The following is a 41888-nucleotide window of genomic DNA, read 5'->3' on the forward strand; positions in this document are numbered from 1 at the left end:
GAAGTACATTTAACGGATATAAACGGGCAAACTGGCACATATAAGTAAGATTACGTTCCGAATATCCCTTCTTTTCAGGATAATTGAATCTGATTGCCTGTGCCAATTTTTTGATAATTTTACCACCCCACCCATGTAGGTGTTGGTGGTACAGTATATAATTCCCCATTTTCCAGTAATGGAACAACATCTGGGCATTGGCTGCGGTAATGAGTCGGACTTGTGCCTGTTCTATTTCCGAACCGACAGCATGGACAAAGGCATCAAAATGACCTTTCTTTATATTATGTTCGTTGTTATTTTCCATATCACTAACTATTACTTAACAAAGATAACTCTAATAATGGATAATCTGTGAAACTGACTGATACTTTTAGAGTTGGTTAAACTTGTTCATTGCATTGGCCTTAATATCGTCTGCTATGTCAATGTAAGGCTTCATGGCTTTATAATCACTGTGCCCTGTCCATTTCATTACAACCTGTGCAGGAATACCGAGAGCCAGTGCATTACAGATGAATGTCCTTCTTCCTGCATGTGTGCTGAGTAATGCGTATTTCGGTGTAACTTCATCTATACGTTCATTTCCTTTGTAGTAGGTTTCACGTATAGGTTCGTTAATTTCTGCCAGTTCTCCCAGTTCTTTCAGATAATCATTCATTTTCTGATTGCTGATAACAGGCAATGCCATGTGGTTTTCAAAATGGATGTCCTTGTATTTTTCAAGTATGGCTTTACTGTACTTGTTCAGTTCAATACTCAGACTATCTGCCGTTTTAACGGTGGTGACTTCTATATGGTCGGACTTGACATCACTTCTCTTTAGGTTACGAACATCTGAATAACGCAGACTGGTAAAGCAACAGAACAGGAAAACATCCCGGACACGTTCCAGATACTGTTTGTCTTTGGGTATCTGATAGTCTTTTAGTCTGTTCAACTCTTCCCATGTCAGGAAGATTACCTTCTTGGGGGTGGTTTTCAATTTCGGTTTGAACGTATCGTATGCTATATTCTGGTGATAGTCTTTCTTGAAGCTCCATCGCAGGAACCATTTGAGGAATCCCATTTGTTTACCGATGGTACTGTTTCTCATGTCTTTTTTGTCACGCAGGAAATTGATATACTCGTTCAATCCGAACTCATCGAAATATTCAAAGGTCACATCTTCCTTGAACTCCTTGAGGTGATTTTTAACGGCTGCAAACTTTTCGTATGTGGATTCAGTCCAGTTATTCTGATTGCCGCATTCTTTTACAAATTCATCGAACACCTCCCAAAAACTTATCTGTGCTTCTTCCTGCTGTTCTTCGTTGGCATTCTTCATCCGCAGGTTGAATGCATCCTTTAGTTGTTGGGTAGTTGGCATGGTTTCCTGTACCTCAAACTCCTTGAACACATTTTGAATTTCGGCATAGTATTTCAGCAGATCGGCATTGATTTCAGATGCACTTTGCTTTAATTTGTTGGTACACCCGTTCTTCACTCGTTGCTTGTCAGCATCCCACTTGGCTACATCGATGCGGTAACCCGTTGTAAACTCAATGCGCTGACTTGCGTATATGACACGCATACGGATAGGCACGTTCTCCACAATTGGCACACCGTTCTTCTTCCGGCTTTCCAATGCAAAAATGATGTTTCGTTTGATATTCATAATTGGGTGCGTTTGAAATTCTACACCCAAATATACACCCAATATTTGGAATAGCAAAAGATATTCAGAAAGATTTAGATTTACTATGTATTCCAAATTGTGTGTGATTATCAGTAATTTGCAATTTTATGATATTTCTTGAATGTATAGGTTCGAGAGCCTCTCTCTCCGCCATAAAGGGTGTAAATCAAGCGTTTGCAAGGTTTGCACCCTTTTTTATATCCAAAAATGAATGTCTGGGGATGGAATTAAGAAGGGTTGTTTTGTCGGACTAATTCTTTAAAGACAAAACATATATCTGTTTTTCTGAATCGTTACAGAAATCATCTTCTTCAAAACTTCCGAACTTATGGATGATATTAAATCCGGAACTCTCTAAATAAAAATCCAGTTCTTGAGGGAAGAACATCCGCATATCTAAGTTTTGGATTGAATGAAATACACCATCTATATAGTAATACCATTTTATACGATTGATTTGAGTTGCGTTTTCATAACACATCGTTTGTATTATCATGACTTTCCGTCCGTCGCTGGTGGTATATTCAGCCGTTGTATCTTTCGTTTTTTCTTTATGAACAATGTACCGGATATTAGGATTGAAACAATCTAATAGAAAAACACCGTTTCTTTGGAGATGTTTTTTTACCATTTTTAAAACCTTAAACAAATCTTCGTTTTTGTACAAATGATGAATGGAATTGAAAGGTATGAAAATGAAATCGAACTTCTTTTCCAAATTTAATGTTCTTATATCTTTTTGTACAAAATCTATTGACAGTTGTTCTTTATTTGCTTTTGTAATTGCTTGATTAAGCATAGAAGCGGTATAATCAACACCTGTTATATTATAGCCTTCTTTTGCAATAGGTATTGTTAGGCGACCTGTACCACAACAAAGTTCAAGAATGCTTGCTTCTTTATCTTTGGGTAACCACTTTTTGTAAAAATTCAGATCATTAAGGGACGTGTTTAATCCATCATAAAGAGCCGCGTCATATATCAAGTCTCCAACGGTATAATTTTTATCCATCATCTTATGTTTTTGTAAATACCTAATGCTAAAAGTATATTATATAAATCTAACCGTAATAGCGATGGTGTAAAAATACGCAAAAGGAGTAAACAAAATGCTATTTCACTTCTTTTTTACTGATATTATATAACATCATAATTTGAATCTCCTGCTTTTTAAGAGTTCTTCTGCTGATTTTCGTTGACTTTGTTGATTAGGCTAAAGTTGGCGAAATAGCGAATCGTTATCAAAAAGCGATGAGTGCCATCCGCTCCTGCATCGGGGAATAGGGGTTTCCCCGTCCCGTCATCATTCTCTACCGTATGATAACAGAGAGAAGGGATAAACGAGCCTGGTTATCTCGTTTATCCCTTCGGGTATATATGCTTATGGCATAATGTCAGTAGATATATTCGACGTCCGACTTCTTGAAGCGGAGGATGCGGGTGTCGTAGCTGCTGGCTCCGTTTTTGATCATGTAGAGGTTGCCCATACCCCCGTTCATATACCATCCTTCGCCGGTGGGAGAGTAGACTCCGAAGAGTATATTGTTGTAGTGGCCGGAGTGCAGGATACCGGTGTCGTTCCATTGTGCCGCCGGTCCATACCAGACGAGCGGTTCATGCTCCGGGAAGTCGGGGCTCGACAGGGCAATGTAGATGAGATTCGAAATGGTCATGGAGCCTACCTGTATTCCGTTTTTACGCAGTTGTTGACGCTTTACTTTTGAATGTCCGTTCCACGGATTTCTGAGGGTGTGGGTCCCGTTGTACATCATCCAGACATAGTCGGTGGCATCGAACAACCGGTTGAACTCCTCCATGGAGGGGAGCTCGTATCCGTCGGGCGAGAGAGTCGTGGGCGGCAGTTTGTTGATGTGTACCTTTTCGTCTCTTGTGAATCTCTCGAGAACGATGACACTGTCTTTTTCGATTACCTGCATGCCTTGTCCGCTATTGCCCTGATAGGCCCACCCCCAAAGTTTGTAGTATTCGTCCGGCGTACAGTCGGTGAGATACTGGAAGAGGGTTTTGTTGGCTTGCACCGCCGGGTCGGCCGAGGAGAGTATCTGGTCGTCAAAGGCCTTTGAGTTTTTGATGGCGTTGTACTTGCACCACCATACGCCATGCAGAAAGGTGACGGGCAGGCCATAATTGCGTCGGATGACGGTATACTCTTCTCTGTCCGATTGGTCGGCTCTATTCCGTATGACGAGCGTGGCCGACTGCTTCCGCCCGTTGGCCGTGGGGTCGTTGGGCCTCCAGCCGCCCAATACCCGCCAGGTGTTGCTGCCGCTCTCGCTGTCGATTCTTATCCAACGGTCTTCTTCCTCGGCAAATTCTACGAGCATCTCTTTCTCGGCGGGGAGTGTAAAGGTGGCAAATTCGTTATCGATATAGCGGTTGAAGTCGTGGGTATAGGTGTCTGTCCCGAACTCCAGTGCCCCTTGGCTGGTGGTAGGGTTCCCCGTCATTCGTATGTGGATATTGTCCTCGGGATAGGAGTGGGTCAATCCTTTTCGGTGGAAATAGACTTGGGTATCGACGGTTTTCATGTTGGGGGAGTAGAGTTTCTTGCGGATTCTGAACAGGTTGATTCCGGCCAGAGAGCGGGTCGTCTTGTTCTTCAGTTCTTCGGGCGAGACCGGTTCCACGGTCAGCGAGGGGTCGGTTACGGGGAAGACTTCCAATTCGCTGTCGCTCTGGATGGCCACGATAAAATCGGTAGCCAGATGCGGCAAGATGAGCATGCTTCCCTCGTTGGCGACGGTTACATTCCCGGGCAATTCGGTCAGGGCCGAGTCTATGACCAGCCGGTCGTCTATGCCCGGTTTCAGAGTCGTGTCGCCGCCCTCTTTCCACTCCTCTACGGTTAGTTGCACCTCGGCATCGATTACATCTTTGCGGAGGGTTATGGAGTAGACGGTATTGCGCGATATTTTCTCAGGCAAATTCGTCTCCAGCGAATACTCTTTACCATCTATCGAGGCATTCAACGCTACTTTCAAATCGGCATTGTCCTGCTCGTACAGGTAGAGGATTCCGTTTTTGCTGGCGGTGTAGGGCTCTTCCGGAACAAGCGGGATGTCGACCGCCGAGCTGCCCTCGGGAGTGGCAACCGTTGACTGTTGGAAGAGATAGGCCGCTTTCTGTACCCGCTTGAAGGTGATGCTCTTTACCTCGGCAGTCCCGGCCACGGCCATGCGTAAATCGAACCGGGCAGCTACCCGTTTCAGCGATACCGGGATTAGCCGGTCGGCAGCCGTGTAGTCGGCCAGAGAGACCACCCCGGTATAGACCATTTCGGCCTGGCCGTTGGTCGAGTGTATGACGGTCGCTTTCCACTCCTCTTCCGAGTAGCCCGGTTCGGGCGAACCGAAGTCGGGCAGACGGGAGTCATTCGCTACGATATAGAGGTTGCCCCTCAGGGCTTCGAGCGGGAATTCATACCTGTTTCCCGAGTGTTTGATGTCGGTATACTTCTTGACCAGTACTCCTTCGTCGAACAGGTATGCGCGGATGCTTTCTATCGTCTCTTCGCCATTGTCGTCGACGGAATTGTCGGAAGAAAGACGGAATACCTCTGCACAAACTATTCGGTCGGTACCATCGAAAAGGTTCTCTTTATCGAGCTGGTCGTTGCACGATAAACAGAAGAGAAGGGCTGGTATAAAAAACAAAACTGAATATATTCTTTTCATGACTTCTATTTCTTTTTCCATGTGTAATCCCGATAATTGTCAGATGTATCCCGTCGCTCATCTCCCTTTTTTATTGGACTGAGAGCCGAGCTTGGGGAACCAGCTCGGTATCTTCGCCCTCTTCCCATTCGTCGAAAGATACTTCGACCGTTACGTCGATTACATCCTTGCGTACGGTTACCGTATAAATCGTGTTGCGTTTGAGGTCGCAGCCGAGCGCCTTGGTCAGTGTCTGCGGCTTGCCGTCAATCGTTACATCTACACTGATTTCGAGACTTCCCTGAGGTTGCTCATAGGCATACAGTACGGCCGGTGTATCTGTCGTGAGCGGCGAGTCGAACGATACGGTCATATCCTTGATCTGCACCTCCTTCGAAGAGAGTTCGGGGGTAGCCGGGAAAAGAGAGCTCGATTGAGCCGCATTCTTCAGCGTAATGCTGTTTACCGAGGCCACACCTGCCGTTCTCAAGTTGAGGTCGAAACGGGCAAAACCTCTTTTCAGATTCACGGGGAGCACCGTTTGAGAGTTACTCATGTCGTTCAGACTGAGACTGCCCGAGTAGAACTGTACCGGTGCATTATCTTTCATCGTCATACACTTTTTCAACCACTCCTCTTCGGTGATGTTTTGGCTCTTCAACTCTTCCAGGTTGATTTGCTCCTGAGTATTGGCTAATACATATAACGTACCGGCATGTTTCTCGATGCGAATGTCGAAACTGCTTTTCGAGGGGGTGAGATCGGTATAGATCTGGGTCATCTTTCCGCCTTCGAATATACAAGCCTGCATGTCGGTGATGTTGATATCGTTTTCCAGAGCCTGTCCGAAGCCTTCGTAACGGGTGATAGAGGTTTTTACAGTTCTGGTCTCTTCTCCGCCGGGGAGAGAGGGGGTGGTTGCGTCATCGTTGCTACACGATGCCAATACGCCCAAAGAGGCGAATGCTGCAAAAAAAAGATTTGTTTTCTTCATTGTGTTTTGGTTAAAATTCAACATTTGTTTTTATTATGATTATTGTCATTATCAATCGTAGGTATACTCTACGGGAGTCTTGATACACCGTATCAGCCGTGTCTTGGTCGAATTGTTGGCGGTGTACTTGATCCAGTTCTCATTGGGCTTTACCTGGCTTTCATAGCCCTCCATGACCCAGGTCTGGCTGCTGTTGCCATAGGTTGCCAGGAGCAGGTTCATCCTGGCTATATTGCCATGAACCGTGTTCCATTGGTGGCCCAAGCCGTTGAGCACATAGTGGGCGCCGTCTATTTCAAAATCGTAGAACGATATGACGCCATAGTTATGGCCCAGAAAATTGACGTCTCGCTCTACAATCGTAATCTGTATGATCTGTCCCTTGCTGTTTTGGTAGCTTCTGGAACCTACGCCACCGAGGTTGAAATTCCCGTTTTTCGAAAAGGCGAGATAATCGTCGTAGCCGGGAATCTGGTACCCCGGAGGAGCCATTTCGGCAGGCGGTAGTGTCCCGAAGTTTTGAGCGCTTGCGGCAACCCCCTCGTGGTAGAATGCCGTTCCGTCGTGTCGCAGAGGCAGACCCTGTTTGTTGCCGCCCTGATACTGGTCGCCCAACAGGTTCAGGAGTTCGTCTTCCGATACGGTGGTCAGATACGAGAGCAGGTCGTGGTGCGGTGCCGGGTCGTTGGGGATGGTTATCTGGTCCTCAAACGATTTTACATTTCCCCGCAAATTGTATTTGCACCACCAGGTCTCACCAATTTTCACCACCGGCAATCCCCAGTTTATGCGGCGGACGGTATAGGTCTCCTTGTGGGTCCCATCTTCGTTCGAGATGACAATCCGTCCCTCTTGAGGTCGTCCGTCGGCTCGGGGGTCGTTGGGTTTCCAGCCACCGACAATCCGATAGCTCTTGCCCGACAGCCCCGTGCGGGTAATCGATTCCGTTTCCGTGGCTTGCATCCAGGCCGATTCGTCGGTATCAAACTCTACCCGGAGCACCTTATTGGCCGGCAGACGGATGATTCCCAATTCGCCTTCGACATACTCCTTGAAGTCGCAGGTGGCCTCTTCGTCGAAGAGGATAGCCCCCTCTATCTGTATAGGATTGGCTTCGATAACGAGAACCACGCGTCCTAAGTTGGTGGAGGAGGGGTCTTGAATATCCAGGTGAATCCTCTCGGTGTCTCTGCCGGGCATGCGCAGACTGCTGCGAACGGAGAGCTCGGCTATTTTTTGCAAGGTGGATCGCCCTTTACCGAGGTTCCGGTTTACTTCTACACCTTCTACCGAGCCGTCTACCGTTACCGTGGCGTTGGCTTCGGCCAGAAGTGCCAGCATAAAGTCGCTCCCGTGGTACGGTACAAAGACGGTATCTCTCGTTTCGTTTACCCGAACGCCGTCGGAGAAGAGAGAGTTTTCCACGTCGACCAATCCTTGAATCGAAGGGTTCGACTCGGTAGAGGTACCAGTACCCCAGCCGTCTGCCTCGATAACCAGTTGCGCTTCGGCCCCCTTGCCCTGGATGGCGAGGGTGTATATCTCGTTCCTCCGGATAACCGAAGGCAAGTTGGCTTTCAGCAGATGTTGCCCTTCGCCGAATCGGATGGTGACCTCGACCCGGATAGCCAGGTTGGCCTGCTCGGGAATATAGAGCAGTGTTTCGCTCCCGTTTGCGAGCGGAGCGTCGGCATACTCTTTGGTAAAGTCGAAGGTGGAAGCCGATGCCGATGTCTCCACCGTTCCCCGAGGCATGGTATAGCCTTTGTCGGCCAGATTGTGAACGACCACTTTTTGCACCTCTACCCCTTTCTCGAACGATTCAATATCGACCCGGGCCACGCTGCGGGACATCGGTACTACTACGGAGGTGGCTGTACTCTGGAGGTCGCTCTTGCCGGTCATCAGCAATCCCTCGCCGGTCATCTCGCCGATGCTCCCTTCGATAGAGAGAAAATCGTCCAATGTCGAACTCTCGGGGGTAAGTGCATCGAGCCCCGTCAGTAACCGGGCATTGCCTACTATGTATAGAGTCCCCGAGAACGAAGCCGGGACGAACGTATACAGATTTTCCGCACTGGCTTGCGAGGGGGTGATTACCTCAGCGAGTGTGCCGTCGACAAACCGGTAGCCGGTTACCCGGTGGATGGCCGATTCGTCGCCGGTGCCTGTCGAGTTGTCGGCAGCCAACCGTACGGTTATTGCTTTCGAATTTCCCGATGCCACCAGGTTGTGGTCTTCATTGCATCCCGTTATTCCCCAAAGCAGGGCAATAGACAGGGAGACGTATTTAAATATTCTTGTATTCATTTCAAGTCAAAAACGGATACTAATACAGATTCGGATTTTTACTGCTGTTGAGGTAGCTGGACGAGTTTATGGGCATGTCGTCCAGATGGTTGACATAAAAGTGGTTCATCAGCTCCTGAGCCCAGGGACCATACGTGAAGGCGCTGCTGTGGTTGTATCCCATCACATGGCCCAGCTCGTGAAACATGATTTCGCAGGCATAGGTATTGGTGTAGTGGCTCAGCCAGCCCGTCTGCCATACGCCGTAGGAAGAACCTCCCCCCAGTCCGATAACACCGTTTCCCGGGTATACCAGACCCACGTTCAGGGTGCGCTCCTGTCTCATCTGTCGCAATACGACATCGGGGGTCACCTTGTCGTTTACACCGCCGTTGCCATACAGCCGGTCTTCGTTGGCTCTCAGTATCTCTTCATGCTCGGGCATATCGATCATGTAGGTAAAGTTCAGGAAGAAGGCCACGGCTTCGCGACAATGCACGGGGCGGATACCCATCCAGTTTCCTACGGGGCCTCCGTCGGGTTTGGTAGGGTCGCCGTCGTACAGGTGGAACCGTATGTTCCAGCCGTGTATGATGCCTTTCAGTTTCTCCAGATAGGGGTCGTCGGACTCAATCTTGAATTCAATTCCGGAGAAATCGTCGGCCTGCATTCGGGGAATGCGGACAATCTTGCCCGATTCGGAGCGGAAATAGAGCTCTTTCTGCAACAGCGGTATGGCTTCATAGAAATCGGCAAAAGGAGGGATGCTGTCGAAATAGGCAAAGTCTACATATTCGTTCCCTGCTGCCGGGATGCGTGCTTTTACCAGAACATGACTCAGGCTCCGCGGCGAGTAAAAACGGGCATGGAGTTGCCCCTCGCTGGTGACCGATAGCTGCAAGGGCCTGGTCGTATTGAAGTTACGAAGCTCTTTGTCGGTGTATATGGTATGCGGTTCATCGTCTTGTAGAATGAGACCGTGTTGCCCCTGAGTGTATGCCCGATTGGTGATAAACATGGTCCCGATTTCATCGTCGGGGTGTACGACATTTATCTCAACCCGGCCGATGTGATTCTCTACGACCGAGTCTAAATCGAAGGTATAGTAGCGTTTGGTCATATTTCCCCGATAATCGCGTGTAAACAGGGTCACCTCTCCTTGAACCGAACTTCCCTCAATCGTTGGCATGAACAGATATTCGGTGTATTCGGCCATATCCAAGACCTTCATTTCGCCGTTGCTCTCGCCCGAGAATGTTCCCTCGCCCGAGAGTCGGGTATAAAACCGGCTACTGGCATTAAAGGCAACCGTGTTCGAGGTGACTGCCGTTTCGACGTATGGATTGTTGTACGAGAAAATCAGATCCATCCGCCCCACAATTCTGCGCTGTACAGTCTTTTCGGCAATCTCGGCTACGACCTCGTTCCCGAGAGCGGTGGAGACTTTCCGGACGGTAAAGGGAGTTATCGAATAGAAGTACTCGCAAGCCAAAGGTCGGGCCAGCTCTTCGGGAAATGAGAGCCACACTTCCGATATGTGATTGATCGGGTTTATTGTGGCGTTGTCGTCCGTCAGGTCGCCTCGTATGCCCAGGATAAGAATGCGGTAAGAGCCTTCGTGCAACCCTTCCAACTGCATGTCCGAGGTATTTTTGTCGTACAGGCCCTTGACACCGTTCACCTTATATCCGTCGTCATCGACTACCACAAACTCTACCCGATCGTAGTTCGACAGGGTTTGTCGCTCGGTGGTGGCAAATGCCTGTTGAGGACGATGGCCTTTTTGCAAACTTTCGGCGGGGAGCCCCTCGTACTCTTCGGGTACCAGTCGGAACGAAAAATCGCCGAACCCGTTCCCGGAAGAGACGGAATCCAGATGATCTTCTTCGACACAGGCCGGAAGCAGAATGATGCCGATTAAAAGAGTATAAATTATATTTCTCATTTTATGAACACTTCTTTGTTTCGGGTTCGTTTAGTTGTATTTTGTTGGGAAAAAAGAGATTAAACAGAACAAAATGGGTAATTTTGATCGTTGATAAGTGTGTATGATGTTACCTATTGTTACAAATTGTCTAAATCTTTTTGACCGGTGCAAAAGTACCAGATTGTATGGTCATAATCGGTAACAATTGTTACGCAAGGAAAAATCGGTAAGATATGGATTGGGCTACAATGAATAATGATATTTATGAAATGCCTTTATTCAAAGGCGGAAATAAAGAAGTTATCGAAAAAATCATGCACGATTACCCCAGCCGCTATGTGCATTACAAAAAGGGAGAAACCATAGCCATGCAAGGGAATGTGTGCCGTTCGCTGTATATTCTGTGCGAAGGCAGTGTTTATGCCAAAATGATTAGCGAGGAGGGTAAGGAGCTGACATTGGATACCCTTTCGGCTCCCGATGTGTTGGCCTCTTCCTTTCTATTCAGTACCGAGGGGATATTCCCCGTTACCATATTGGCCAATAGTGACTGTAGCCTTTGGATTGTCAACAAGGAGAGCCTGTTGAAAATTATCGAAGAAGACTCTTTGGTCTTGCGAAATTATCTGACGGTCATATCGGACCACAGCGTGTTCTTGAGTAAACGTCTGAACGAGTTTGCCTTGCAGACGCTTTCGTCGAGGATTATAAGCTACATCGAAAAAAACGGAACCATACAGAACCTGCAGGAGGTTGCTTTCATTCTCGGGGTGGCCCGTCCCTCTCTTTCAAGAGCTATCCTGCAACTGGTCAATCAGGGCGTACTCAAAAAGGAGAACAAGGGGTATATGCTCTCCTGATACCCTGCTTCTAAAAAAGGGGAAGCCCATTTAAAATCTCTTTCTTACTCCTCATACGTATCGGTGAGGGTACGTATCCGGATACGGGCTATATCGTCGGGGGTGATGTCGGCACTCTTGATGGTCACCACCTTGCGCTCGCCCGGCATCAGGTCGAAGAAGTTGTCGGAGAGGTCGGCTCCCTGGGTGGGTATCTCGATGAATACATCCTTGGCCAGACAGTCGGTGGTGAGGGTGAGGGTGATGCCTTGGGGCGTTGTCTCGATGGCTTTTGTCAGGTGAGGCCGGGGTAGCTTCAGCTCCTTGGGCAGCACCAGGAACTTGTGGCCATGGGCGAGGGTTTTGCCGTCGTGGTGTATTTGCCAGGTCAGCAATACCTCGCTGGCGGGGTGCCCCTTCAGCAGGTCGGCCAGGGCGAGGGTGGCCATCTTCTGGCTGGCGTTGGGCCGTATGGTGCGCTCGAGGGTGACGGTGTTCAGCCGGTTGCCGTGGAAGTCGTCGATGCCCACGACAATCTGTGCCCGGTCGAGCCGGTCGAGCCGGTCGGAGAGGGCATGAATCTCAAGGCTGTCGCCGTGGACGAAGGTCGAGAGCATCAGAGGGGCAAAGGCATCGCGGGCGTGGTAATAGAGTGCCTTCTTGTTTTTGTAATAGTCGATGGCCGACCACGAGATGGCGGGCCAACTGTCGTTGAGCTGCCAGTAGAGCGAACCCATGCACACGGGGCGCTGCCGGCGGTTGGTCTCGATGCCGTAGGCGATACCGTGCCCCTGGAGCAGCAGCCCCAGGTAGACAAAGTCGTCGAAGTTGCGGGGCATGCGGTAGTAGTGCTGCATGTAGGTTTTTATCAGGTCGTTGCCGATGCTGCTCTTCTGGCGGTGGGTCATCACCTCGGAGTCGATGCTCAGGTCGTCGGGCCCGGCAAAGGTGCGCAGGGTTTTCATCTCGGGGAAGGATTCGAAGCCGAATTCGCTGACGAACCGCAGCTGGAGCGTGTCCATGGCGTCAAACATCTCCTGCCCGTACCAGATGCCCCAGTAGTGTATGTCGCCCTGGGTCTGGGTAGCGGGGCGCCCCCAGTTGGCCGAGTCGGGCGAGGTGTGTATGTAGCTGCGTTGCGGGTCGTACCGGCGCACATACGCGGCGAGCGTGTCGCGGAAGAGGGTGTGGTAGTCGCGCCGCATCTTCTCGAAAGTCTCGGGCGTGTAGCGGCGGTTCCACCCCCAGTATTTGAGTCCCTCGTAGATTTCGTTGTTGCCGCACCACAGGGCCAGCGAGGGGTGGTTGCGCAGGCGGCGGATGTTGTAGCGGGCCTCGCGGGCTACGTTGCCGAGAAAGTCCGGGTCACCGGGATAGGCCGAGCAGGCAAACATGAAGTCCTGCCACACGAGTATGCCGTAGCGGTCGGCCAGCTGGTAGAAGAGCTCATCCTCATACACGCCGCCGCCCCAAACCCGCACCATATTCATGTGCGACTGCTTCATGGCCCGGAACAGCCGGGTGTAGTCGTCGGGGGTGACACGGGTGAGAATGATGTCCTGGGGGATGTAGTTGGTGCCTTTGGCGAAGAGCGGTTGGCCGTTGATGCGGAAGTAGAAGTTGCGGCCCAGCGAGTCCCGTTCGTTGCCGAACTCGATGGTGCGTATCCCGGTCTGGTAATGTTTGCTCCCCAGGGTTCGGCCGTTTTGTACGAGCGTTATATCCACATCGTAGAGATGCGCTTCGCCCCAGCCGTTGGGCTGCCACAGTTGGGGCTGCTCGATTTCGGAGGTGAAGCCGATGCGGTTTTCGCCCGGTTGCAGGGGGCAGCGACGGGTCGAGTGGGCCACCTTCTTGCCCGCTTTGGCGATGGTGAGCAGCACTTCGACCCCTTCGGCAGCCTGGCGGTTCTCGTTGACGATGGTCAGGTCGGTAGCCAGTCGGGCCCGGTCGTTGTCGATGTGCAGGGTGCGGGTAAAGGCGTCGTCGATGCGGCAGCCGTCGTAGAGCACCAGTCGGGCCGGTCGCCAGATGCCGCAACCCACCAGTCGGATACCCCAGTCCCACCCGTAGTGATAGGGAGCCTTGCGGGCGTATGCACTCAGGTGGGGCGTGCTGCGGTCGTTGTCGGCGGGGTAGTCGATGCCGGTCAGGCTGTATATCGGCTCTACGGCCTTGAGGGGCGAGGCGAAGTGCACGGTGAGGGTATTCTCGCCGGCGACGATTTTATCCCGTACCTCCTTCTCCCAGGCCACGAACATGTTGTCGGTCTGCATCACCGGCTCGCCGTTGAGAACGATGCGGGCAAAGGTGTCGAGTCCCTCGAAGATGAGGCGGGCACAGGAGTACCGGGCCAAGTCGTCGGCATCGACGGTGAAGGTGGTGGTGTAGCTCCACCCTTTCGTTTCGATCCAGGCCACCTTTTCCTCGTTCGTCCCGTAGAAAGGGTCGTCGAGCAGCCCGTTGCGCAGCAGGTCGGCATGCACGGTGCCGGGCACCACGGCCGGGTAGGAGAGGCTATCCCCCTCGGCGGAGAAGCTCCACCCTCGGTCGAGTTCGATTACGCGGGTGTTGTCGGGTGTCGTTTGTGAACGGGTCGGTTGCATGGCAATCAATAAGAGTATCAGTAAAATAACTATACGGTGTTTCATGGTGTATGCGTTGTTCTCTCCTGTTCAAAGGTACGCAAAAAGTTGGTCGGGAGCGACAGCCCCGGAATTTTTTCATTTGATTTTTCAAAAATAAGCCTGTATCTTTGATAATATTATAGGAAAGAGTGTATGAAAACCAATAGAGAGGAAATCTTGCAAAGCGCGCTGCAGTTGTTCATGTCGATGAATTACGAGCGGGTGAGCCTGCAGATGATTACCCGCATGGTGGGGCTGACCAAGACGGGTATCTTTAATTACTATCCTACCAAACTCGATTTGTTTGTGGCTGTGGCCGACAAATATCTGTTCAACGCCCAGGACCCGAAGCACAAGTATGAGGAGTCGGACGGTACGCTGTCCGATTTTATCGATAAGTACGTGGCCGGAGTAGAGCGTACGATGGCCGAGATTGTACGATTGGGCAATGTGCGGCAGGAGGCCATGCCCGGTCAGTCGGCCAATGCGGGTTATTTTCATCTCTTCCAGCAGGTACTCTTTTATTATCCTGGCGGTAAGGCCAAGCTGCATGCCTGGATTGAATCGGAGTACGACCATTGGCGTAGCGTTATCCGTCGGGCTATCGAAAGCGGCGAAATCAATCGGGAGACCAATGTGGAGGAGGCGGTAGCTCAGTTCCGCCTCACGTTTGTGGGCATGTCGTTCGAAATGTCGTTTTACGAGGGGCTCGATGTGAATCGATTGGCCGCACACTTCCGGTATATTTATAATCAGTTGAAACGCTAATCGCCGAGAATAATCATAAAAAAATAAAAATATGACCCATTGGTCATATTTTTATTTTTTTTGTTCTATCTTTGCTCCTGTTAAAAATGACCGAACGGTAATATTTATGAAACAGGAGCGATTTACAAGCATTCACAAGACATTCAACTATACCCCCGGGAGCATTTTCACCAACCAGTGGTCCAACCTGGCATTCGGTATCGGCATGATTGTCGTCCCGGCCATCTGGCCTTTCGGGTTGCGCATTCGTCGTTTGCACATTCTGTCGCCGGCGGTACTCTCGACCATCTTCATTATCGGTGGCATTGTGTTGCTGATATTCACCTGGCTGGCCATGCGCAAGGCTCGTGCTCTCATTCGCGAGGGGGCCATGATTACGGTCGATGGCAACAGGGTTACCTACCCGACGGTAAAGTCGGGGCGGGTCGAGTACGACACCTTTTCCATCAGCGACATCGAGTATATCAAGTACGACGAGAAGGAGAGCCAGTGCAAGGTGAGTCTGCCTGACCGATACCTGGTTTTCGAAATTCCCTATTTCGATTCGTGGGAGCAGTACGAAGAGTTTCGTGCTCTGCTCGGTTAGTATATGACAACCAACTAAAACATCTATATCATGATTACAAAAGTTATGAGAATCGCAACGTCTGTGGCTATTGCCGTGGCCGTGTTGTCGTCCTGCTCGTCGGGCAATGATTTGGGAATGGCTTCGGAAGAGGCTGTGGCCAAAGTGAAGGAACTCGTGAAAACTCATGTACCCGCCGATGCAAAAGTCTATCGGGTCGAGATGAACGAAGATCGTGGCGACCGCAAGCTCGAGAATGTGTTGAGCCAGGTGATCGTGTTTTATGTTACTCCCGACAATCGCGATTACGTATTGACGATTAACAAGGATGGCGGCGACTTCAAAGCCGATGAACCTTCGGAAAGTAAGCGCCAAACATACGCTTATGAACCGACGGCCGCACTCGACCTGAATGCTATCGACGCAGCGAAGTTGCAAAAGTGGGGCGAGGAGGGGAACAACCTGTTGCAAGCCGAGGAAGAAGGTGACCAATATGAACTGAAATCGGTCGAAAACTACACTTTTTATACCTTGCCCGTCGGGCTGAATGACGTGGAGCGTTGGAACAGAGACGAATCCTACAAGGCCGACAGCCAGAAGCAATATGCCTATTTCTCGCTGAACTACACGAAGAAAGGCGAGAAGACCGAGATGAACGGCCGATTACTCACTACCAACTACTACACTGTGCCATTCCGGGTGAACGAGGCCGGGCAGGTAGAGTTCGAGTAAAACGGATGACGGGTGAATTTGCTCGGAGATAAAGCGGTCGTTACAGGTGCCGGGGCCGACCGGCTGTTCGAGGCCGGGGTGAGCTATCTCGCTTGCGGGGCCTATTCCCTGGGCTATGCCTGTTTCGACCGGCTTGCCGATGACGACCTGCGGGTCGTTTACAACAAGGCTGTGTGCTGTTTCGGGGCGGGTGATTATGAGCGGTGCTATTCTTTGCTCTGCGAGGCCGACCGTTTGTTACCGGTACGCCCTTGTTCCGCGCCTTCGGCTTTGCCCCAATCCCTGCTCGACTGGGAGCATGAGAGCGCCTTGCCCTTGTGCCCCATGCTTGTTACACCCTTTTCTCCCGAGACCGATACCCTTTTCCTTCGCCTCAAGGCCGAGGCTGCTTTCCGGCTGAGGCGATACGACGAAGTACGGGCCATTGCCGCCCGACTGGGCGGTAGATACCGGCACATCTGTAACCTCATTGAACAAATCGACCATGACAGTCAAAGCCATTTATAAACTGTATGATTGCGAGGTCCCCAGAGGGGAATTGCTGGAGGCTTTTGCCGAAGTTCCACTCGACGACCGGGACGACAACTTTTACGACCGTACGGCTCTGCATCTGGCTGCCGAGCAAGTCGATGTCGAGGCCATCGAGCTGTTGCTGATGCGAGGGGCCGAGGTCGATGTGCGCGACGCGCAAGGTCATACTCCGTTGCATGCCTTGGCTGTCGTGCGAGGCGAGCGAACTTTTTCGGGCGAACGGATATGTCAGGCTGCGCGGTTATTGTTGGAGCAAGGGGCCAGTGTGACTCGATCGGCCTGCAATACGACCGCTCTCATCGAGGCGGTGCGGAATCGGCATCATCGTCTGGTTGAACTGTTGGTCCGTTCGGCACGGTGTATCGACTCGGTCGACTCCAACGGCGAGAATGCTTTGCACGTTGTATGCCGTGTGGCTGTCGATACGGCCGCTTGTTTGCGTCGGTTGGAGTCGGGGATAGCACGCTTTGCAGATACTTGGGTCCCTGAAAGACGCAAGGAGGAGACTCTGCGCGAGCGGGACGAGCAGCTCGAGGAGGCCGAACGCTGCTATCGTACGGCTTCTCTTCTGCTGGTCGACGGGAGAATAGACCCCGACGAGAAGAACAGTTATGGACGGACACCTTTCGACCTGGCCATGGAAGGGGGCGCCAAGCGGGTGAGTGCCTTGCTTTCGGGTAAGGACTCTGCATCGGGCGAACCGCTCGAAGAGACTGGAGGCATGGATATTTTCCAAGCATTGTATTACAAGGATTTGGCGGCGGTCACGGCCCTGTTGCGATGGGGTGTCGAGCTGCAGACCGAGTGCGGGTATGAGAAGATGAACGACTTTTACGGGAAATCGCCGCTGGCTTGTGCGCTCACTTGGCAGAATGTCGAAGCGGCTGTGATGCTGCTTCGAGCCGGAGCTGACCCCAACTACCGCAATTCGCGGGGCGAGACTGCTTTTGTCGAGTGGCTCGACAAAGGGTGCCGGCATGCTTCTGGGATGGAGACCTTCGGACCTCTGTTGAATCTTTTTCTGGAAAAAGGGTGGAACCCCGATGCCCCGGTGAATGGTAAAGGGGAGACTGCCTTGATGCTTGTATGCTGTTACGAGAGTGACGACTTGGCCCTCTATGCCCTGCGCCGTCTGCTCGAGCGGGGTGTCGCTGTCAACGCTCGCGATTGTCGGGGCCGGGTGTCGTTGATGCACCTCTTCAACCGTCAGACCTGCGGCCTCCACAGTGGTTCCATGGAGGAGTTTTTGCTCGAAGCCGGAGCCGATGTGCAGGCGGTCGACAGCGAAGGGAATACCATCTTGCACTATATCGCCGACTGTTATTCGCTTCCAGAGGCGAAACAGGCGGCCCGACTATTGTTTGATTTTGGGGTTCCGTCGGTTGCCGCTGTCAACAATGCGGGGGAGACTCCGCTCGACAGGGCCACCCGCCGAAACAACGAAGGACTGGTGAAACTTTTATTGAAATATGCTTAATCTCAAACGATGGACAATAACCTGACTTTTCTCAATGCCTGTCGCAACGGACAGAAGAGCATCGTGCGCATTTTTCTCGACAAGGGAGGTGTCAATCTCGATAAGCGTGATGGCGAGGGGAATACTCCTCTTTATTACGCCTGTCGGCAGGGGCACCGCGATGTGGTGGCTCTGTTGCTCGATCGGGGAGCCGATGTCTCTTTGATCAACAATCGTAGTGAAAGCCCCCTGCATGCTGCGGCACAGAGTGGGAACAAGGAGATTGTGGCCTTGCTGGCCCGGCATGGAGCCGACTTGAATGCGACCGACCGCGAGGGACGCACGCCGCTCATGGTGCTGCTCGATTACAAACGCACCGATGCCGCTCTTTATCTCATCGGGTTGGGGGCCGATACCGGACGGGCCGACCAGTCGGGGCATACGGCACTCGACTATGCTACCGCGCATGGATTGCGCGAGGTGGTGTCGTTGTTGGGTCATACCTCCGCTTGCGACAGCCGGGGCAATACGGTTCTGCATCAGGCGGTCCATAACGACCAGGGAGAGGTGGTGTGCACCCTGTTGGCCGATTCGAAGGTTCAGCTCAATGCCATGAACGACGAGGGGGAGACTCCTCTGCTGTTGGCTTGTGGTCGGAGCAACCTCTTTCTGGCCGAGTTGCTGATTGCGGCTGGAGCCGATGTCAACCGGGCTTCGCTGGTTGGGACTGCTCCGCTGCATGCTGCCGTTTTGTCGGGCAACCGTTTTATAGGCAAGGCTTTGCTGGGTGCAGGGGCAAATGTCGATGCCCGCAACAGTCGGGGCGAGACTCCGCTCATCCAGGCCGCCCGGTTGGGTGACAACGAGATGGTGTCGTTGTTGATAGCTGCCGGAGCTGCCGTAAATGTGGCCGACAACCTACAACACACGGCCCTCTATTATGCCGGCGAGCGGGGTTTCAACGAGATTGTCGAAACTCTGCTATATGCCGGAGCCGAAGGATAACAGAACCTTAAAATACTTATTTATATGGCACAAGATGAATTGAACACTCCTCACACGCCGGAGGAGATAGCCCGGGCTGCACAAGAGGCTTCGGTGCGGGCGGCGATGGAACAGATACAGTCGATGTATGGGAATATTCCGGGATTTGAAATGCCCGACATGAGCGATATGCAGGCGCAGATTATGGCCCAGATGCAGGCAGCCGTACCCAACCTGGCAGAGATTCAGAGGCAACAGGCCGCGATGGGAACATTGGGTGGTGTAGATGCCGATACTGTGGCACAAACAGCCCGTGCGAATATGGCGCAGGCCGGGGACTTTTACCGGCAGATGCAGGATGGGTCGCTGGAGCAGGAGCTCCGTGAGATGAACGATCTCGCTCTCGACTCCTTGGGAGAGGACTGGACGATACGCCGCAGCGGCGACAGTCGGTTGACACCCGAGCAACTCCGTGTGCTGGCCTTGGCCGCACCATTGTTGGTCTATAACGACGAGTGTGTCGATACCCTCGATTGCCAAATCGAGATCGATACCATCAAGGCTCAACTCGAAAACTGGTGGGAGATTGCCGACCGCGACTCGGTCGTCAAGACGGTCAACTGGCTGTTGAACGAAGGGCACCACGCCGATGCCGATGAAGCTCTGGCCGTACTCTTGAGTGACGAGGAGGTCGATGCCGACCCTGAACTGGACGAAAAACTTGACGAGGTGCGTCAGATGGTTGCCTACATGATTCAGAACGAATATTGCGACAGGACTACAATCCCCCACACGGCGATAGCCTGGGATTTGGTTCGTGTCGTCAATCTGGGGCGTTGGGCCTACCTGTGCGGTTATGTCACCGAGGAGGAGATGTGGCACATCATGCAGGTGGGAGCCGAGGTGGCCCGGCAGGAGTTCTCGTCGTGGCAGGAGTTTGGGCTCAGCTACACGTTGGGGCGCGGCGTTTGGCACGACGATACCGACGACTGCGACACCGCCTATGAGATAGCATCGCTGCTGCTCGATCGGGACGATTCGCCCTGGCGGCAGATAGCCTGGTAATGGAGAATGCGAAATCGAAAAACTGTATGGACGATGAGTAACGAATTTTACATCATGCTCACGATAGCTGTCGTGAGTGGTGGAATATGGATTTATAAAAAGAGCAAAAGTGCTATCGGTACCGTGCGCAAGTTGCGCCGGGCTTTCACGACCGTCTGTCTCAATCCTCGTTCGACCTTGAGCGACGAGCAGTGTCGGAAGCTGGCCGTGGGGGCTCTCTATGCTTCGCAACAGGGGGCCTATCAAAATTCGCTTGAGACGGGTATCCGCAGCGAACTGCCCAAGATTCTGGGTGAGTGGTGGGGCATCACCTGTCGTACCGAGGCCGTGGAAGAGCTGCAATACCTGTGCGAGAAAGGTTACCGCTACTACTTTCCTTTTGTGTGGCAGGCCTTCTTGTTGACCGATCCGAAACAGCAGGATGAGGTCTTCCAGCAAAACATGACCTCGCAGGAGGACTATGATAAGATAACCGTTCAACTCCAGAACCTGCAGGATACCTGCGACGAACTGCTCGCGTGCAAAGTCATTGCCGTGAAAGACGACCTGCGTCGCTATGGCGTGACCGGGTGGGATGCCGGACGCATCTGTTTTCTGGCACGGGCCTGCTGCGAGATGGGCTATATTACCGAGACCGAGGCCTGGCAATATGTAGATGTGGCAAACGAACTGGCCCACGGAGCGTTCTCGTCGTGGCGGGAACTGGCCCTGAGCTACGTGATAGGTCGCTCGTTGTGGGGCGGTAAGCGGGCCTATAATTCGGTGATGAAAGATACCGCCGACAAGCTGCTGGCCGATGCGAACAGCCCGTGGGTGAAATATCCCTGGTAAATTGGATGATAAGAGAAGTGACACCCTCAAAAAATAGAAAGCGATGAAACAGAGTGTTTGGCTTGTAGTCGTTCTGTTGTGCCTCTGTGCGGGGTGCAGAACAACCGCCCCGCTCGAGCCGGTAACGGCGGTGGAGGGGATGGACTACGATGTAAGCCCCGAGGTATTGAAACTGCATAAGCAGCTCAAACCGCTTGAGCGTCCGCAGGTGCGGTATACTGTCGAGCGGGCGGTCAAGACGGCCGACTCGTGTTGGGTATTGGTGCGCGTAGCCATTCCCTACAAGGCGATATGGAAAAAGGAATTCTACTCGGTTGATATGATTTTTCATGTACCCGAAGGGATGATGGAGTTGGGTAACCTTTCGCTCGATTCGAGAACCCACAAGAAAAAGGAAGGTTCTGACTCCGGCGAGAATCCTTCGGTCGACGTGGAGACCCGGGCAAATCATATCGAGTATGTTTATTACTCCACCAAGTTCGCTTATGACGAGCGTATGGAAGAGAATGCCGAAATATTGTTGATACCCCGTCTTTCCAATGAGCGTTATATCTTTGGTTACGAAGCTACGGTGTTGCCTCTCTATTGGATTGACGATGAGGAAGAAGGCCTGTTTTGGAGCGAGTGTGCCGATTTGCCTCAGGAAGTTCTGCTCGATTCGTCACCGATAAAAAGATGAGAAGCGTGAAACGGTGTATAGTCGTTGTTTGTCTGGCTGTTTGGACGGTGTTCGTTCGGGCCGAAGAGTCCGACTCGGCCATCATTGCCAACTTTTTGAGTGGTTTTTCCGATCTTTATCAGAAAGCCTATTCGTCCCGGATACTGCCTGCCGATTCGGTCGACTCCTCGGTAATGTGTGAACTCTCAGTCAGGGGCGACAGCCTGCGGGTAGGCAGTGCCATCATGCTTGTGTTGGAGTGCAACCGTCGGCCCGATGCCGAGCCCCCGATTATCGTGGCCAACGGCCGGTCGATACGCCCTCGCAGCAACAGTAGCTCAACAGTTTACAGCAATGGAGAGACGACCTCGTGCTACCGCTATTTTTATCCGTTGCGACTCGAGACAGACGGACACTACGAGTTTCGTTGCAAAGACCTTTCGTTCGACAACATTGCTTACGACCAGGGAATGGTGATTCTCGATATTCCCCCGTCGGGCTATCGCGTAAATCACGATTTCGACACTCCTGCTTCCGGCACAGAGTGGGGATGGATATTAGTGGGCATTGTCGTCTTCTGTATTGTGGCAGAGTGGTTTTTGTTTTGGCTGTTCTTTCATAAGGAGGGCGATGAACCGCTGGCCGACTTTGTGTTGCGCACACGGCATTTGCCGCTTACGACCGATTGGGCCACGACTCACTATGCCCTGCCCTCTTTGATGGTGTTTATTTTGTGTTGTATGCTGTTGTTCAACCTTTTCTCCCTGATTTATTCCTGGGGTGTATTGTTGCCCTTATGGGTTTTGTGCATACCGTTACTGCTGGCGTTGTTGCTGTTTCATGTGCAGCGCAACCGGCTTGACTTCGAAGAGGTGCCAACCCGCCTTTCGATCGAGGAGATAGGTAACCTCTTTATCGAATTGGCCGAGGTACACGAGTGGAGTATCGACCACCTGGGGTACGACTGTATCGTAGCCCATACCAATCCCTCGATGTGGAGTTTCACTTGGGGCGAACATATATTTGTTGTCTATGACAGCGGTCGGGTGTGGCTCAACAGCGTGAATAATCTCGACCGACGTAGTTCGATTGTCTCTTTTGGGTATACGCGTCGCAATCTCCGTTGGATAGTCGAGGCCATCCGGGCGCGGGAGTATGGAGGTGCGAAATGAGCAGTCGGATAATATTTGGCGGGTCGCACCGTTCTTATATATATTACATGTATATAATGCGGTTTGAGGCTATGCAAAATATTTATGATCTCCGGCAAAAAGGGAAGTTGATTTTTCTGTTGATATCGGTGCTGCTGGTCGGCGGGGTGCTCTATGTGTCGAACGACCTGGTCGAGGACCTCTCGGTCGAGGAGCGCAAGAAGATGGAGATTTGGGCCGAGGCGACTCGCGAGTTGGCCAGCGACAAGACCGAGATGAGCATGGAGCTTATCCTGAAGGTCATCCAGAGCAATACCTCGATACCGGCTATTCTGGTCGATGGGAATGGCGAGATAAATCAGTATGTCAACTTGAATCTTCCTGAGACTGATCCCGAGAAATATTTGCGGCGGAAGCTGGCTCATTTGCAGAGTGGCTCGAATGTGATCGAAATCAATCTGGGTGGCGACGAGAAACAGTATCTCTACTACGACGACTCTATCCTGCTGAAACGGCTTTCGTTCTATCCCTATGTGCAGTTGGGAGTGATGGTGCTGTTTGTGCTGATTGTCTATTTTGCACTTATCAGCACGAAGAAGGCCGAGCAGAACAAGGTGTGGGTGGGGCTGTCGAAGGAGACGGCTCACCAGTTGGGCACCCCCATATCGTCGCTGATGGCGTGGATGGATTTGCTGGAGGCTTCGGGGGTAGACCCGGCGCTGCTCTCCGATATGAACAAGGATGTGAAGCGGCTTTCGGTCATAGCCGAGCGCTTCTCCAAGATAGGTTCGAAGCCCGAGATGGAGCTGGTTTACGTGAACGAGGTGCTCGAGAATGCCACCGAGTACATGCGTCGGCGGGTCTCGAGCAAGGTACAGATAACAACCCATCTGCCATCGGATGCCGAGGGGGCCATGGTGTGCCTGCCGCTGTTTGAGTGGGTTATCGAAAATCTGTGCAAGAATGCGGTCGACGCCATGAACGGCGAGGGGCGCATCGATGTATATCTGACCTCGGAGAGGCAGCAGATCTATATCGACATCAAGGATACCGGCAAGGGTATTGCCCGCAAAAACTTCAAGACGGTGTTCAATCCCGGTTATACGACCAAGAAACGCGGTTGGGGGTTGGGCCTCACGCTGGCCAAGCGCATCATCGAGGAGTATCATGCCGGTCGGATTTTTGTGAAGGAGTCGGAGGTGGGCAAGGGTACTACCTTCCGAATCGAGCTGAAGCGCGTAGCCTGACTTTGTGACTCCCCAATCGGTCGACAGTGACGAGCGTTGTGCTTCGCTTCCCCGATGGAAACGGGCCCTTTCGGGATTGAAAAATTTTAAATATGAAATAAAAACTCCCGAAAAGATTGATTTATAACGATTATTTTTTATACCTTTGCGCAGTTTTAACGACAAATAGCATTGGGACGATTTAGTGCTTATAAATTACCGCTCAAGAGTATGCCGATAGGTACTCAGAATTTTGAGTATGTATTGGATAATGAGTTCTTTAAGAATATCGAAGGAGAAGATGTTCAAAAAGGGAAGGTAAATGTGAAGCTGACCGTGAAGCGGACTGCGGCTTCTTTTGAATTGAATTTCGATTTGGAAGGAGTGATTCAGATTCCGTGTGATCGCTGTCTCGACGACATGGATCACGAGGTAAAAACCCACGAGACGCTTTTCGTGAAATTCGGTAGCGAATACAGCGAGGAGAGCGACAATGTGGTAGTGATTCCCGAGAGCGACGGGGAGTTGAACATCGCCTGGTTCTTGTACGAATTTGTGGCGCTGACAATTCCCTTGAAGCACGTTCACCCGGCAGGGAAGTGCAACAAGTCGATGAGTGCTAAGTTGCGCAAACATACGGCCCGCTCGCTGGACGATGGCGACGACGAGGCCCTCGATGCGTTTGACGATGAGGACATCGCAGACGTGGTACCCGACGAAGGCGAGACAATGACCGACCCCCGTTGGGACGAATTGAAGAAAATAATAGATAATAATTAAATAATAGAAAAATGGCACATCCTAAAAGAAAACAATCTAAAACGAGAACAGCCAAAAGAAGAACTCACGACAAAGCAGTAGCTCCTACTTTGGCAGTTTGCCCCAACTGTGGTGCTTGGCATGTATATCACACCGTATGTGGCGAGTGTGGCTATTACAGAGGAAAATTGGCTATCGAAAAAGAGGCTGCAGTCTAAGTTTCGATATGTAGAGCCCTAAAGCGATTTAGGGCATTTTTTCACACACTAAGCCGATTTTATAGTTATGAATGCTAAAATAACGGGAATAGCCTCGTATGTCCCTGATTATGTGCTGACCAACGACGAACTGTCGCACATGGTCGATACCAACGACGAGTGGATTACGACTCGCGTCGGTATCAAGGAACGCAGAATTTTGAAAGGTGAAGGTACGGGCTCGTCCGATTTGGGTGAAAAAGCCGTGGCCGAGCTTTTGCGGAAGACCGGCGTAAAACCCGAAGAGGTCGATCTGCTCATTTGTGCAACCTCCAACCCCGACTATCGTTTCCCCTCTACGGCTTCAATCGTATTGGAGAAGTTGGGTATCAAGACCGCCTATGGTTATGACATCCAGGCTGCATGTGCCGGCTTTATCGTAGCCTTGCAGTCGGGTGCCGCTTACATCAAGAGCGGTTTGTACAAGCACGTAGTGGTGCTGGCTGCCGAGAAGATGTCGTCGATGGTTAACTACAAAGACCGTTCGACCTGTCCGCTGTTCGGCGATGCTGCCGCTTGTGTGATGCTCGAGCCCACCGACGAACCGGTAGGTATCGTCGATGCCGTGCTGCATACCGACGGTATGGGCTTGCCCCACCTGCTGATGAAGGCTGGCGGTGCTGTTCATCCTGCTTCGCACGAGACGGTCGACAACGACGAGCACTACGTCTATCAGGAGGGTCGCGCCGTGTACAAACACGCCGTAACCGACATGCTCACCTCATCGGAGAAGGTGATGGAACGTAACGGCCTCACGGTCGATACGATCGATTACTTCATCCCTCACCAGGCCAACCTGCGTATTATCGAGGCTATCGCCGACCGTATGAAACTTCCCGAAGAGAAGTTGCTGGTCAACATCCAGAAGTATGGCAATACGAGTGCAGCGTCCATCCCCTTGTGCATGGCCGAATTTGAAGATAAATTCAAAGTCGGCGACAAGCTGGTACTCACGGCTTTCGGTGCCGGATTTACCTGGGGCTCTCTCTACCTCGTGTGGGGATACAACGCGAAATAAACATTGCGAGAATAAGACAAAGACGCATCTTTTGTAGCAAGAGATGCGTCTTTTCTTGTCTTTGAACAAAAGCCGACGGCGGTTGTTTCGTCAAGTAGAATATTTTCACTACCTTTGGGGACAATAGAATAAGAGAAACGTCTATATATTGTCTGGCAAACTAACCCGATAAAACTATGCACAAAGCCGGTTTTGTAAACATTGTAGGAAATCCCAACGTAGGCAAGTCTACGCTGATGAATTCGCTGGTGGGCGAGCGCATCTCGATCATTACGTCGAAGGCGCAGACTACGCGCCACCGCATCATGGGCATCGTGAATACCGACGACATGCAGATTGTCTATTCCGATACGCCGGGTGTACTCGTGCCCAACTACAAGCTGCAGGAGTCGATGCTCAACTTCTCGCAGTCGGCCCTGGTCGATGCCGACATTCTGCTCTATGTGACCGACGTAATAGAGACCCCCACCAAAAACCAGTCGTTCCTCGACAAGGTGGCCGAGGAGACGGTGCCCGTGCTGGTGGTCATCAACAAGATAGACTTGTTGCAAGGAGGGCAGGAGTCGCTCGAAAAGCTGGTAGAGGAGTGGAAACGCCTGTTGCCGAAGGCCGAGGTGATACCCGTTTCGGCACAATATAAGTTCAACCTCGACTATCTGCTCAAGCGCATTCAAGAGCTGTTGCCTCCCTCGCCGCCCTTCTTCGACAAGGACGCGCTCACCGACAAGCCGGCCCGATTCTTCGTGACCGAGATTATCCGCGAGAAGATATTGCTCACCTACGACAAGGAGATACCCTATGCCTGCGAGGTGGCTGTCGAGCAGTTCAAGGAGGAAGAGGGGCGCATACACATCATGGCGGTGATCTATGTCGAGCGCGATTCGCAGAAAGGCATCATCATCGGCAAGGGCGGCTCGGCCCTGAAAAAGGTGGGCATGCTGGCCCGCAAGGATATAGAGGCATTCTTCGACAAGAAGGTCTACCTCGAGCTCTACGTCAAGGTCGAGAAAGACTGGCGGAGCCGCGAGAATAAACTGAAAGGATTTGGATACATACCCGAGTAAAACCCGATGGCTGTGACAGCCGTAAAAAAGAAAGAGAAATTATGGGAAATATAGTAGCAATCGTAGGACGCCCGAACGTAGGGAAGTCGACCCTGTTTAACCGCTTGACGCAAACCCGCAAGGCCATCGTCAACGAAGAGGCCGGCACGACCCGCGATCGCCAGTATGGCAAGGTCGAGTGGTGCGGGCAGGAGTTTTCCATTATCGACACCGGTGGATGGGTCGTTAATTCGGAAGATATTTTTGAAGAAGAGATCAACAAGCAGGTGGCGCTGGCTATCGAAGAGGCCGATGTCATCCTGTTCATGGTCGACGTGAGAACTGGAGCCGTAGACCTCGACGACCACGTGGCCGCCATCTTGCGACGTTCGTCCAAGCCGGTGATTCTGGTAGCCAACAAAGCCGACTCGAACGATTGGCAATACAACGCTGCCGAGTTCTATTCGTTCGGTTTGGGCGACCCCTTCTGTGTGTCGGCCGCCAGCGGTTCGGGCACGGGCGACCTGCTCGACGAGATTCTGAAACGCTTCACCAAGAAGTCGGAGCCCGAAATCGAAGAGAATATTCCCCGCTTTGCCGTCGTGGGACGTCCTAATGCCGGCAAGTCGTCCATTATCAATGCCTTCATCGGCGAGGAGCGCTACATCGTGACCGACATCGCCGGTACCACGCGCGACTCCATCTATACCCGTTACGACAAGTTCGGGTTCGACTTCTACCTGGTCGATACGGCCGGTATCCGCAAGAAGGGTAAGGTGACCGAAGACCTCGAATACTATTCGGTAATCCGCTCGATACGGGCCATCGAGGCCTCCGACGTCTGCATCCTCATGATCGATGCCACCCGCGGCATCGAGGGGCAAGACCTCAATATCTTCTCCCTCATACAGAAGAACAAGAAGGGGCTGGTGGTCTGCGTCAACAAGTGGGATTTGGTAGAAGACAAGTCGAACAAGGCGATACAGACCTTCGAGAATGCCATACGGGCGCGCCTTGCTCCGTTTGTCGACTTCCCCATCGTCTACGCTTCGGCCCTGACCAAGCAGCGCATCTTCAAGGTGCTCGAGAGTGCCGTGCAGGTCTACAAGAACCGCCAGCGCAAGATACCCACTTCGAAACTCAACGAGGTGATGCTCAGTGCCATTGAGAACTATCCGCCCCCTGCACACAAAGGCAAGTACGTGAAGATAAAATATGTGACCATGTTGCGCGAGACCTATGTGCCCACATTCGTCTTCTTCTGCAACCTGCCCCAGTGGGTGAAGGATCCCTACAAGCGCTACCTCGAGAACAAGATTCGCGAGACGTGGAACTTCAGCGGAACCCCCATCAACATCTTCATGCGCGAGAAATAACGAAACAAGCGATACCTTATCGTTCACTGGCCCCGGAGTTTTTTACAAGATTCCGGGGCTATTTGTTTCAAGGCTGGCGAAAGTTCGTTACATTTGTAGGACGCTCGCCCGATGAGGGGCCGGGTACAACCTTTTAAGCCTTACGATAGAGATGATGACACAACCTCCCTTTCTGATTTCCGGCGACGGGCTCGCCATCGTTTCGCCGGCCAGTATTATCAACCCCGATTATGTGAAAGGTGCCGTCGAGCGGCTCGAGTCCTGGCCGCTGGGTGTGTCGGTATCGCTGCACTGTCTGGGAGAGTCGGGGGTCTACTCGGGTACCGTCGACGAGCGTACCGACGATTTTCGCAACGCCCTGTATACCCCCGAGGTGAAAGCCATCTTGTGCAGCCGCGGCGGTTACGGCACCGTGCATCTGCTCGACCGTCTGGCCGACGATGTGGCTTGTAATCCCAAGTGGATAATCGGGTTCAGCGATATTTCGGCGCTGCATGCCTTGTGTGTGAGCCGGGGTATCATGTCGCTGCATGCGCCCATGTGCAAGCACCTCACGGCCGAGCCGGCCGACGACCGTTGCACGCAGTATCTGCGGCAGATTCTCTTCGGTCAGATACCCGAGTATCACGAGAAAACTCACCCGCTGAACCGGCAGGGCGAAGGCCGCGGTATGCTGGTGGGCGGCAATCTGGCGGTACTGTGTGGACTGATAGGGACCCCCTACGATATATTCCAGCCCGGCTCGGTGCTCTTTATCGAGGATATTGCCGAGGCTCCCTACAAGATCGAGCGCATGCTCTACCAGTTGAAACTGGCCGGGCGGCTGGCTTCGCTCTCGGGGCTGATTGTAGGCCGCTTCACCGAGTATACCGAGAACGAGGGGCTGGGCGGTACGCTCTACGAACTCATCTATCGCTTGGTCGAGGAGTATGACTACCCCGTTTGTTTCGACTTCCCCGTGGGGCATGTCTCCGACAATCTGCCTCTCATCGAGGGGGCCGAGGTGCTCTTCTCGGTCGGTAAAGAGTCGGTCGACCTCTCTTTTTGTATAAAATAGGCGGGATATTTGCGAGTTTTTGTCAGAATGCGTACTTTTGAGCAAGATGAAAACGCTAAACCGCCAACTGATATATTTATTTCTGATTATAGGACTGATGGCCTGTTCGGCAAAATCGGGGAGCAGCAGTGAGACTCAGGCGACCGATACCGTGTCGGTCGAGGTTCCCGTGTTCGATGCCGACAGCGCTTATGCCTATGTAGAACGTCAGGTCGAGTTCGGATACCGGGTGCCCAATACGCCGGCACATCGTGCTACGGCCGACTATCTGGCTGCCGAGCTGGCCCGTCACGGAGCCACGGTCGAGGTGCAGGAGGGCACCGTCACCGCCTACGACGGCAGCGAGCTGGCCATCCGCAACATCATCGGGTCGTTCTCGCCCGAGAAGAAAAACCGCATACTCCTTTTTGCACACTGGGATACCCGCCCCTATGCCGACAACGATGCCGACAAGAGCAAGCATCGCCAGCCCATTGCCGGTGCCGACGACGGTGCGAGCGGGGTGGGCGTGTTGCTCGAGATAGCCCGACAGGTGGGGCAGAAGCTCCCCGATGCGGGGGTCGACATTGCCTTCTTCGATGCCGAGGACTACGGAGCCCCCTATTGGAGCACGTCGAACGACGAGGATACCTGGGCCCTGGGTACACAATACTGGACCCGCCGTCCGCACAAGCCCGGCTACCGGGCCCGGTTCGGCATTCTGCTCGACATGGTGGGTGGCTCGGGTGCCCGCTTCTGCCGCGAGATGTTTTCGGAGTATTACGCCTCGGGTATCGTGAAGCAGGTGTGGGAGACGGCCCGTCGTCTGGGATACGGCGACTATTTCGTAGATGAGAAGGGAGGCTATGTGACCGACGACCATGTGTATGTGAACCGTTACGGCATACCCAGTGTCGACATCATCGCCTGCTCGCGCGAGACGGTTACGGGGTTCCCGCCCTACTGGCACACCGTAGACGACACGATGAAGAATATCGACCCCGCCACGCTCAAGGCGGTGGGGCAAACCGTGCTGACGGTCATTTATGAAGAGTGATTGATAAAACTAAACTACTTATATGAAAAGTATCGACGAAATACAAGACGAGATTATAGACGAGTTTTCGGTCTTCGACGACTGGATGGATAAATACGCCTTACTCATCGACCTGGGCAACAGCCTGCCCCCGATCGAGGAGAAATACAAAACCAACGAGAATCTGATTGAAGGCTGTCAAAGCCGGGTGTGGCTGCAAGCCGACTACCGCGACGGCCGCATCTGGTTCGAGGCCGAGAGCGATGCCATCATCGTGAAGGGCATCGTGTCGCTGCTGGTGCGGGTGCTTTCGGGCCGTACCCCCGACGAGATTCTCAACGCCGACCTCTACTTTATCGATCGGATAGGGCTCACCGAGCACCTGTCGCCCACCCGCTCCAACGGGTTGGTGGCCATGGTCAAGCAGATGCGCATGTATGCCTTGGCCTTCAAAGTGAAAAACAACTAAATCATTTAATACTTAAAATCTAACATTATGTTTAAAGGACATCCTAAGGGTTTGATAGCTGCGGCACTCTCCAACATGGGCGAACGCTTCGGCTATTACATTATGAATGCCGTGCTGGTACTGTTTCTATGCTCCAAATTCGGTTTGAGCGAAGAGACTTCGGGTACCATATATTCATTCTTCTATGCCGGTATCTATCTGTTGGCGTTGGTAGGCGGTATCATTGCCGACCGTACGCAAAACTACAAAGGTACCATCAAGACCGGTTTGATTATCATGGCTGCAGGCTATGTGTTGCTGTCGATTCCTATCCTGGCTACCAGCGGAAACGTGGCATGGTTGCTCCCGCTCACCTGTTTCTCGCTCTTCCTCATTGCCTTCGGTAACGGTCTGTTCAAGGGTAACCTGCAGGCCATCGTGGGCCAGCTCTACGACGATTTCGAGGCCGAAGCTGCCAAGCAGGGCCCCGAAGCCTTGAAGGAGGCCAAGAGCAAACGCGACAGCGGATTCCAGATATTCTATGTATTTATCAACGTGGGCGGACTCATTGCCCCGTTTGTGGCTCCGTTGCTGCGCGAGTGGTGGCTGGGTGCGAACGGTATGGCCTACAATGCCCAGTTGCCGGCCCTGTGCCACCAGTTTATCAACAGCGGTGCCCAGATGAGTCAGGCCGCTCTCGATAACCTCAATGCCTTGATGGCAGCTGCCGGCGGCAACGTGACCGACCTGGCCAGCGCCTGCCAGAACTACCTCCAGATTTTCAACGAGGGTATCCACTACTCGTTCATCGCTTCGGTGGTAGCCATGCTCATCTCGTTGGTTATCTTTGTGGCTTACCAACGTCGGTTCCCCACTCCGGGCAAGAAGACCAAAGTCGAGTCACAATCCTATACCGCCGAAGAGAAGCGGGCCATGGCCAAGGAGATTCGCCAACGTATGGCCGCTCTGTTTGCCGTGTTGGGTGTGGTTATCTTCTTCTGGTTCTCGTTCCACCAGAACGGTATGTCGCTCTCGTTCTTTGCTCGCGACTTCGTAGACTCGAGTGCCGTGGCTCCCGAAATCTGGCAAGCCATCAACCCCTTCTTTGTAATTACGCTCACCCCTATTGTCATGGCGCTGTTTGCCTGGTTGACTCGCCGGGGTAAAGCCATCTCCACGCCCCGCAAGATTGCCATCGGTATGTTCATTGCCGGGTTGGCCTTCCTCTTCCTGGCCATCTTCTCGGCCATGAAAGGTTATCCTTCGGCCGACGACTTCAAGCTCCTCCCCGTGGCCGAGCAAATGGCTCGCAAGGCCCACTGGTGGGTACTGATTGTGACCTACTTCTTCCTGACGGTGGCCGAGTTGTTTATTTCTCCGTTGGGGCTGTCGTTCGTTTCGAAGGTGGCCCCCAAGCACCTGTTGGGTCTCTGCCAGGGCCTCTGGCTGGGAGCCACTGCCGCAGGTAACCTGCTGTTGTGGGTAGGTCCGCTCATGTACAACGCCTGGCCCATCTGGCAATGCTGGACGGTATTCCTGGTGGTATGTCTCATTTCGATGGGCGTAATGCTGGGTATGCTCCGGTGGTTGGAGCGGGTGGCCGAATAGTGCGCCTGTTTACGTCTAACACCTTATAAGGCAAGGCTCTCGGGAAAGTGCTCCCGGGGGCCTTGTTGTTTTTATAATTCTTTTCGCAACCGGAATTTCAGAGGCGATAGGCCCGTCTTCTTGACGAAGAATTTGCCGAATACCGACTGGTCCGAGAAGCCCAATTGCGAGGCAATCTCCTTGATGTCGAGGTCGGTACATACCAGCATGCGGCGTGCGTCGGCACAGAGCAACTCCGAGATGAGGAATCGCACGGTGTTGCCGGTCGTCTGCTTGACTATTCGCGAGAGGTAGGTGGTCGAGATGTGCAGCTCGTCGGCATAGAAGCCGATGTCGTGGTGCTGCCTGTAATGGGCTGTCAACAGTTTGCGGAACTTGCGGAATATCTCGCCCGAGCGTTTTACGTAGACCGGCATGTGGCGGTTGCTCTGGCAGAAAGTATCGGCCGTTTGCAACAGCAGCAGGCAGCACAGGTGGCTGATGATGCCGTGGGTGTAGATTTTGAAACCCCGCAGGTCGCTCGAGAAGAGGTCGAAGGTCTGCCGCAGATAGCGACTTTTCTCGGGTTTCAACGACACGATGGGGAGGTGGTCGACCTGGATGAACTCGGCCAGTTGGCTGTATAGCAGCTGGCTGCCGGGCAGGCTGTCGAAGTATTCGGGCACGAGGCAGATGCAGGTAAAGGTGAAGTCGGGGCTTGCATGGTGCAGGGTGGCTGCCAGGCTGGGCGAGAGTACAATCAGATCTTCGCCCTTAATCGTGTAGTCCTGGCGCATGTCGGTGAGCAAAGCTGTTCCTCTTTCGACGAAAACGAAAAAGAAGCCTTTGCCGATGGTTGCCCGGTCGTGGGGTGAGAGCCCTTGCCTGTGGGCGAAAGCTCCGATTTGCGGTATCTTGCGAAGCAGGTCGAGTAGCAAAATGTCCATGAGCCGAATTTTTTACCAAAGGTAAGAACTGTTTCGTTTTTAACCAAAGTTGTTTATTCTTTTATGAGCACACATTGCGGAAATAGGGCGAACTTTGCACCGTTTTTTTAAGGTATTACACATGATGATGAATGTATATTCGTTGAGGCGTTCTCTTTTGTTTGTTGTTTCGCTGTTTATCAACGCCTTGGGTATCGACTTTATTACAAAAGCCTTGTTGGGGACTTCGCCTATTACCGGTGTCAATTATGTATTGAGTCTGTTCACGCCGCTCACGATGGGGCAATGGACGATTATTGTCAATATTCTGTTCATGCTGTTTGAGCTGCCGTTCATGACGCACGAGTCGTTCAAGGAAGATTTGCGTCCCTACCTGCTGCAGATACCCATTTCGCTCAGTTTCGGTATCTTTATCGACTGGGGTATGAACATGTTGTTTTGGGTAGCCCCCGTCAATTTTGTGCAACAGATTGTTTATCTGCTTATTGGCTGTTGTGTGTTGGCCATGGGTATTGCCCTCGAGATGAAGGTGAATGTGGCCATGACGGCCGGCGAGTTTTTTGTGAAGGTGATAGCCCAGCGGTTGAAGCATCCCTTTGGTTTCGTGAAACTGGGATTCGACGTGACGCTGGTGCTGATAGCTTGCATCATGTCGTATCTCTTCTCGTCGACGGTTACCGGCGTAGGGCTGGGTACGGTGGTTTCGGCTTTGCTTGTGGGCCCTATTGTACATATGGTGAGCCCCTTCTACCGTGTGCTCGACCGGTGGTTGCTTTCGCCCGCAGCATAAACGAGTTCCGTAATCAGAAAATGGAGAGTTGCCGCTCGAGCAACTGAAACGATAGCCTGTGGTAAGGCGAAGGCCCGTATTGAGCAATGGCTGCTCGATGAGCTTTGGTGGGATACCCCTTGTTCGATTTCCAGTCGTACATGGGGTATTTTTCGTGCAGTTCGTTCATGTAGTCGTCGCGGTAGGTCTTGGCCAGAATCGAGGCGGCGGCGATGGCCTCGTATTTGCCGTCGCCCTTCACCACGCAGGTGTGGGCAATGCCGGGATAGGGTTTGAAGCGGTTGCCGTCGATGAGCAGATGCTGGGGGCTGACCCGCAGCTGCTCGATGGCCCGGTGCATGGCCAGGAACGAGGCGTTGAGAATGTTGATGCGGTCAATCTCCTGCGGGGTGACAATCCCCACAGCCCAAGCCAGGGCCGCCTCTTCGATGAGGGGGCGCAGGGCATAGCGCTGTTTCTCGGTCAGTTTTTTCGAGTCGTTGAGCAGTTCGTTGCGGAAGTCGGGTGGCAGCACCACGGCTGCGGCATAGACCGCCCCGGCCAGACAGCCGCGACCCGCCTCGTCGCAGCCGGCTTCGACCACTCCGCTGTTCATGTAGGGCAGCAACATATTCTCTCGGTTATTTCCCTAATTGACGGATAGCCCCGGTCTGGGGATAGAAGGTGGCGCAGGTGGGGTTCTTCTTGTCGGTGAAGAGCGACGGGTCGAGCCCGAAGATAACGCCGAACTGGGCCACCGGCACTTCGCCTTTGAACAGGGCTTTTTTGCCGTCGGTGAGAGTCACCTCGGCCTTGCCGGGAATGGCGTAGGGCACGGCATTCTTGGGCATCTTTTTCACCTCGCCCTTGTTGTCGACGGGGAGTTGTCCCTCCTCGGTAATTTGCAGGTTGAGGTATATGGGGGCGCCGCTCAGGTTATTGGAGTCGACTATGCCATAGAGGTCGGAGATGCGGAACACCACCTCGTTGGTTGCCTCAGCCACGGGGATATAGTCGATGTGCTTGACCACCGTTTCGGTTTGGGTCGTACCCATGAAGAGAGCGGTGAGGGCAGCCTCCTGCTCGTCGAGCTGTTGGATGACGAGTTTGAACGATTCGCCGTCGGCCGGCAGCTCGTCCACCTCGCCGGTAACCAGGTTCAGGCGGCTTTCGCGTATGCGGTAGAGCTGCTTGGCAGCCACCTCGGCCATCTTGGCGGTCGAGGCCGACATGAGCAGCTCTTCGGAGTATACCTTGGCATAGTCGTGGTTATCGAGGGGCGACTTCTTTTTGGCTTTAGGTTCGATGGGGACAATCGTGTCGACCACGGGTTCGGTGTTGATCGAGAGCAACAGGCCGTTTTCGTCGAGTACGATGTAGCCGTCGCTACCCGACTTGAACTGCATGAGGTATTGCTCCTCGGGGTCGGGCACTCCGTAGGGGTTGACCTTGACCGAAGTGAGACTCCACGATTCGGAGTCCTGGGTGATGGCACCCGGTATGCCCAGATATTTCTCGGCATACTGATAGTAGGGGCCTGCCTTGCGGATGGTCTTTGTGGCTACGACCTCGAGGTCGAGGTGAGTTTGCGGCAAAGAGAATATGAGTCCGTACTCGTTATGTTTGTCGGCGGTGAGTCTTTTCGTCTCCTGAGCCAATCCTATGCTGGTCGTGAAGAGCAGGCAGAGGGATAAGAGGGCGTATTTCATAGAGCTTTGTATTGTTTTGCTGTTGGTTTACATTCGGGAGAACTCGGAGTCGGGAGCCGTACATAGGCTTTTTCCCCTCGCCGGGTTATTCTATCTTTTACAAAGATAGCGAATGTTTTGAAATTTATTGCATTCGCTCCGTTTTTATCTGTTTGAAGGCTTGTCCCAGACGGGCCACGATGTCGCCGGCTGTGACGAACTCTTCGCCCTCCTGTCGGGCGGCAATGTCGCCGGCCGTACCATGAACGAATACTCCGATGATAGCCGCCTCTTCGGGGGAATAGCCTTGGGCCAGCAGAGAGCCGATGATGCCGGTAAGCACGTCGCCGCTGCCGGCGGTAGCCATGCCGGGGTTGCCCGTGGAGTTGAAGTAGATTGAGCCGTCGGGCATGGCTATGGCCGTATGGGCCCCTTTCAGCACCACGATAATATCGTATTTGACAGCTACATGAGTGGCACATTTCAGCCGGTCGGCATCGCTGGTTTGCGGGCCGAACATGCGCTCCAGTTCAATGACATGCGGGGTGAGTATGGTGCGGGAGGGCAGCGATTGCAGAATGCTCGGGTCCTGAGCAATGCAGTTCAGCGCGTCGGCATCGAGCACGAGGGGTTGCTTCACCTCCTGAAGCAGATGCTTGAGAGCCGCTATCGAGGTGGCGTTGCACCCCATGCCCGGGCCTGCGGCCAGCGCCGTGTAACGCCGGTTCGAGGGAATCTCTTCGATATGCTCTTCGCCTTTGTCGGGCGAGAAGAGCGCTTCGGGTACAGCTGTTTGCAGAATGAGGTTGGCGCAGCGAGGCGCGTGGACCGATACCAGACCGGCCCCGCTGTGCAGGGCAGCCCGGGCGGCGAGAACCGAAGCTCCCACCATGCCGTATTGTCCGGCGGCAAGCAGCAGGTGGCCGTAGTCGTGCTTGTCGGTGTATTTGGCCCGAGTATGCAGGTGGCGGACTACATCGATGGCCGTAGTGAGGTAGTAGTCGGTGGCCGTCTCGGCGATAGCCCGGGGGTGCAGACCGATGTCGAGCACCTTGACCCGACCGGTAAACTGGGTATTCTCGGCAAAGAAGAAGGCCAGTTTAGGAGTCTGGAGGGTAAGGGTGAGGTCGGCTTTGACCACACGGTCGGGCGAGGCGTCGGGATTCCATTCGCCGAAGAGGCCCGAGGGGATGTCGATGGAGATGACAAAGGCCTCGGACTCGTTGATATATCGGGCCAGCGAGGTAAATCCGCCCGAAAGCGGGTCGTGCAGTCCGGCCCCGAACAGGCCGTCGATGATGACATCGCCTCGTTGTATTTCGGGCGGAGTAAACTGGTTGGTGATTTCGTAGAACTGGGTGATGCCGGTAGCCCTCAATCGGTCGCAGTTGCGCGCGCAGTCGGTCGACAGGCGATGGCTGGGCATGGTATTGAACAGATAGACGGCCGGTTGATAGCCCAATCCCAGCAGCAGGCGAGCCGTAGCCAGTGCATCGCCCCCGTTGTTGCCGGGGCCGGCAAAGATATAGAGGCGGCGGTCGGGCGATACGGTTTTACTGATCTCTTCGGTGAGAGCTTCGGCTGCCCGCTCCATCAGGTCGATCGAGTCGATAGGCTCGTATTCTAAAGTAAGTTGGTCGAGCAACTTGGTCGATTGGGTCGTAAATAGTTTCATGTCGTACAGGTTTTACCCTCGGCTACAGGGCCGGGAGGAGTCTTACAAAGATAGTGAAAGGTGAGCGCAGAATAAAATATCGAAACTTGTTTCAGATATTTTTTATGCCGAACCGACTCCTATCTTCGTGTAACAAAGATAGTGAAAGGTGAGAGCAGAGACAAAAAGAAAACGAAGTTTTCGTTTTTGATTTATGCCGAACTGCATCTTATCATCTATAAAGAGAGCGAAAGTCGAAAGAGGAAGAGATAGTTTGCTTGATTTTTTATATTGAAGCATATTCTGTCTACTTCGAAAACATGCGAAAAAAACGGGCTAAGAAATATTTTGGCAGGTCAAGAGGCGATGCAAACGGTAATTCTGCAAAAATATAGTGTGTCGTTATCGGAGTTTTTGCGATTTATTATAACTTTGTGCAACATTCAGAATAACACCAATGGACACAAAGATTCAGATTAAGGACCGTTTTTTCACGCCCTATATTTCGAAAGAAAAGATTGCCGAGGCTGTGGCTCGTGTCGCTTCGCAGATGAACGAAGACCTGGCCGGAAAGAACCCCCTCTTTTTATGCGTATTGAACGGTGCATTTGTTTTTGCCGCCGATCTGTTTCGCGAAATCAAGGTCGATTCCGAGATTTCGTTTATCCGCATGAAATCGTACGAGGGCATGCACTCGACGGGCGAAGTAAAACAAATCTATGGTTTGCAACAAGATATTACCGACCGCACGGTAGTGGTGGTCGAGGATATTGTCGATACGGGTTTCACCATCCAGCAGCTGCTCAAGCAGCTTTATGCCCACAATCCCAAAGAGGTGAAGGTGGCCACGCTGCTGTTCAAGCCCGAGTCGCTCAAGTGCGATGTAAAGCCCGACTATGTGGCGCTCGAGATTCCCCCCGCCTTTATCGTGGGTTATGGCCTCGACTATGACGAGCAGGGGCGTAATCTGAAAGATATTTATGTCGTTGTCGAAGATTGAACAAACACAAGGTTGAATAGGATAATATTAAGGTAAAATGTTGAATGTAGTTATTTTTGGCGCTCCGGGTTCGGGTAAAGGAACTCAGAGCGATAATCTTATCAAGGAGTATGGTCTGTTCCATATTTCTACGGGTGATGTATTGCGCGAGCAGATTGCCAAAGGTACCGAACTGGGCAAGACAGCCGATTCGTATATTTCGAAAGGTCAGCTTATTCCCGACGAGTTGATGGTCGATATTCTGGCTCATGTACTCGACTCGCACGAAGAGGCCAAGAAGGGCGTCATCTTCGACGGTTTTCCCCGTACCATTGCACAGGCCGAGGCTTTGAACCGCATGTTGGCCGAGCGTCAGGCTCAGGTAGATGTGGTGCTGGGTCTCGAGGTCGAGGAGCAGGAGCTGATCGACCGTCTGCTGAAACGCGGACAGGTATCGGGCCGCAGCGACGACAACCTGGAGACTATCCAGAAACGTCTCGATGTCTACCACAACCAGACCAGACCGCTCAAGGACTTCTATCAGAAAGAGAAGAAATATCGTGCTATCCCCGGCATGGGCAGCATCGACGATATTTTCGAGAGCATCAAGAAAGAGATTGCCAGCTTGTAAACTGCATGCAAGCCGGCAGAAAGGAGTGCCCCCGGACGGGGTGCTCCTTTTTTTTGTGTCTGGTGTTGCCTCAATTGCCCGTGCAGGGAAGAGTCGATAGAGAAGAAGAGGGTGCCCTCAAGTCGATGACTTGACAAGGCACCCTCTTTTGCAAGTGGCGTGTTTGGAAAATTATTTGACCACTTTGAATGTTTTGACAGTTCCACCAGAAGTTACCCGAATGAGGTAGAGGCCTTGGGCAGCAGGTTGGAACGAAACCGAACCTTGAGCCCCGTCGATGCGATCGACAAGGTTGCCCGTAGCGTTGAAGAGCTCGACCGTACAGTTGCTCAGCTCGCCCAATACCACCTGCAGCATGCCGGCATTTTGGGCTACGAAGCAGGCATTGCCTTCGAGTTGTTCGATACCCGACTGAACCTTGCCGGAGTAGTGGAGCACGATTTTCTGATTTTGGTCGCCGTCGGCATTTTCGACAATACCGGCCGGGATAGTCACATAATACTCTTCGCCGCTTTCCAGGACAATGGGTTGAACGCCCTCTTGATACTCATCGGCCGGGAATACATTTACCGTTTTTCCGCTGGCATAGGCCATCCAGCCACCTTCGTTCACGACTGGTTCGCCATAGAGCTCTTGGCCTTTTACGACGGTTACCTCGGGGTATTGTTGCACGAGCGAGATGTTGTCGGCAAAGGTAATTTCGAGTGTGCCGAGGGTCTCGAGCTCCGAATCGTTGGCAGGGAGCACACTCTCGTAAGCCAAGACTCCGGTAGCCGACTCGACGATGTGGTCGAACTGGTAGCCCCACTCGCTGTCCTCATAGTCGGCTTTGCAGCCTTTGGGAACATACACGGTTACCTGTGAGGCTTCAAGGTTGCCAAAGGGGTGGTCGTAACCCTCGTAATAGTTCAGTACGGGAGGGGTGGCACCCAGGCAGAATACTTCGGTGAGAGCGGTGCAGCCGTTGAAGGCGTAGGCCTCGATGTCGCGGATGCTTGCGGGAATCGTTATCGATTTCAGAGCGGTACACTGGGCAAAGGTCCCTTCATACACGGCAGTCATGTTTTCGGGAAGAACTAGTGTGGTCAGTTGCGTCAAGGCAAAAGCCTGGTTACCCATCAGTACGAGCGATGCGGGGAAGTTGATTTCGGACAGGGCCGACTCGGAGAAGGCGTTGTCGTCGAAGGCACGCATACCATCGGGCACAACTATTTTCTGTACGTTTGAGTGCGCAAATGCACCTTCGCCCACACCCAGACAGCCGTCGGCAATGGTGTATTCGGTAGCTTCGGCTTTTGTCGGATAGGCCATGAGCACTTTACCGTCGGCCGAGTACAATACCCCGTTTATGGCTTGGCATACGGTGTTGCCGGCCTCTACTTCGAAGGCTGTTACTCCCGTGTAGGAGAAGGCCGCGTCGCCAATCTCGGTTACGCCGGCCGGGATGGTTACCGAAGCGAGCGACGAGTCATCGAGGAAAGCATATTCTCCTATCGACTTGAGGCTGGCAGGGAGGTTTATTTCGGTCAGTTTGCTGCACTCTCTGAAGGCACCTTCGCTCAGCACTTCTACTCCTTCGTCCAGAGTTACCCGGGCCAGGTTGGGGCAGAGCTGGAAGGCATTGTTGCCAATCGTCTTGCAGCTGCCGGGAATCTCAATCTCGGTAATGGCCGTCTTGTAGAAGGCTCCACTGCCTATCGAGGTGAAGTCACCGGCAAAGGTGATAGTGTTCAGTCCCTGGTCATTGAAGAAACAACTTTGCGGAATCTCGGTCACTCCGGCCGGAATAGCCAGCGAGCTCAGTTTGCTGTTCGAAGCCAGGGCATAGGCTCCCAGTGTGGTGAGGTTTTGCGACAGTACCACCTCTTCCAGATCGTAGTTGTAGTAGATGGCGTTGTTTTTCAGGGCCGTTACAGTGTTGGGCATTTCGATTTTGCGAATGTCCGACAACCACTGGAAGGCATACTCTTCGAGCGAAGTCACGGTGTAGTTTTTCCCTTCGTAAGCGACCGATTCGGGAATGATAACTTCGGTCATCGGGGTTTCGTCCGATCCATACGTCTCGTTAAATCCCGACACGCCTACCGTATTCTCGCCGGTAACGGTGTATTGGATTCGATTTACCTCAAATGTTGTAGCATCTGCGGCTTTGGACTGGAACGGGCAAAGAGCTGTAATGAGAGCAAAAAAAGTAAGAAATCTCTTCATAGTTATACCTGTTTTAGTTAATACGACTGCAAAGGTATATGTTTCCATAATATATGGAAATATATACATAAAATCTTTATTAAAAAGAGTTATTGTGAATTTTTATTTATTTTTCTTATCGGTAGATTTTACTTGAAATCTCGATAAGGGACTATCGCTGTACAAATCGGTATTCCTATTTAAAAAAGATAAAGTGTCTGAAACCCGATGGGGTTTGACTTTTTGTTTCTATCTTTATGGATAGAAGATGGGATGCGGTTCGGGATAATCAGACTCGAAATTTTGTTTCGGTTTGCCTCTCCGACCACTTTTCACTATCGTTTGTTACACGAAGACAGGAGGTGGCTCGACATGGTCAAATTTGAAAATAAAGTTTTCATTTGTCACTGCTCTCGTCTTTCGCTATCTTTGTAGAAGACAGGAGGCGGCTCGGCATGGTCAAATTTGAAAACAAAGT

Annotated in this window: 37 protein-coding genes; 24 read left to right on the forward strand and 13 right to left on the reverse strand. The window is 52.5% G+C overall.

Annotated elements, in window-relative coordinates:
- The 7 genes from Q1K76_RS10945 to Q1K76_RS10975 all read right to left on the reverse strand — a co-directional run.
- On the reverse strand, positions 1-307 hold a 307-nt coding region (locus tag Q1K76_RS10945), incomplete at its 3' end, for a DUF1016 N-terminal domain-containing protein (protein WP_300133319.1).
- A 66-nt stretch (positions 308-373) separates the two neighbouring features.
- Positions 374-1657, reverse strand: a complete 1284-nt coding sequence (locus Q1K76_RS10950) for a site-specific integrase (RefSeq protein WP_300133322.1) — start codon at positions 1655-1657, stop codon at positions 374-376.
- A 271-nt stretch (positions 1658-1928) separates the two neighbouring features.
- A complete protein-coding gene (locus Q1K76_RS10955) occupies positions 1929-2690 on the reverse strand; it encodes a bifunctional 2-polyprenyl-6-hydroxyphenol methylase/3-demethylubiquinol 3-O-methyltransferase UbiG (protein ID WP_300133384.1) in 762 nt (253 codons plus the stop codon).
- 382 nt (positions 2691-3072) lie between these two features.
- The gene (locus Q1K76_RS10960) at positions 3073-5373 is read right to left on the reverse strand and encodes a hypothetical protein (protein ID WP_300133325.1); all 2301 of its coding nucleotides are present in this window, start codon (positions 5371-5373) and stop codon (positions 3073-3075) included.
- A 70-nt stretch (positions 5374-5443) separates the two neighbouring features.
- Entirely contained in the window at positions 5444-6346 is a 903-nt protein-coding gene (locus Q1K76_RS10965) for an Ig-like domain-containing protein (RefSeq protein WP_300133328.1), read from the reverse strand.
- A gap of 51 nt (positions 6347-6397) precedes the next feature.
- The gene (locus tag Q1K76_RS10970; protein WP_300133331.1) at positions 6398-8656 is read right to left on the reverse strand and encodes a hypothetical protein; all 2259 of its coding nucleotides are present in this window, start codon (positions 8654-8656) and stop codon (positions 6398-6400) included.
- Positions 8657-8675: 19 nt separating this feature from the next.
- Positions 8676-10580: a hypothetical protein gene (locus Q1K76_RS10975; RefSeq protein ID WP_300133333.1), complete on the reverse strand. Its 1905-nt coding sequence runs from the start codon at positions 10578-10580 to the stop codon at positions 8676-8678.
- A gap of 296 nt (positions 10581-10876) precedes the next feature.
- Between Q1K76_RS10975 and Q1K76_RS10980 the strand changes: the two genes are divergently transcribed.
- On the forward strand, positions 10877-11422 hold the full coding sequence (locus Q1K76_RS10980) for a Crp/Fnr family transcriptional regulator (RefSeq protein WP_258327210.1): 546 nt from the start codon (positions 10877-10879) through the stop codon (positions 11420-11422).
- Positions 11423-11466: 44 nt separating this feature from the next.
- Here Q1K76_RS10980 and Q1K76_RS10985 read toward each other — a convergent pair whose 3' ends face one another.
- Positions 11467-14052 (reverse strand): glycoside hydrolase family 2 protein, encoded by a 2586-nt coding sequence (locus Q1K76_RS10985; protein ID WP_300133336.1) that lies wholly within the window; start codon positions 14050-14052, stop codon positions 11467-11469.
- Between the two features lie 129 nt (positions 14053-14181).
- On the opposite strand from Q1K76_RS10985, the gene Q1K76_RS10990 reads away from it, so the two are divergent.
- The 20 genes from Q1K76_RS10990 (at position 14182) to Q1K76_RS11085 (ending at position 32576) form a co-directional block, all read left to right on the forward strand.
- Entirely contained in the window at positions 14182-14796 is a 615-nt protein-coding gene (locus tag Q1K76_RS10990; protein WP_300133339.1) for a TetR/AcrR family transcriptional regulator, read from the forward strand.
- Between the two features lie 106 nt (positions 14797-14902).
- A complete protein-coding gene (locus Q1K76_RS10995; protein ID WP_258327206.1) occupies positions 14903-15382 on the forward strand; it encodes a hypothetical protein in 480 nt (159 codons plus the stop codon).
- Positions 15383-15412: 30 nt separating this feature from the next.
- Entirely contained in the window at positions 15413-16093 is a 681-nt protein-coding gene (locus Q1K76_RS11000; protein ID WP_300133342.1) for a hypothetical protein, read from the forward strand.
- Positions 16094-16105: 12 nt separating this feature from the next.
- Entirely contained in the window at positions 16106-16600 is a 495-nt protein-coding gene (locus Q1K76_RS11005; protein ID WP_258327205.1) for a hypothetical protein, read from the forward strand.
- Positions 16578-18101, forward strand: coding sequence for an ankyrin repeat domain-containing protein (locus Q1K76_RS11010; protein ID WP_300133345.1), 1524 nt, complete (start codon positions 16578-16580; stop codon positions 18099-18101). The genes Q1K76_RS11005 and Q1K76_RS11010 overlap by 23 nt, the downstream gene beginning before the upstream one ends.
- Before the next feature lie 9 nt (positions 18102-18110).
- Positions 18111-19085 (forward strand): ankyrin repeat domain-containing protein, encoded by a 975-nt coding sequence (locus Q1K76_RS11015; RefSeq protein ID WP_300133348.1) that lies wholly within the window; start codon positions 18111-18113, stop codon positions 19083-19085.
- Positions 19086-19109: 24 nt separating this feature from the next.
- Complete coding sequence (locus Q1K76_RS11020; RefSeq protein ID WP_300133351.1) at positions 19110-20129, forward strand: DUF1266 domain-containing protein; 1020 nt, start codon at positions 19110-19112, stop codon at positions 20127-20129.
- Positions 20130-20162: 33 nt separating this feature from the next.
- Positions 20163-20960: a DUF1266 domain-containing protein gene (locus Q1K76_RS11025; RefSeq protein ID WP_298662544.1), complete on the forward strand. Its 798-nt coding sequence runs from the start codon at positions 20163-20165 to the stop codon at positions 20958-20960.
- Between the two features lie 43 nt (positions 20961-21003).
- The gene (locus Q1K76_RS11030) at positions 21004-21639 is read left to right on the forward strand and encodes a hypothetical protein (RefSeq protein WP_300133354.1); all 636 of its coding nucleotides are present in this window, start codon (positions 21004-21006) and stop codon (positions 21637-21639) included.
- A 5-nt stretch (positions 21640-21644) separates the two neighbouring features.
- Entirely contained in the window at positions 21645-22790 is a 1146-nt protein-coding gene (locus Q1K76_RS11035; RefSeq protein WP_143240940.1) for a hypothetical protein, read from the forward strand.
- A gap of 71 nt (positions 22791-22861) precedes the next feature.
- Entirely contained in the window at positions 22862-24016 is a 1155-nt protein-coding gene (locus tag Q1K76_RS11040; protein WP_087408830.1) for an ATP-binding protein, read from the forward strand.
- Between the two features lie 171 nt (positions 24017-24187).
- Positions 24188-24775 carry a DUF177 domain-containing protein gene (locus tag Q1K76_RS11045; RefSeq protein WP_258327198.1) on the forward strand — a complete coding sequence of 196 codons (588 nt, stop codon included), beginning with the start codon at positions 24188-24190 and terminating at the stop codon, positions 24773-24775.
- 11 nt (positions 24776-24786) lie between these two features.
- Positions 24787-24972 carry a 50S ribosomal protein L32 gene (gene rpmF / locus Q1K76_RS11050; protein WP_008861440.1) on the forward strand — a complete coding sequence of 62 codons (186 nt, stop codon included), beginning with the start codon at positions 24787-24789 and terminating at the stop codon, positions 24970-24972.
- A gap of 67 nt (positions 24973-25039) precedes the next feature.
- Positions 25040-26029, forward strand: coding sequence for a beta-ketoacyl-ACP synthase III (locus Q1K76_RS11055; RefSeq protein WP_087408803.1), 990 nt, complete (start codon positions 25040-25042; stop codon positions 26027-26029).
- Between the two features lie 176 nt (positions 26030-26205).
- On the forward strand, positions 26206-27093 hold the full coding sequence (era, locus tag Q1K76_RS11060) for a GTPase Era (RefSeq protein WP_087408802.1): 888 nt from the start codon (positions 26206-26208) through the stop codon (positions 27091-27093).
- A 41-nt stretch (positions 27094-27134) separates the two neighbouring features.
- Positions 27135-28448, forward strand: coding sequence for a ribosome biogenesis GTPase Der (gene der, locus Q1K76_RS11065; protein ID WP_300133359.1), 1314 nt, complete (start codon positions 27135-27137; stop codon positions 28446-28448).
- 151 nt (positions 28449-28599) lie between these two features.
- A complete protein-coding gene (locus Q1K76_RS11070; protein ID WP_300133362.1) occupies positions 28600-29505 on the forward strand; it encodes an LD-carboxypeptidase in 906 nt (301 codons plus the stop codon).
- Positions 29506-29551: 46 nt separating this feature from the next.
- Positions 29552-30541, forward strand: a complete 990-nt coding sequence (locus Q1K76_RS11075) for a M28 family peptidase (protein ID WP_087408829.1) — start codon at positions 29552-29554, stop codon at positions 30539-30541.
- Positions 30542-30563: 22 nt separating this feature from the next.
- The gene (locus Q1K76_RS11080; RefSeq protein ID WP_087408799.1) at positions 30564-30989 is read left to right on the forward strand and encodes a SufE family protein; all 426 of its coding nucleotides are present in this window, start codon (positions 30564-30566) and stop codon (positions 30987-30989) included.
- Positions 30990-31016: 27 nt separating this feature from the next.
- On the forward strand, positions 31017-32576 hold the full coding sequence (locus tag Q1K76_RS11085) for a peptide MFS transporter (RefSeq protein WP_300133366.1): 1560 nt from the start codon (positions 31017-31019) through the stop codon (positions 32574-32576).
- Between the two features lie 71 nt (positions 32577-32647).
- Here the strand turns inward: Q1K76_RS11085 and Q1K76_RS11090 are convergent, their stop codons facing one another.
- Positions 32648-33502 carry an AraC family transcriptional regulator gene (locus Q1K76_RS11090; protein WP_300133369.1) on the reverse strand — a complete coding sequence of 285 codons (855 nt, stop codon included), beginning with the start codon at positions 33500-33502 and terminating at the stop codon, positions 32648-32650.
- Between the two features lie 121 nt (positions 33503-33623).
- On the opposite strand from Q1K76_RS11090, the gene Q1K76_RS11095 reads away from it, so the two are divergent.
- Entirely contained in the window at positions 33624-34292 is a 669-nt protein-coding gene (locus tag Q1K76_RS11095; protein WP_300133372.1) for a DUF6198 family protein, read from the forward strand.
- 13 nt (positions 34293-34305) lie between these two features.
- Here Q1K76_RS11095 and Q1K76_RS11100 read toward each other — a convergent pair whose 3' ends face one another.
- The 3 genes from Q1K76_RS11100 to Q1K76_RS11110 all read right to left on the reverse strand — a co-directional run bounded on the left by Q1K76_RS11100 (position 34306) and on the right by Q1K76_RS11110 (position 37634).
- Positions 34306-34902 carry a ribonuclease HII gene (locus Q1K76_RS11100; RefSeq protein WP_300133375.1) on the reverse strand — a complete coding sequence of 199 codons (597 nt, stop codon included), beginning with the start codon at positions 34900-34902 and terminating at the stop codon, positions 34306-34308.
- A gap of 10 nt (positions 34903-34912) precedes the next feature.
- The gene (locus tag Q1K76_RS11105; protein ID WP_087408794.1) at positions 34913-35980 is read right to left on the reverse strand and encodes a DUF4831 family protein; all 1068 of its coding nucleotides are present in this window, start codon (positions 35978-35980) and stop codon (positions 34913-34915) included.
- A 124-nt stretch (positions 35981-36104) separates the two neighbouring features.
- Positions 36105-37634 carry an NAD(P)H-hydrate dehydratase gene (locus tag Q1K76_RS11110; RefSeq protein ID WP_087408793.1) on the reverse strand — a complete coding sequence of 510 codons (1530 nt, stop codon included), beginning with the start codon at positions 37632-37634 and terminating at the stop codon, positions 36105-36107.
- 436 nt (positions 37635-38070) lie between these two features.
- Here Q1K76_RS11110 and hpt point away from each other — a divergent pair, with 436 nt between their 5' ends.
- Together hpt and Q1K76_RS11120 are read left to right on the forward strand one after the other, a co-directional pair.
- Positions 38071-38613, forward strand: a complete 543-nt coding sequence (hpt, locus tag Q1K76_RS11115; protein ID WP_087408792.1) for a hypoxanthine phosphoribosyltransferase — start codon at positions 38071-38073, stop codon at positions 38611-38613.
- 37 nt (positions 38614-38650) lie between these two features.
- Positions 38651-39223: an adenylate kinase gene (locus Q1K76_RS11120; RefSeq protein WP_300133379.1), complete on the forward strand. Its 573-nt coding sequence runs from the start codon at positions 38651-38653 to the stop codon at positions 39221-39223.
- Between the two features lie 171 nt (positions 39224-39394).
- On the opposite strand, the gene Q1K76_RS11125 is transcribed toward Q1K76_RS11120, so the two are convergent.
- Positions 39395-41431 carry a leucine-rich repeat domain-containing protein gene (locus Q1K76_RS11125; RefSeq protein ID WP_300133381.1) on the reverse strand — a complete coding sequence of 679 codons (2037 nt, stop codon included), beginning with the start codon at positions 41429-41431 and terminating at the stop codon, positions 39395-39397.
- Between the last annotated feature and the right edge of the window lie 457 nt (positions 41432-41888).

This window comes from uncultured Barnesiella sp. (assembly GCF_946496565.1).
In the GTDB taxonomy this organism is placed as follows: domain Bacteria; phylum Bacteroidota; class Bacteroidia; order Bacteroidales; family Barnesiellaceae; genus Barnesiella; species Barnesiella merdigallinarum.

What these genes read in the sequence shown, in the direction of transcription:
- Q1K76_RS10950 (WP_300133322.1), bottom strand. Translation starts at nt 1,657, where the DNA reads ATGAATATCAAACGAAACATCATTTTTGCATTGGAAAGCCGGAAGAAG.
- Q1K76_RS10955 (WP_300133384.1), bottom strand. Translation starts at nt 2,690, where the DNA reads ATGGATAAAAATTATACCGTTGGAGACTTGATATATGACGCGGCTCTT.
- Q1K76_RS10960 (WP_300133325.1), bottom strand. Translation starts at nt 5,373, where the DNA reads ATGAAAAGAATATATTCAGTTTTGTTTTTTATACCAGCCCTTCTCTTC.
- Q1K76_RS10965 (WP_300133328.1), bottom strand. Translation starts at nt 6,346, where the DNA reads ATGAAGAAAACAAATCTTTTTTTTGCAGCATTCGCCTCTTTGGGCGTA.
- Q1K76_RS10970 (WP_300133331.1), bottom strand. Translation starts at nt 8,656, where the DNA reads ATGAATACAAGAATATTTAAATACGTCTCCCTGTCTATTGCCCTGCTT.
- Q1K76_RS10975 (WP_300133333.1), bottom strand. Translation starts at nt 10,580, where the DNA reads ATGAGAAATATAATTTATACTCTTTTAATCGGCATCATTCTGCTTCCG.
- Q1K76_RS10980 (WP_258327210.1), top strand. Translation starts at nt 10,877, where the DNA reads ATGCACGATTACCCCAGCCGCTATGTGCATTACAAAAAGGGAGAAACC.
- Q1K76_RS10985 (WP_300133336.1), bottom strand. Translation starts at nt 14,052, where the DNA reads ATGAAACACCGTATAGTTATTTTACTGATACTCTTATTGATTGCCATG.
- Q1K76_RS10990 (WP_300133339.1), top strand. Translation starts at nt 14,182, where the DNA reads ATGAAAACCAATAGAGAGGAAATCTTGCAAAGCGCGCTGCAGTTGTTC.
- Q1K76_RS10995 (WP_258327206.1), top strand. Translation starts at nt 14,903, where the DNA reads ATGAAACAGGAGCGATTTACAAGCATTCACAAGACATTCAACTATACC.
- Q1K76_RS11000 (WP_300133342.1), top strand. Translation starts at nt 15,413, where the DNA reads ATGATTACAAAAGTTATGAGAATCGCAACGTCTGTGGCTATTGCCGTG.
- Q1K76_RS11010 (WP_300133345.1), top strand. Translation starts at nt 16,578, where the DNA reads ATGACAGTCAAAGCCATTTATAAACTGTATGATTGCGAGGTCCCCAGA.
- Q1K76_RS11015 (WP_300133348.1), top strand. Translation starts at nt 18,111, where the DNA reads ATGGACAATAACCTGACTTTTCTCAATGCCTGTCGCAACGGACAGAAG.
- Q1K76_RS11020 (WP_300133351.1), top strand. Translation starts at nt 19,110, where the DNA reads ATGGCACAAGATGAATTGAACACTCCTCACACGCCGGAGGAGATAGCC.
- Q1K76_RS11025 (WP_298662544.1), top strand. Translation starts at nt 20,163, where the DNA reads ATGAGTAACGAATTTTACATCATGCTCACGATAGCTGTCGTGAGTGGT.
- Q1K76_RS11030 (WP_300133354.1), top strand. Translation starts at nt 21,004, where the DNA reads ATGAAACAGAGTGTTTGGCTTGTAGTCGTTCTGTTGTGCCTCTGTGCG.
- Q1K76_RS11040 (WP_087408830.1), top strand. Translation starts at nt 22,862, where the DNA reads ATGCAAAATATTTATGATCTCCGGCAAAAAGGGAAGTTGATTTTTCTG.
- rpmF (WP_008861440.1), top strand. Translation starts at nt 24,787, where the DNA reads ATGGCACATCCTAAAAGAAAACAATCTAAAACGAGAACAGCCAAAAGA.
- Q1K76_RS11055 (WP_087408803.1), top strand. Translation starts at nt 25,040, where the DNA reads ATGAATGCTAAAATAACGGGAATAGCCTCGTATGTCCCTGATTATGTG.
- era (WP_087408802.1), top strand. Translation starts at nt 26,206, where the DNA reads ATGCACAAAGCCGGTTTTGTAAACATTGTAGGAAATCCCAACGTAGGC.
- der (WP_300133359.1), top strand. Translation starts at nt 27,135, where the DNA reads ATGGGAAATATAGTAGCAATCGTAGGACGCCCGAACGTAGGGAAGTCG.
- Q1K76_RS11070 (WP_300133362.1), top strand. Translation starts at nt 28,600, where the DNA reads ATGATGACACAACCTCCCTTTCTGATTTCCGGCGACGGGCTCGCCATC.
- Q1K76_RS11075 (WP_087408829.1), top strand. Translation starts at nt 29,552, where the DNA reads ATGAAAACGCTAAACCGCCAACTGATATATTTATTTCTGATTATAGGA.
- Q1K76_RS11080 (WP_087408799.1), top strand. Translation starts at nt 30,564, where the DNA reads ATGAAAAGTATCGACGAAATACAAGACGAGATTATAGACGAGTTTTCG.
- Q1K76_RS11085 (WP_300133366.1), top strand. Translation starts at nt 31,017, where the DNA reads ATGTTTAAAGGACATCCTAAGGGTTTGATAGCTGCGGCACTCTCCAAC.
- Q1K76_RS11090 (WP_300133369.1), bottom strand. Translation starts at nt 33,502, where the DNA reads ATGGACATTTTGCTACTCGACCTGCTTCGCAAGATACCGCAAATCGGA.
- Q1K76_RS11095 (WP_300133372.1), top strand. Translation starts at nt 33,624, where the DNA reads ATGATGATGAATGTATATTCGTTGAGGCGTTCTCTTTTGTTTGTTGTT.
- Q1K76_RS11100 (WP_300133375.1), bottom strand. Translation starts at nt 34,902, where the DNA reads ATGTTGCTGCCCTACATGAACAGCGGAGTGGTCGAAGCCGGCTGCGAC.
- Q1K76_RS11105 (WP_087408794.1), bottom strand. Translation starts at nt 35,980, where the DNA reads ATGAAATACGCCCTCTTATCCCTCTGCCTGCTCTTCACGACCAGCATA.
- Q1K76_RS11110 (WP_087408793.1), bottom strand. Translation starts at nt 37,634, where the DNA reads ATGAAACTATTTACGACCCAATCGACCAAGTTGCTCGACCAACTTACT.
- hpt (WP_087408792.1), top strand. Translation starts at nt 38,071, where the DNA reads ATGGACACAAAGATTCAGATTAAGGACCGTTTTTTCACGCCCTATATT.
- Q1K76_RS11120 (WP_300133379.1), top strand. Translation starts at nt 38,651, where the DNA reads ATGTTGAATGTAGTTATTTTTGGCGCTCCGGGTTCGGGTAAAGGAACT.
- Q1K76_RS11125 (WP_300133381.1), bottom strand. Translation starts at nt 41,431, where the DNA reads ATGAAGAGATTTCTTACTTTTTTTGCTCTCATTACAGCTCTTTGCCCG.